Origin of the sequence: Novosphingobium sp. NBM11 (assembly GCF_015390225.1) — a bacterium.
Classification (GTDB): Bacteria; Pseudomonadota; Alphaproteobacteria; order Sphingomonadales; family Sphingomonadaceae; genus Novosphingobium.
Window position 1 is genome coordinate 3,195,997 of the sequence record NZ_VUOG01000001.1, and the last position, 56,446, is coordinate 3,252,442.

A 56,446-nucleotide genomic window follows, 5' to 3' on the forward strand; every position below is an offset into this window, starting at 1 on the left:
GGCCGCCTGCTCGGTCGACCTTTCGGTGCCGGTGCTGATCAACGCTTTCGGTGCCTACCTGCTGGAACAGGTGGCCTCGCCAGAGCTGCGCGCGCGTTATCTGCCGGGGCTGATCGCGGGCGACAGTTTCGTTTCCATGGGCATATCCGAACCCGGTGTCGGCTCCAACGTGATGGAAGTGCGCACGCGGGCACGCCGCGATGGCGATCATTGGATTATCAGCGGCGAAAAGACCTGGATCAGCAACGGAGCCTATTCCGATTTCCTGATCTGCCTGTGCCGGACCAGCGACGATCCGCGCCACGGACTGACCCAGATCCTGATCGACCGCCGGGAGCATGGTTATGAGGTGCGCGGGATCGACAAGATCGCCTTCAACAGCCAGTCGACCGCAAAGATTTTCCTCGACGACGTGCGGGTGTCGGTGGCCAACACCATCGGAGAGGAAGGCGGTGCGCTGAAGCGCACGCTTGCGCATTTCGAAAAGTCCCGCGCTTTCGTCGCCATGCAGGCGGTCGGCCTTGCCCGCCGCGCGCTGGAAGAAGCGGTGGCCTATGCCAAGGGCCGCCGACAGCACGGCAAGGTGATCGCCGGGCATCAGTTGATCGCGGCGATGCTGGCTGAAATGGCAACGCAGGTCGATGCAGCGCGACTGCTGGTCCATCGCGCCGCACAATTGTTCGACGCGGGAGAGCGCGCCGAAATGGAAGCCGCGATGGCGAAATACTTCGCCTGTGAAGCCGCGGTCACCGTCGCTCGGCAGGCCGTGCAGATCCATGGCGGCAACGGGGTGACCAGGGACTTCCTGGTAGAGAAGCTGGCGCGCGAAGCGATCGTCTGCCCGATCCCCGAAGGCACCACCCAGATTCAGCAACTGATTATCGCCCGCGCGCTGACCGGCGTCGCGGCCTTTTGAATCCACAGGGAGTGAACGCATGCAGATTGCCGACAAAGTCGTGGTCATCACCGGCGGCGCATCGGGCCTTGGCCTTGCCACCGCGCGCTATCTGATCGCGGAAAAGGGCGCCAGGGTCGCGCTGTTCGACGTCAACGCCGAAGCCGGCAACGCCGCCGTGACTGAACTGGGCGATAGGGCGATGTTCGTCGCGACAGACGTCACCAGCGACACCTCGGTTCGCGCCTCGGTCGCGGCGGTGGTCGATCGGTTTGGCGCGGTGCACGCCTGCATCAACTGCGCCGCGATCCTTGGCCCCAGCAAAGTGCTCGACAAGGACGGCAAGGCCACCTCGCTTGCCCGCTTTGCCCAGATGGCGATGGTCAACCTTGTCGGCGTATTCAACATGATGAGCCAGTGCGCCGAGGCAATGACGCGCAACGATCCCGAAAATGGGGAAGAGCGCGGCGTGGTCATCAACATCTCGTCCGGCGCGGCGTTCGAGGGGCAGATCGGCCAATGCGCCTATTCGGCGACCAAGGCCGGCGTCATTGGCCTGAATATCCCTGCCGCGCGCGAGCTTGGCGCGCAAGGAATCCGGGTCAACGCGATTGCGCCCGGCCTGTTTCTCACCCCCATGGCGGCACAGGTGGCGCCCGAAGTGCTGGCCTCGCTCAAAGCCATGACCGAGGCGCCCAGACGGCTGGGCGATCCCGCCGAATTCGCGCATTGCTGCGCCTTCATCATCGAGAACGCCTATCTCAATGGCGAGACGATCCGGCTCGACGCCGCCTCGCGTTTGCGGGCGCGCTAGGCGATGAAGCTCAATTTCTGCCGGGTGATGCGCGCGCTTGCCCAACGCCATGGCGATGCCGAGGCGGTGGTCAATCTCGAGCGCGGACGGAGGATCAACTTCCGCGATTTCCACCTGCTGACCAACCGCATCGCCAATACGATCCGTGGACCATTGGGAATCGGCCTTGGCGATCGCTTCCTGTTGATTCTGGAAAATGACAATCTGGCGCTGATGCACATGGCGATGTTCCTCAAGCAGGAAGGCACGGCGGTGCTCACCAACATGCGAGATTCGCTCGAAGAGCATCGCCGCCAGATCGAATGCGTCGCGCCAAAGCTAGTGATCCTGGAAAACCGGCTGCTCGCAACGCATCTGCCGATGCTGCGCGAAGCCGGCTGCGTGGTGGTAGCCATGGATGCGGCGGCCGATCTGCCGGCCGACGTCCAGTCCCTGCCAGACCTGATCGAAACGGCATCGGACGCGGACAACGACGTCGCGCTCGAACAGAACAGCCATATCGCCATGATGCGCTTTACCGGGGGGACCACCGGCAAGGGCAAGTGCGCGATGTACACGCCGGACAATATCATGGCCTGCCGCGACAGCTTTTTCATGCATGGCGAACTGGGCTGGGATGCCGCCACGCGCGTTCTGCATGTGGCCCCCCTCTCGCACGGTTCGGCGATGCTGTACTATCCCACGCTGTTCTCGGGCGGAACCAATATCACCATGAACGCGCTCGATCTCGATGCATGGATCGACGCGGTGGAAAGCGAACGCGTGTCGCATTCCTTCCTCGTGCCTACCGCGCTTTACCGGCTGCTGGAATTGCAGAAAGCCGCTCCGCGCAATCTGGCTTCGCTACGCACCCTGATCTATGGCGCGGCGCCGATGAGCCCGGCGAAGCTTCAGGACCTGCTCGACTGCTTCGGTCCGATTTTCGTTCAGTCCTATGGCGCGACCGAGGCTGCGATGATCATCAGCCTGCTGGGGAAGGCGGACCATCGGACCGACAACGAGGCGGCGATTGCCCGTCTGGCATCGACTGGCCGGATCACGCCGGGGGTTGAGGTGTTCATCGCCGATGAGGTGGGCAACGAACTGGCAACTGGCGAGATCGGCGAAATTTACATCCGCTGTCGCGCCATTGTCCAAGGCTATTACGGCAATCCTGAGCAAACAACTGCCGAGTTCGCGGGCGATTGCTGGCATTCGGGCGATCTTGGCCGCATCGATCAGGAGGGGTATCTCTATCTTGTCGATCGTCTGAAGGATATGATCATCAGCGGCGGCTTCAACGTCTATGCCGTGGAAGTGGAAGCCGCCCTGGCCGAACACCCGGCCGTGCTGATGAGCGCGGTGGTCGGCAGGCCGCATCCTGAATGGGGCGAGGCGGTGCACGCCGAAATAGTCCTGCGCGAAGGGGCAGGTGTCGCCGAACGGGAATTGATCGACCACGTCAAAGACCGCCTTGGCAGCTACAAGGCGCCGAAGTCCCTTGCATTCGTGGATACGCTGCCCCTGTCGCCAGTAGGGAAGGTACTCCGTCGCGAGGTTCGGCAACGTTACTGGGGAAATAATGCCCGATTGATCAACTAGAGGCTGTTTTGGACTTGTGAGGAATGGTCGCTGATCGCGCCATACCTGACGCTTAAGCGAGAGGATGCGGGGCAGCGTGAGCAAAGCCTTCGTGAAGTTTTCAACGACCTGCGCTACATCGTAAAGACGGGTGCGCCATGGCGCTGGATGCCGAATGATCTGCCGCCTTGGGCAGGCCATCACCGGCGACACGGTCGATATCGCCTATGTCGATTAAGGCTATACCGGCGCACGGGCAGCCAATGCCGCAGCCGTCCATGCATCAGGCTGGAAGTCATCAAGCTGCCCGAGGCAAAACGGGGCTTCGTGCTCCTGCCACGTCGCTGGGTCGTCGAGTGTTCCATCGCGGGGGCATCCGAGGGTTGCGCATGGCGGGCACCCGTCGCATGGTCGCGCTTCGCCCTGAAAGTATCTGCGGCGTTCAAGGAGTTGCCATGAAATCTGCGGGGCGTTCCCCATCGTTGCTGTTGCGTTTCCTGCAGAGCGAAGCGGCTGGTGGCGTGGTGCTGATGCTGGCGGCGGCACTGGCCATGGTGATTGCGAACGGGTCGCTGGCCGACGCCTATTTCCACCTGCTGCATGCCGGAACCGGGCCGGTGCTGAGCGACAAGCTGGGGCCGATGACCGTTCACTTGTGGATCAACGACGGGCTGATGGCGATCTTCTTCCTGTTGGTGGGGCTGGAGATCAAGCGCGAGTTCGTCGACGGGCGGCTAGTCACCTGGCAGCAGCGGCGGCTGCCGTTCCTGGCGGCGCTGGGCGGCATGGCGGTGCCGGCTGCGTTCTTCCTGCTGGTATCGGGCGGTCATCCCGATCTGCGTGCCGGCTGGGCGATCCCGGCAGCGACGGACATCGCCTTCGCCATCGGCGTGATGGCGCTGCTGGGCAACCGGGTGCCGACGTCGCTCAAGCTGTTCCTGACCACGGTGGCGATCGTGGACGACATGGGGGCGGTGGTGATCATCGCCGTGGCCTATACCGCCAGCATATCCTGGCTGGCGCTGGCGGCCGCCGGCGGAATCTTTGCTGCGATGATGGTGCTCAACCGCATGGGCGTGCGCCATCTTGGTGTCTATCTGGCCGGCTTTGCGGCGCTGTGGCTGGCGATCCTGATTTCGGGCGTCCACGCGACGATCGCGGGCGTTTTGGCGGCGCTGACCGTGCCGATCGTAGCGACGCCCGGCACGCCCGATGCTGAGGATTCGCCGCTGCACCGGCTGGAACATGCGCTGCATCCGGTTTCGGCCTGGTTCGTGGTGCCGGTGTTCGGGCTGGCCAATGCCGGGATCGCATTGGGCGGAAGCGGCCTGCACGCGCTGGGTGATGCGCTGCCGCTTGGCATCATTGCCGGGCTGTTCCTGGGCAAGCAGGCGGGCATCTTCTCGGCGATCTGGCTCTCGGTGAAGGCGGGCATCGCGCAGCGTCCGCGCGGGGCGACCTGGTTGCAGGTCTATGGCCTTGCCGTGTTGTGCGGCATCGGGTTCACGATGAGCCTGTTCATCGCCATGCTGGCCTTTCCCGGGGCAGCGGCGTTGATCGACGAAGCGAAGCTGGGCGTGCTGGCCGGGTCGGTGTTGTCCGGATTGCTAGGCTTCGCGATCCTGCGCCTGGCACCGCGCGCCGCCGACCAGGCCAGCGTCGAGAACGATCTGGCGCGCGAGATCGACGAAGATGGCGACGTCAGGACGCTGTGACGGTGCAGCTCAGCGGCTGAGGTCTTCGCGCAGCGCATCCTGCGCTGGCGCGCCTTGCCGTTCGAGTTCGTCCAGCGTGGCGAGCGCCATCGCGCGGTAGGCCGGCAGCACAGCGGGACAGGCGCGACGCATCGCATCGATGTGGCCGCGCACCGTATCGGCATCGCCACGCAGAAGCGGGCCTGACAGGGCGGAGAACCCACTGGTAAGGCTGTTTTCGAGTGATGCCTGAACCAGAGGGGCGAGAAGGGCGCCGGGAGTGTCCACGCCGGCCGCGCGCAAGGCAGCGGAGGCGCCCGCAATCAGCGTGACGAGGTGATTGGCCGCGTGCGACAGGGCGGCGTGGTACAGCGTCCGATGTTCCTCGGCGATCGGGGCCGCGACGCCGCCCAGCATAGCGACGACTTCCCGAGCCTTGGCGTCTGCCCGTGAATCGGCCGCCGTGATCGCGAACGGCGCGCCGGCCATGCGCCGCACTTCCTGCGCGGGATCGCCGGTGAAGGTCATGGCGGGATGGATCGCGGCGGTCAGTGCACCTTTCTCTCGCAATGGTGCCAGCAGCGCAGCGCCGCTGCGTCCGCTGACGTGAAACACGAGCGGCGCGTGGGAGCACGCACCGCCAAGCGCGAGTTCTTCGACGAGCGCAGCGATGGCATCGTCCGCCACGCAGATCGCAACCACGTCCGACCGGGCCATCAGCACGGCGCATGTCTCGGCCGTTTCGACACCGGCGATGGCAGCGAGTTTATCGGGCGAGCGGCCCCACATCGTCACCGTGGCGTGGCGGGCAAAGCCCAGTGCCAGCGCGCGCGCCACGCGGCCAGTGCCGATGATGCCGATGCGGCGGATGGAGGGTGCAAATGCCATCCGACCGCCTTAGCGTGTCAGGGCGCGTCGTTCCATCGTCCGCCGATGGCCTGGACAAGCGCGATCGCGGCGGTCTGCTGGTCGACCGTGGCCTGGATCTGCGTCTGCCGGGCGCTGAGCGAGGAGGTTTCCGCGACGATCACCTGGGCATAGTCCACCGTGCCGCTGCGGTACTGGTTGGTGACGATCGCTTCCGCCTTGGTCGCGGATTCGCTCGCTTCGGCGCGGCTGCGCGTGACCTCCGCCAGGAAGCGCGTGGCGGCGAGGTTGTCCTCCACCTGCTGGAACGCGGTCAGTACCGTCTGGCGGTATTGCGCGGCGGTCTGTTCGTATTGCGCGCGCGCTTGCACCACCTGCCCGTGGCGCGCGCCGAAATCGAGCAGCGTCATCGCGCCGCTGAGCCCCAGCGACCACAGGCTTGTCGCCGCGGTGAACAGCTGGCCCAGCGAACTGCCGTTGGTGCCGGCGCTGCCCGAAAGCGAGATTTGCGGGAAATAGGCGGCGCGCTGGATACCCACATTGGCGTTGGCAGCCGCGACACGGCGTTCGGCGGCGGCCACGTCGGGCCGGCGTTGCAGCAGCGCGCCGGGCAGCACACCGGGCACGGCGGGCACCACCGGGCGCCAGTCCGCTTTTGCGATGGCGAACGTCGAGGGATTCTCGCCGACGAGCACGGCCACGGCGTGTTCCAGCACCGCGCGTTGCCGGCCGAGATCCTGCCGCGAGGCAACCGCGTTGCTGAGCGTGGTCTGCGCCTGATAGACGTCCGACCGGGCAACGGTGCCGGCATTGTACTTGTTCGTGGCGATGGACAGCGCGCGCTGGTAATCGCCGATCGTGCGGTCCAGCAGGTCGATCTGCGCATCGATCCCGCGCAACTGGATATAGTTGGTGGCAAGCTCCCCCTGCGCCGAAAGCGTGGCGTTGGCGAGATCGCCCGCGCTGGCCTCGGCATTCGCCCTGGCCTGCGTTACCGCGTTGCCGAGCCGGCCCCAGAGATCGGGTTCCCAGCTTGCCCCGATGCTCAGTGCGTAGCGCGATGTCGTCGTGGTGCTGGAAATGCCATTGGCCGTGGTGGTGGTGCCGCCGTTGGCGCCGGTGATCTTCTGGCCGGCGAAGGTTTCCGAATGGGTGCCGCTGGCCGACGCGGTCAGGCTGGGGAACAGGCCCGATCGCTGGACTTGCACCAGCGCCCGCGCGGCATCATAGGCTGCGCGCGAAGCGGCGACGTTCTGGTTGGTGACGCTGACCTTGCGTTCCAGCCCATCCAGCACCGGATCGGCGAACAAGGCCCACCAGTCGCCGCGCGCAGCCGCGTCGGACGGGGTGGCGGGCGCCCATTGCGGGTCTTCCTTGAACGAGGCGGGGATCGCCACCGTCGTTGGGGGGCGATAGGTCGGGGCCATGTTGCACCCGGCAAGCAGCAGCGCGGGAAAGGTGGCGAGGATGGCGCGGTTCATGCCGGGGCTCCGGTGGAAAGCGAAAGGGCGGGCGCGGGCTTGCGGCGGCGGAAGCGATCGAGCGCGAGATACACGACCGGGGTGGTCAACAGCGTGAGCACCTGGCTGGCGACCAGTCCGCCGAAGATGGCTACGCCCAGCGGCCGGCGCAGTTCCGCGCCATCGCCGAAGCCGATCGCCAGCGGCAGCGCGCCGAGCGCGGCGGCGAGCGTGGTCATCAGGATCGGGCGGAAGCGCAGGATGCACGCCTCGCGCACGGCCTGGGTCGGCGTCAGGCCATGGTTGCGTTCGGCCTCCAGCGCGAAATCGATGATCATGATCGCGTTCTTCTTCACGATGCCGATCAGCAGGATGATGCCGATCAGGGCGATCAGGTCGAATTCGCCGCCCGTGGCGATCAGCGCGATCATCGCGCCGACCCCGGCCGAGGGCAGGGTGGACAGCGCGGTGAGCGGATGGATCGCGCTTTCGTAGAGGATGCCCAGCACGATGTAGATCGCCACCAGCGCGGCCAGGATCAGCAGCGGCATCGATGATGTCGATTGTGCGAAGACCTTGGCGGTGCCGCCGAATTCGCCGTGGACGGTGGCGGGCAGGGCGAGCGAGGCCTGCACTTGCGCGATCATCTGCGCCGTCATGCCCAGCGAGACGCCACGCGGCAGGTTGAACGAGATCGTCGCGGACGGTTCGCCGTCCGAATGGCTGACCTGCGCGTTGGTCGATCCGGTGGACCAGCGCGCGATCGCCGAAAGCGGCGCCATGGTGCGGGCGGATGTGCTGACGGCGGTGCCGGAGGCGGTCGCCGAACCGCCCGATCCGGTGCCGCCGGTTCCGGCGGCGGCCGTAGCGGCTCCGGGCGCGGTGCCGGCGGGTAGGTAGATATTGGCCAGTGCATCGGGCGAACCGTTGAACTGGCGCGCTGCTTCCATCACCACATGGTACTGGTTGAGCCCGGAATAGATATTCGCCACCTGGCGCTGGCCGAACGCGTCATAGAGCGTGGCATCCACGGTCTGCATCAGGATGCCCAGCCGCGCGGCGGCATCGCGGTCCACCTCGACGAAGGCGTTGGCGCCGGCATCCTGCTGGTCGATATCGACATCGGTGATGAGGTCCGGATGGGTCTTGAGCGCATCGACCAGCTTCTGCCCGGCCGCCTTCAGGGTATCGGGGCTGTCCGCCTTCAGCACGTATTGATAGGTGCTGTTGGTCTGCCGGCCGCCCGCCTGGAGATCCTGCACGGGATTGAGGAACAGGCTGACGCCGCGCACGCGGCCGAGCTTGGGGCGCAACCGGGCGATCACCTCCTGCGCCGGCGGGCGCTGGCTGCGCGGTTTGAGCGTGGCGAACAGGAAACCGCCACCCGCGCGCGATCCGCCGGCAAAGGCGACCACCGTGGCTACCGCCGGGTCGCTTTTCACGATCCGGGTGATCCGCGTCATCTTGTCCTGCAGGTCGGTGAACGAAATGCTCTGGTCGGCGCGCACGCCGCCCATCAGACCGCCGGTATCCTGTTGCGGGAAGAAACCCTTGGGCGAAACGCCGATGAGATAAATGTTGAGCACCACCGTGCCGAGCAGGATCAGCAGCACGATCCCGCGATGCGCCAGCGCCCAGTCCAGGTTGCGCGTATAGCGCGCCTGCGCCCAGTCGAACGCGTGGCGGGCGGTGCGCATGACCCGGCTTTCGCGCTCTTCGTTGCGGAGCAGCCGGGCCGCCAGCATCGGCGTGGTGGTCAACGAGACGATCAGACTGATGCCGACAGCGACCGACATCGTCAGTGCAAATTCGCGGAACAGACGGCCGACCAGGCCGCCCATGAAGATCAGCGGCACGAACACCGCGATCAGGCTGACCGAGATCGAGATCACGGTGAAACCCACCTCGCGCGCGCCCTTCAGCGCGGCTTCCATCGGCTTCATGCCTTCCTCGATGTGGCGGCTGACGTTTTCCACCACCACGATCGCGTCATCGACGACGAAGCCCGTCGCCACGGTCAGCGCCATGAGCGAGAGGTTGTCGAGCGAAAAGCCGGCCAGATACATCACGCCCAGCGTGCCCAGCAGCGATGCGATGACCGCGGCCGCAGGGATCAGCGTGGCGCGCCAATTGCGCAGGAACAGGCTCACCACCAGCACCACCAGCAGGATCGAGATCAGCGACGTGATCTCCACCTCGTGCAGCGAGGCGCGGATCGTCAGCGTCCGGTCGGACGCGATCGACAGGTGGATATCCGGCGGCAGCGCGGCTTGCAGGGCCGGCAGTTGCGCCTTGAGTGCGTCCACCGTGGCGACGATGTTGGCGCCGGGCTGGCGGCTGACGAGGATCGGCACCGCGCGTTCGCCGTTGAACAGCCCCATCGTGCGGATGTCTTCGGGACCGTCGGAGACTTCTGCGATGTCGGCAAGGCGCACCGCCGCACCGTTGCGCCAGGCGATGATGGTGTTGCGGTAATCCGCGGCATAGCGGCCCGCTTTGTTGGAATAGACCTGCCAGCTGTAGGTGCCGGTATCCATCACGCCGCGCGGGCGGTTGGCGCTTTCGGACTGGAGCGCGGTGCGCACGTCTTCCAGCGCGATGCCGAAGCGCGATAGCGCCAGCGGGTTGACCTCCACCCGCACCGAAGGCAGCGCCGCGCCGCCCAGCTCCACGTTGCCCACGCCCTGCACCTGGAGCAGCTTCTGCTGCACCACCGTGGAAACCGCGTCGTAGATTTCCGAAGCGCTGCGCGTGGGCGAGGTGAGGGCGAGGATCAGCACCGGCGCTTCGGCGGGGTTCGCCTTGCGGTAGCTGGGATTGGTCTTGAGCGTGGCGGGCAGATCCGCTCGGGAGGCGTTGATCGCCGCCTGCACATCGCGCGCCGCCCCATCGATGTCGCGCGAAAGATCGAACTGGAGCACGATCTGCGACGATCCGACGCCGGAGCGGGATGTCATCTCGCTGACTCCCGCGATCGTGCCGAGGTGGCGTTCCAGCGGCGCGGCGACGCTGCCGGCCATGGTCGAGGGGCTGGCGCCGGGCAGGTTCGCCTGCACCATGATCGTCGGGAAATCGACCGCTGGCAGCGGCGCGACCGGCAGGCTGAAGAACGCGCCGATGCCCGCCAGCATCAGCCCGATCGTCAGCAGGATCGTGCCCACAGGCCGGCGAATGAAAGGCGCGGAAATGTTCATGCGGCCGGAGCCGTTCCTGCCGCCGATGCCGGCGCGGGGGCGCGGCGGGCTTCGCGGCGTTCGCGCCAGTCCTCCAGCGCCAGGAAGATGACCGGTGTGGTGAACAGCGTCAGCACCTGGCTGAAGATCAGTCCGCCGGCGATGGCGATGCCCAGCGGCTGGCGCAGTTCATGGCCCATGCCGCCGCCGAAGATCAGCGGGATCGCGGCGAACAGCGCGGCGAAGGTGGTCATCATGATCGGCCGGAAACGCAGATGCGCCGCCTGACGGATCGCTTCGCGGGCTTTGGCACCTTCGTGGCGCATCGCTTCCAGCGCGAAGTCGATCATCATGATCGCGTTCTTCTTCACGATGCCGATCAGCAGAACGATGCCGATGATGCCGATCACGCCCAGGCCCGAACCGGTCAACCACAGGCCCAGCAGCGCGCCAATGCCGGCGGAGGGCAGGGTGGAGAGAATGGTCACCGGGTGGACGAAGCTTTCGTAGAGCACGCCCAGCACGATATAGACTACCACGATCGCCGCGAGGATCAGCCACAGCTCGTTGCCGAGCGAGGATTTGAACGCGCTGGCCGCGCCGGAGAAGTTGGTCGACAGCGCGGGTGGCATGCCGATGGCCTGTTCGGTCCGTTCGATCGCCTGCACGGCCGAGCCCAGCGACACGCCAGGGGCAAGATCGAACCCGATCGTGGCAGCCGGGAACTGCGCCTCGCGCGCCACCACCAGCGGCGTAGCCTCGGTGCGGATCGTGGCGATGGTGGAGAGCGGAACGCTGGCGCCGCCAGCCAGCGGGATGCGCAGGGCGCCCAGCGCTTGCGGGTCGGCGATCGAGCCGGGCTGCGCTTCCAGAATCACGCGGTTCTGGCTGGACTGGGTGTAGATGGTCGAAACGATGCGCTGCCCGAAGGCGTCGTAAAGCGCGTTGTCGATGGTCAGCGCGCTGAGGCCGAGCCGTCCAGCGGTATCGCGGTTGATGTCCACCACCACGGCGCGCCCGTCCGCCAGCACGTTGGTGGTCACGTTGCGCAGATGGCTATCGGCCTTGAGCGCGGTGGCCAGCTTCGCGCCCCATTGATCGACCAGATCCTGATCGGCGCCCTGAACCGAAAAGCGATAGGCGTTGACGCCGGTCGTGGTGTCGATGGTCAGGTCCTGCACCGGGCGGAAATAGACGCGGACACCGGGAATATCGGCCACCGCTTTCTCCAGTCCGCCCAGCACCGTGTCGAGATCGCCGCGCTGCCCTTCGCCCTTCAGGTTCACCAACATCCGGCCCTGCGAGAGCGTGGCGTTCTGGCCATCGACGCCGATCGCGGAACTGAGGCTGCCCACGGCGGGATTGGCGAGCAGGGCTTGCGCCACTTGCTGCTGAAGCGCCGCCATGCGGGCATAGCTGACATCCTGCCCGGCCGATGTCGTCACCGCGATCTGCCCGGTGTCCTGTTCGGGAAACAGGTTCTTGGGAATGACCGCGAACAGCAGCCCGGTGGCCACCAGCGTTCCGGCGAAGACCACCATGGTCATCCGCCCGCGCGCCATGACCCAGTCGAGCGAGCTGGCATAGCGGTCGGCCAGCCGGTCGAACTGGCCACGCGTCCACGCGGTCACGCGGTATTCGCGTTCCTCGTGCTCCGGCCGCAGCCAGCGGGCCGAGAGCATGGGCACCAGCGTCAGCGCGACGACGGCGGAGATCAGGATGGTGACCGCGAGCGTCACTGCGAATTCTCGGAACAGGCGGCCGACCACGTCGCCCATGAACAGCAGCGGGATCAGCACCGCGATCAGGCTGACGGTGAGCGAGATGATGGTGAAGCCGATCTCGCTCGCGCCTTTCAGCGCGGCGTCGAACGGCTTCATCCCGTCCTCGATATGACGGGCGATGTTTTCCAGCACCACGATCGCATCGTCCACGACGAAGCCCGAGGCGATGGTCAGCGCCATCAGCGTGAGGTTGTTGATCGAGAAATCGAGGAAATACATCGCCGCGAACGCGCCCACGAGGGACAGCGGCACGGCGATGCTGGCGACGACGGTGGCGCGGACCGAACCCAGGAACAGGAAGATCACCAGCGTGACCAGCAGCACCGCCAGCACCAGTTCGAACTGCACGTCCGATACCGAGGCGCGGATGCCGGCGGTGCGATCGGTCAGCAGCGTGACATGGACGTCGGCCGGAAGCTGCGCTTCCAGTTCGGGCAGCGCGGCCTTGATTGCATCCACCGTGCCGATGACGTTGGCGCCGGGCTGGCGCTGCACGTCGATGACCACGGCGGGCGATCCGTTCATCCACGAGCCGAGGCGAACGTTCTCCGTCCCCTGGACCACCGTGGCGACATCGGACAGGCGCACCGGCGCGCCGCCGGCATAGGCGACGACAAGGTTGCGATAGCTGGCGGCATCGGCAAGCTGATCGTTGGCGTCGATCGTCCAGCTCTTGGTCGGGCCATCGAAGCTGCCCTTGGCGGCGTTGGCATTGGCGTTGCCGATCGCGCTGCGGATGGTTTCCAGCGAAAGCCCGCGCGCGGCGAGCGCGGGTACGTTGGCCTGGATGCGCACGGCGGGGCGCTGGCCGGCGGACATCGATACGAGGCCCACGCCCGAAACCTGCGCGATCTTGTTCGAAAATTGCCGCTCGACGATGCCCTGCACTTCGCCCAGGGGGCGCGTTTTCGACGTAATGCCCAGGCTGAGGATCGGCGCGTCGGCGGGATTGACCTTGGCATAGATCGGCGGGGCGGGCAGGTCGCTGGGCAGCAGTGTGTTGGCCGCGTTGATCGCCGCCTGCACTTCCTGTTCCGCCACGTCGAGCGACAGGTCGAGCCGGAACTGCATGGTGATGACCGAGGCGCCCGAGGACGAGGCCGAGGTCATGCGGGTGAGGCCCGGCATCTGCCCGAACTGGCGTTCCAGCGGCGAGGTGACGGTCAGCGCCATCACGTCGGGGCTGGCGCCGGGGTAAAGTGTGGACACCTGGATGGTCGGATAATCGACCTCCGGCAAGGCTGACAGCGGCAGCACGCGATAGGCGACCAAGCCTGCCAGCAGCACGGCGATCATCAGCAGCGTGGTGGCGACCGGGCGCAGGATGAACAGGCGGGAAGGGCCGCCGGGTTCGGCGGGCGCAGGCGCGTCGAGCGCGTCTTCGGACGCCATCAGTTCCCGCCGCTCTTGGCGGAAGCGCCGCGCTTGTTGCTGCCTGTCGCTCCGCCGCCGCCCTTGCCGGCTCCCGGCAGGCTCACGGCGGAGCCATCCTCCAGCCCGTCCGCGCCTTCGGTGACGACGGTGGTGCCGGCCGCAAGCCCCGACAGGATGGCGACGCGGTTGTTGGCGCTCGGGCCGATCTTCACCGGCGTCAGCTTCACTTTGCTGTCATGCTGGAGCGTGAACACGAAATCGCCCTGCGTGCCATGGCGCACGGCGCTTACCGGCACCGTCACGGCATCGTGCAGCGTCTGGACGAGCATCGCGATGTTGACGAAGCCGCCGGGGAACAGCGCGCTGCCGGGATTGTCGAACCGCGCCTTCGCCTTGACGGTGCCGGTGGAGGAATCGACCTGGTTGTCGAAGGTCAGGAACCGGCCGCTCGCGATCTTGCCGTTGCTGTTCTGGTCGCGCGCGTCGACGGGAAGGCCGGCGCCGCTGCCCGATGCCTGCCCGATCTGCGAGAGCTGTACTTGCGGCAGCGCAAAGCTGACGTCGATAGGATCGACCTGTGTCACCACCACGATGCCGTTGGTGTCCGAAGGCGTCAGATAATTGCCGATGTCCACCTGGCGGATGCCGGCGCGCCCCGTAATGGGGGACTTGATCGCGGTATAATCGAGGTTTAGCACCGCCGAACCGATCGCCGCGCGATCGGCTGCAACCGTGCCGGTCAACTGCCCCACCGTGGCGCGCTGGGTATCGACCTGCTGTCGTGCGATCGAATCCTGCTTGAGCAACGTTTCGTAGCGCGTCAGGTCCAGCCGGGCCGAGCGCAGTTGCGCCTCGTCCCGCGCCAGGTTGGCGCGCGCCTGGGCCAGTGCCAGCTGGTAGGGGCGCGGATCGATCTGGGCGAGCACCTGCCCCTGCCGCACGATCTGCCCTTCCTGGAAGAACAGCTTGAACAGCACGCCCGAAAGCTGCGGGCGCACCGTGGCGGTCACGATCGGCTGAACCGTGCCCAGCGCGGTGACGCTGACGGGCATGTCCTGCCGGGTCGCCTTTTCGACATTGACCGCCGCGGCGGGCCGTCCGCGCGATTCTCCGCCGCCGCGTTGGGAAAGCCAGCGTGCGCCCAAGCCGATCAGAACCAGACCTAGGATGACGGCACCGGCCATGAGCCATGTTTTCGTCCGGCTCGATCCGGCCGGGTGGGGCGACGGCGCGGACGCCGTTGCCTGATCGTCACGCGCAGATTTTTCTTCGACTGAAGTCATTCCAAACCGGTCCTGCCTCAATCTGCGCAAGACGGGTGTCCACGCCAGATTATCGACTCGATGGCCCCAACCGAGTTGCCGGTATGTCGGGGATCATCGGGCCGGCTGCAAGTCACAGAACGTCGCGAACCGGGTGCAAATGATTACAAGTCGTGACAGACATGGAGCATGGAACGGCCGTGCGCGCTTTTGATCGGGCGCACGGCTCTTGCAGGCTTCAGGCGCTTTCGGCAGCCGCTGCCTTGCGGGGTTTCCGGGCGCTTGCCGCCTTCTTCGCGGGCGCCGCCGGTTTGGTGGCGACGGGGTCCGCAGCCAGCTTGGCCGCCTTGGGCTTGCGACCCAGACCCAGCCGTTGCGCGACCGCGCGCCGCTGTTCCGAATAGCTCGGCGCCACCATCGGATAGTCCTTCGGCAGCTTGTAACGCTCACGGTATTCGTCTGGAGTAAGGCCGTGGCTGGTCAAGTGCCGCTTCAGGCTGCGATAAGGTTTCCCGTCGATCAGGCTGATCAGATGATCGCGCGACGCCGTGCTTTTGCGGACCGAGACGGCGGGCACGAATTCAGGTACTTCGGGAGCCGGCGCCTCGACCTTTCCGGCAAGTGCATTGCGCGTCGTTTCGATAAGCGATGCCAGCTCATTACTGGGGAGGCTGTTGTTGGCGACATAGGCACTTAACAGTTGCACCGTTAAAGCCGTCAGATCAGATTTATCCATTTCCTGCACCGCTTACCCCCTTTTTTGATCGGGCAATCTTCTCATTTGTGCTGAAATTGCCAGTCACGAAGACTTCATGCCCGGATTTTTCTATATCTGCGGGTTTACAGGCATACAATCAAAATGGTGATAATTCCCGGCCTGGGAATTGTGCCAGCTTGACACCATGTCTTCGTGCGCGGGGCGGGCGAATTCTGTGTGACACGTCCACTGTCACGGGATGGCCGGCAGCGCGGAAACGTTCAGAACTGAAGTTCCACGGTTACCGCGTCGCCTTCGGTCAGGCCTTCCGCGCGGCGGACTGCGGCCTTCACCGGCACGATCCAGCCTTGTTCCTTGCTGGGGAAGGCCGAGGTCTGCCATGCGCTGGCGCCAATCCGGATGCGAAGGCGGACGGACCCCCAGCCACGCCCCTTGCCCTGTTCGAGCCGGTCCATCAGCGCCGTGGCGGATAGCGCTTCGCCGACGCCGCCATCGATTGTCAGGAAATACCAGTTCGCGGCACTGGGGCCGGACCAGCGCCATAGCGGGGTTGTCAGGCGATATGTTTCGCCCTTCACTTCGCGCGCCGGACCGGGACGGGCAGGTTGCAGATGTCGATGCCGCCGGCCGGCCGGATATAAAACGGATCGCGCCGATTGGCGCGCGCGTCGGCATAGCGCCGGAAACTGTCGCTGATCGTGGCAAGATACTGGTAGGCGGGCAGGCCGGGCACGTCGGAGCCCTGGCGGATGGACAGGATCGGCGTACGCTCTGGGGCGGTCTTGTAAAAGCCGATCTCGCCGGTTCCCCTCGGCAGCGAAGACAGGTGCTCCATGCCATCGATGACGCGGCCGACCAGCGCGATGTTGCGATCAAGCTGGCGCGGGGCATGGCCGATCACGGCATAGAGTTCCGCGCCCGAACCGGTATCCGGCGGCATGTCGCGGCCTACGCCCACCATGCCATAGCAGTGGAGCGGCCACATGCGATCCTTGCCAAACCCAACCGGCCAGCCGGCGTCGATGCCCGTTCCCGGGGCGTAGGCATCCGGTTTCCGGCTGATCATTTCCGGGGCGGCGAACACTTTCGACGTGTAGTCTTCCTGCGGCACGCGGGCGAGGCCGGCGGGAAGCGGTTTCGCCCGTGTCTTGTCCTCCCCGTCGGGATCACCCCACTGGACCACATAGTTGTCCTGCACGCGGTTGATGCTGGTGCCATCCCACCAGTGCGCGGTGGCGAGCGTGCGGATATTGCCTATCCACCCTTGCGAGAACGGGGCGGGCAGCAACTGGATAACCACGCGGCGCGGGCTTCCCTGGATGTCCGGGGCAAGATCCATCACGATCAGGTCTGCGGGATCGATTCGTGTCCAGTCCGCATCCGGCGCCGCCGCGACGATTTCGGCGGGCGCCATGGCAGGCGGCCGGGCAGGAGCGGGGGTGGCGCCTCGCGCGGGCATACCAGCGAGCGAGACCAGCGAGATGATGGCGAGAAGGGCGCGGGCGGGCGAGTGCAACATTTGTCTCTTGTGGCAGGCATCCGCGCCTTGCGAAAGCCGCTTCATCCCGCTAGGGCGCGTGGCTCCAAGGCATGCGGAGCGGTGGCCGAGTGGTCGAAGGCGCTCGCCTGGAAAGTGAGTATACGTCAAAAGCGTATCGAGGGTTCGAATCCCTCCCGCTCCGCCACACTATATTTATTTTCTTTGATTGATTTCGGATTGGGCCGCCGGTTCCCATAACCGCTCCCCGATGGGCGCTGCGCTCGAGGCGAACGCCAGCGGCTGGATTCGCTCCATCGGCGCACACCTCAACATTTCTCAACGTGAGCGGGGCAGGCGTCCAGTATGCTAATCGGGCAGCCATGCCGCTGCCAGCCGTGGAAGCTGGAAACCCGCACACCGAACGCTGAGCGATCATGTCGCCGCGGCGCAGGGCGCCGGCGAGACGCCGGAAGATACCGCCTTGCTGGCCGAGCTGACGGCCGCGCAGGCCGCCAACGCCGGCGGCACGGCCGCTCCGGCTCCCGAACCGAAGGCCAAACCGGCCAAGGCCGCCAAGGACAAGCCCGCCCCGAACCCGTTGCGGAAGGGCAGGACGCGCCCAACGCGGAGCTCGACATCGATCTCGACGCTATGCTCGAAGAACTCGCCGGGGCAATGGGCGGATCGTCGCCCGAGGCTGAGAGCGAGGACGATGATGCCGAGGGGCGCTGGGAAATGCGCGTCCGGCCTCACGCCGGCGCGATGCGCAACGGCAGCGAACCGGTGCTGATGCTGCGCGAAGCCATCGAACTGGGTGGCCGCTGCGAGCTGTGCGATATCTCGGAAGTCCCGCCGCTCGACAAGATCGATCCGGAAACCGGCTATCTCGGCTGGCATTTCAGCTTTCCTACCGACGTTATCGAAACCGCCGTTCGCGACATCTTCGATTTCATCGGTGACGAATGCGATCTCGTGATCGGGCGGGGCCTTGCCATGCCGTCGGTGCAGTTGCCCGAGCCGAAGCCCGGCAACGGCGCGCCCGCTGCCCCTGCCCCGGCTTCGGCGGCGGTACGGGAACCACCGCGCCAGGCGCCTTCCGCCGCGCCGCCGGCAGCGCCGGCTGCTGCTGCGGCGGCGAACCAGACGATCCGCATCGAACTGGGCAAGCTGGATCGCCTGATCGACGCGGTCGGGGAACTGGTGATCGCGCAGGCGATGATGGCGCAACGCCTGGTCAGCGAAGGCGTGGCCGCGACCGAGGAGCTGACCATCCTCGAAAGCCTGACGCGCGACATCCAGGAAAGCGCGATGTCCATCCGCGCCCAGCCGATCGGTTCGGTGTTCAGCCGTGTCCCGCGCATCCTGCGCGAACTCACCCAGTCCACCGGCAAGCATGTGCGGCTGGACATGTCGGGCGAAAGCACGGAACTGGACAAGACCGTGATCGAGCGGCTGGGCGAACCGCTCACGCACCTGATCCGCAACGCGGTGGACCATGGCATCGAGGAAGCGGATCAGCGCGTCGCCGCCGGGAAATCCCCGGAAGGCACGCTGACGCTTTCGGCCGAACACCGTTCCAGCCGCATCGTGATCCGCATTTCGGACGACGGGCGCGGCATCGATCGGGAACGCGTGCTGGCCAAGGCGATCGAGAAGGGCCTCGTGCCCGCCGATGTCCAGCTGTCGAAGGAAGAAATCGACCAGTTGATCTTCGCACCCGGCTTTTCCACCGCGCAGACCATATCCAACATCTCCGGCCGTGGCGTGGGCATGGACGTGGTGCGCCAGAACGTGAAGGATCTGGGCGGCCGCATCACCATCGAATCCGAACCCGGCAAGGGCACGGCGTTCATCCTGACGATGCCGCTGACGCTGGCCATTTCCGATGGCATGGTCGTCAACGTGGGCGACCAGACGCTGGTCATTCCGCTGGCCAGCGTGGTCGAAAGCCTGCGTCCCGACATCGAGCAGGTGAAGGGCCTGGGCACGCAGCGCGCGATGATCAACGTGCGCGGACGGTTCATTCCGATCATTCCGCTGCACGCGTCCGTGGGCGCGGTGGGCGCCACCGAAGCGCCCGACCACGGCGTGCTGATCGTGGTGGAAACCGAAGGCGCCGGCCGCGCGGCGCTGCTGGTCGATGCTATCCGCGATCAGCGGCAGGTCGTGATCAAGAGCCTCGACACGCATTACCGGTCCGTCGAAGGCGTGGCCGGGGCAACGATCCTGGGCGACGGACGCGTGGCGCTGATCATCGACGTGGACGGCCTTGTCGCGCGCAGCCTGTCCGCCTGCGCCGCGCAGGCGCCGACGCAGGCGCAGGAGGCCGCATGAACATCGCCGCCGCGTTCGAGCCATCGATGCCCGGGATCAGCCCGGGCATCTACGACAACGACGATTTCACCGCCATCAGCGAGATCGCACACCGCGAGGCCGGGCTCGTCCTGCCGCCGGGCAAGGCCATGCTCGTCTATTCGCGCCTGGCCCCCTGGTGCGGGATTCCGGCTGCGCCACGTTCGGCTCCTATGTCATGCGCATCCGCGAGGACAACGAGGAACGGTCGCGCGCGATCTGCGCCCTCACCACGAACCACACGTTCTTCTACCGCGAAGCGCATCATTTCGAGCATTTTGCGCAGGAATTGCGGCCGGACTTCGTGAAGCGGCTGGAACGCGGCGGCAAGCTGCGCATCTGGTCCGCCGGCTGCTCCAGCGGCGAGGAAACGTGGTCGCTGCTGATGACCCTGCTCGGCCCCGAACGGAACGCCGGGCTGGCAATCGCCCAGCGCGACGTGCGGATGCTGTCCAGCGACATCGCGGTCCACGCGCTGCACAAGGCCAGTGCCGCCCGCTACCGCGCGGAGGATCTGAAGCCGGTGCCCGAACGCCTGCGCGAAGCCTGGTGCCGGATCGACGGCACAGATGCCACGATCGCGCCGGAAATGCAGGCCCTCGTCCGTTTCCGCTCGCTCAACCTGCAAGGCCCCTGGCCCATGCGCGGGGAGTTTGACGTCATCTTCTGCCGGAACGTCATGATCTATTTCGACACGCCCACCAAGGAACGGCTGGTGGCCCGCTTCGCACAGCAGCTGGCGCCGGGCGGGCATCTCTACATCGGCCACAGCGAGCGCGTGACCGGGCCGGCGCTGGAACACCTTACCAGCGTTGGGCCCACGATCTATCGCAAGGGAGACAGGCGATGAGCCAACGCCCGATCCGCGTGGTCGTCGTCGAGGATTCTCCGACCATGCGCGCTATCCTCCACACCCGCCTGTCCAGGGAGGGCGACATCGAGGTGGTCGCGTCTGCCGCGAACGCCGCCGAAGGCCGCCAGATGATCCGCGAGCTGGACCCCGACGTGGTCACGCTCGACGTGGAAATGCCCGGCATGAACGGCCTGGATTTCCTCGAGAAGATCATGAAGCTGCGCCCCACGCCCGTCATCATCGTCTCGGGCGCGACCCAGCAGGGCAACGAAACCACCGCCCGCGCGCTCACGCTGGGTGCGGTGGAGTGTTACGCCAAGAGCCAGATTTCGGGCACGCTGCCGCTCGACGATGGCGGAAAGCTGGCGCGCCTGGTCCGCGATGCCGCGAAAGTGCGCTTCGCGAACGACGCCGCGCCGGCCGCGCCGATCACCGCCGCGCCCCCTCCCCCGCCTCCGGCGGACAGAAAGGGGTCGCCCAAGGTCATCGTCATCGGCTCGTCCACCGGGGGCGTGGAAGCCCTGCACACGTTGCTTTCGGAGTTTCCGGCCGATTGCCCGCCCACGCTGGTGGTCCAGCACATCAACGAGCGGTTCACCGCCGCGGTGGCGCGCACGCTGGACGAAACCTGCGCCGCGAACGTGGTGCTGGCGCAACCCGATCTGCCGCTCCGACCAGGCCACATCTATTTCCCGCCGGACAACGATCGCCACCTTCTGGTCGGCGGCCCGCAAATTCTGCGCACCAAACTGCGCGGGGGCGATCGCATCTCCGGCCACCGGCCCAGCGTGGACGCCCTGTTTCAGTCGGCGGCGGACGTGGTGGGCAAGGACGCGACCGGCATCCTGCTGACCGGCATGGGGGCCGACGGCGCCAAGGGCCTGCTCTCCATGGCCCGCGCCGGCGCGCTGACGATCGCGCAGGATGAAGCAACCTGCGCGGTCTTCGGGATGCCCCGGGCCGCCATCGCGCTGGGCGCCGCCAGCATCGTCGCGCCGATCGACCAGATCGCCCGGCATACTTTCAGCAAGGTTGCCTGACATGTACCATCGACCTCTTGTTGTTTCCCATCCGCAGCGGCGAACGGTCATGCAGGGTCAGGCCTTCGCCAGCCACAGCGTGGACGAGGAATTCACCACCGTCCTTGGCAGTTGCGTGTCAACCTGCCTCTATGATCCGGAGGTGCGCGTGGGCGGCATGAACCACTTCCTGCTGGCCGAGCCGCCCAGTGCTAACCCGTCCGCGGCGATCGACGTTCACTACGGCGTCTATCTGATGGAAGTGCTGGTCAACGAGATGCTCGCCCGGGGCGCGCGGAAGCACCGGCTGAAGGCGCATCTTTACGGCGGCGCGAACGTGAACCGGACGATGATGAAGATCGGTTCGATCAATGCGGAGTTCGCCCGTGGTTTCCTGACCCGCGAAGGCATCGTGCTGATGCGCGAGGACCTGGGCGGCACGCAGGCGCGCCGCGTCGATTTCCGGCCGGCATCGGGGCAGGTCCGCTGCCGCTTGGTGGAGGAACGCCTTGCCCCGCCCGTTCAACCCACCACCCGCCCGCAAAAGGCGTCGGGCGACGTCGAACTGTTCTGACAGGAAACCCTTCTTACTCGAAAGCGAACCACGACATGACCAAATCCACCCGAATCCTGACCGTCGACGACAGCCCGAGCATGCGTGCCCTGCTCAACCACGCCCTTGCCTCGAACGGCTTCGACGTGGCGCAGGCCGAAGACGGCATGGCCGCGCTCGATTGGCTGGAAAGCAACGAAGTCGATGTCGTCATCACCGACATCAACATGCCCCGTCTGGACGGCTTTGGCCTGATCGAGCGCCTGCGCGAAGGCGAACGGCACCGCGATCGCCCGATCCTGGTGCTCACCACTGAAAGTTCGGACGAAAAGAAGGCGCGCGCCCGCGCCGCCGGCGCGACCGGGTGGATCGTGAAACCGTTCGATCCCGCCAAGCTCGTCGCGGCGGTCCGCCGTGTCACCCACTGATGGCTGGACGGGAGACAAGCCGATGATCCGCGAACTGATCACTTTCGAAGTCGAAGGCCAGGTCTTCGGGCTGGACATCATGTCCATCCGCGAGATCCGCGCCTGGTCACCCACCACGCGCCTGCCCCGCGTGCCTTCCTATGTCGCGGGCGTGGTCAACCTGCGTGGCACCGTGCTGCCCGTGGTCGATCTTGCCGCCCGCCTCGGCTGGAACCCGACCGAACCCACCCCCCGCCACGCGATCATCGTCACCCAGATGGATGCCCAGATCGGCGGATGGATCGTGGATGCCGTCAGCGACATCGTCACCGTGCCGGAAGAGGCGTTGCAGCCGCCCCCGCCCAGCACCGGCCACGACACGGTCATTCCGTTCCTCGAAGGGCTTGCCGCCATCGACGAACGCATGGTCATGGTTCTCAACCTCGCCGCGCTGAGCAACGAAGCCCAGCTCGCCGAAGCCGCCTGACGCATGGAGGATATCGATGAACCAGGAGGCAACCCACCGGCAGATCGCCATCGTCCTTGAGGAACTGTCGCAGGAAGTCGAAGCGCTCGGCGCGTCGCTCTGCCTCGATCCCGATATCGTCGTCCGCCACATGACCACCCTGCAGGCGATCGACATGATCGGCCAGAAACAGCGTTCGCTCGCCTCGCTGCTGACGGCCGATTGCCCGGCCGCCAGTATCGAGAAGATCGCCATCGACGCGCTGCGGGAAAGATTGCGCCTGTTCGGATAGCATCTCGACCTGCCCGGAGCGGGCAGCGCGCGCCGACGCGTCCGCCCGCTCCGACCGTCTGCCGCCCGTCTGCCTTCCCCCAGGCGGATGCGAAATTGTGGGGAACCCCGCCGATGGCGGCTGGACTTCGCCCGTGGCCCTGCGCCATGGAATGTCCCCATGTGGCAACTCTATCAGTTTCCCCTTTGCCCGTTCAGCCGCAAGGTTCGCCTGCTGCTTAGCGAAAAGGGTGTCGGCTATGAACTGTGGCGCGAAAATCCGTGGGAACAGCGCGACGAATTCACGCGCATGAACCCCGCCGGCCGCACGCCGGTGCTGCACAATCCGGAGCGCGAGATCACGCTGGTCGACAGCCGGGCGATCTGCGAATACTTCGAGGAAACGGTCGACAAGACGCCGATGATCAACGGCACCGCCGCCAACCGCGCCGAAATACGCCGGCTGGTGGCGCTATTCGACGAAAATTTCTTCGCCGACGTAACGCACCCGCTGATGGAAGAACGGATGCGCAAGCGGCTGATCTACCGCCAGCCGCCGGACAGCCGCCTGCTGCGTGAAGCGATGCGGCTGGCCAACGCCCATCTCGACTATATCGACTACCTGATCGACAACCGTCCCTGGCTGGCCGGCGCGACGATGAGCCTCGCCGACCTTGCCGCCGCCGCGCAGATTTCGGTGGCGGACTACCTCGGCGGCATCGACTGGTCACAGCACGAACAGGCGCGCGGCTGGTATTCGGTGTTCAAGAGCCGGCCCAGCTTCCGCCCGCTCCTGTCCGAACGCATGGACGTGATCCAGCCGCCCTCGCACTATGGCGACGTGAACGCCTGACCCCGGCGTTCACGCGCTGCCTTGGCAGGAATCAGGCCGCGCGGGGCTTTGAACCGAAACGGCCCTGCTTGCGGAAGCGAACCATCCACCGCTCCAGGAACAGCGCCAGCGGTCGCGGATGCACGCCCAAGTCGCGGATGCCCGGCACCGTTCCCGTCGCGGCACTACCCGCCTTGAGCAGCAACCACTGGTCCCGCGTCAGCGGTGCGCCGGGCAGCCAGCCGAAAGCCGCGATCAGGCCGGACACGCCATCGGGCAGATCGATGAACGTGCGCTCGCGCGCTTCCGCCCGGGCGATCCGGCGGTTGAGATCGCCCATCGTGATCACTTCGGGACCCGCCAGCTCATAGACCTTGCCCGCATGGGCTTCAGGATGCGCCAACGCGTTGCCGACCGCTTCGGCCGCGTCGTCCACGCTCAGCGGCTGCAACCGCGCATCCGGACCGAATACCGGCACCACCGGGAACGCCGCGATGATCCGCCCGAACATGGTGACGAACTGGTCATCGTCGCCAAACAGCACCGACGGGCGCAGGATCGTTGCGCCGGGGAACGCGGCGCGCACCGCCGCCTCGCCTTCGGCCTTGGTCCGCGCGTAGGCCACGGGCGACCCGGCGTCGGCGCCCAGCGCCGAGATATGCACGAACGCGCCCGCCCCGGCCTGCGCCGCCGCGGCGGCGATGCGCCCGGCGCCCTCGCCTTGAATCGCGTCGAGATCGCCCTTGAAGGCCCCGACCAGGTTCACGACCGCGTCCGCACCAAAGACGGCGGCGGCGACCGCATCAGGCTTGTTCACATCCACGCGCAGGAACTGCACCTGGCCAAGATTGCCCAGCGGCTTGAGATGAAACGCCTTTTCCGGATGCCGGCTGCAGATCCGCAGGCGCGCGCCGCGTGCCAGCAGTTCCTGCGCCAGATGCGTGCCGAAAAAGCCGCTGCCGCCGATCAACGTGACCAGCCTGCCTTCAAGATCGCGCGTCCTGCCCTTGCCCATATCCGTCAACCCGCCAGAAAATAGCCGTGCGCGGACCGGATTGCCCGCCGCGCGTGCGAAAGCCTTTGCACGCTGCAATGGCCAAATTCAATGGCCTAGAAAAAGAGTCGGCACCATTCGACACGTCGCGGTTGACACCCGCGAATCCATCCCGTATCGGCGCGCTCCTACCCGGCGATGAGCGTTCTGGCCCATCGCCTCCGTGCCCAGATGGCGGAATTGGTAGACGCACCGTCTTCAGGTGGCGGCGCTCGAAAGGGCGTGGAGGTTCGAGTCCTCTTCTGGGCACCATTTGTTCTTCTCGGAACATCCCAAAAAGTGTATTAAACCCGCAGAAATCCAAGGGAATTGGCCCTTGGATCGTGCCGGATCGTCCCGCCTTTTCTCGGGGGTTCCGCACATTTTTGCGGGCCTTTTGCGGGCCTTTGCGAAAACCACATTGGGAAAAGGCCCGCACATGCCTCTGACCGAAACTCGGCTTCGCGCACTCAAGCCAAAGGACAAACCGTACAAGGTCGCCGATGACCGCGGCTTGTATATCGAGGTCTCCCCATCGGGCGGCAAACTCTGGCGATTTCGCTATCGAATCGGCACCGTTGAGAAGAAGCTCTCAATCGGCTCCTATCCCGAAATCAATCTCAAAGACGCGCGCCAAGCGGCCTACGAGGCTCGCGTCAAAGTCGCGTCGGGCGGTGACCCGGCGATGGAGAAGCGCAAGCAGAAGATCCGTTCGGACTTCCTTTCCGCCCAGACATTCGAGGCTGTGGCACGCGAGTACATTGATGAGATGATGGTGCAGAACGGTCGGGCGGATGCGACCATCATCAAGGCCAACTTCTTCCTCGACCAGCTGACGGATGCCATCGGCAGCCGCCCGATCGACGAAATTGAGCCGTTCGAGGTGCTGGCTCCCCTCAAACGCCTCGAAGCGAAGGGCAAGCACGAGACCGCCAAAAAGACCCGGTCCTTTGCGAGCCGTGTATTTCGCTATGGGGTTGCCACGACGCGCTGCAAAGGCGACCCTACGACCATGCTCCGCGGGGCGCTGATCACGCCCAAGGCAAAACACTATGCAGCGATCCTTGAGCCAAAGGATCTTGGCGGGCTGCTGCGCGCAATCCAGGACTACACCGGCAACTTCATCACCCGGTACGCCCTGCTCATCGCACCCCATGTCTTTGTGCGCCCTGGCGAGCTACGGCATGCCGATTGGAAGGAGATCGATCTGGAAGAAGGCGTCTGGCGCATCCCAGAGGGCAAGATGAAGGCGCGCCGTCCTCATGCCGTGCCGTTGTCCACGCAGGTGGTCGGGTATCTCAAGGAACTTGCCGAGATGGTCGGTACCGAGGGCTATGTATTCCCCTCCGCCCGTGCTTCTGTTCGCCCGATGAGTGAGAACACCTTGAATGCCGCCTTCCGCCGGATGGGCTTCACAAAGGACGAGGTCACCGCTCATGGTCTACGGGCAACCGCTTCAACCATGCTGAACGAGAGCGGCCTCTGGAATCCGGACGCGATCGAACGAGGATTGGCCCATGGTGATAGCAACGCCGTTCGCGGCGTCTACCACCGTGGCAAGCACTGGGATGAACGTGTTCGCATGGCGCAGTGGTGGAGCGACTACCTCGATACGATCCGGGAGGGCGGTAAGGTCATAAATGTGGCGTTCGCCAAGGGATAAGCTCAGTTTGACGGAGCTCGGTTCCAAACAGGCAAGCGATATTGTGGTGGGTTTCGAATTCCTCACGCTGGCGAACAAAACAAAAACACGATAATCTTCCCCTGCATTCCGCGGAGGGCCGCATGTTCGATGAGCTATCCCGTATCATTCGTCAGTTGGACGGGCAGAAGTGTTGATTTCTGCTGAGAGTTGACCCGGGATTTTCATCGAGAAGTGACCCTGGTGGGTGTTATGTCCCGCGCTGCGGGGTTTGGGTCAAGCGGGTGATTTTTCCTTTCTGGATTTTGGGGCAGCGGTGCTGGCCTTGAAGCGGAAGCTATCGTTTCCGGTCTCGATGATGTGGCAGTGATGCGTGAGACGGTCGAGCAGAGCGGTGGTCATCTTGGCATCGCCGAACACGCCGGCCCACTCGGAGAAGGAGAGGTTTGTGGTGATGACCACGCTGGTGCGCTCGTAGAGTTTGCTGAGCAGGTGGAACAGCAGGGCGCCGCCTGATGGGCTGAACGGCAGATAGCCGAGCTCATCGAGGATGACGAGGTCGAGGCGGAGCAGGCGCTCGGCGAGTTGCCCGGCCTTGTTCATGGCCTTTTCCTGCTCGAGGGCGTTGACCAGATCGACCGTGGCGAAGAACCGGACCTTCTTGCGATGATGCTCAACGGCATGAACGCCGAGGGCGGTGGCGAGATGGCTTTTGCCGGTGCCAGGCCCGCCGATCAGCACGACGTTGTCGGCATTGTCCGTGAAGTCGCCGCGGTGGAGTTGGCGCACGAGCGCCTCGTTCACCTCGCTGGCGGCAAAGTCGAAGCCGGCCAGATCCTTGTAGGCCGGGAACCGGGCCGCCTTGATCTGGTAGGCGATCGACCTGACCTCGCGCTCGGCCACTTCGGCCTTGAGCAGCTGGGAGAGGATGGGCACGGCAGCATCGAAGGCCGGGGCCCCTTGCTCGGCGAGGTCGCCGGCAGCCTGGGCCATGCCGTACATCTTGAGGCCGCGCAGCATGACGACGACGGCGGCGCTGGCGGGATCATGACGCATGGCGCCACCTCCTGCCACGCAGGGCATCATAGCGGGCCACATTGGCCTTGGGCTCGCGGTGCAAGCTCAGGGCCTGTGGCGCGTCAATGGCGACCGGGTTGACCGGCTTGCCGTCGATCAGGCGATGCAACAGGTTCAGCACATGGGTCTTGGTCGGCAGCCCGGCTTCCAGCGCCAACTCGACCGCGTACAGCACGGCCTGTTCGTCATGATGCAGGACCAGGGAGAGGATATCCACCATCTCCCGGTCGCCGCCGGGCCGCTTGAGCAGGCCGGCCTGGAGACGCCGGAAGGGCCCGGGCATCTCGAGGAAGGGAGCGCCATTGCGCAAGGCACCGGGCTTGCGCTGGATGACTGCCAGGTAATGCCGCCAGTCGTAGATCGTCCGCCCCGGGTGATCATGGGAGCGCTCGATGATCCGGGCGTGCTCGCACAGGATCTGCCCTTCGGCGACGATGACGATCCGCTCCGGGTAGGCCCGCAAGCTCACCCGCTGGTTGGCGAACGATGCCGGCACGCTGTAGCGGATGCGTTCGAACGTCACCAGGCAGGTCGGCGATACCCGCTTGGCATGCTCGACGAAGCCGTCGAAGGGCCGGCCCAGCGGCATCAGGCAGCCCACTTCGGCGGCATGCACGTCGGCAATGGTGCCGGGCAGCACACCATGCTGGATCTGCGGCCATTGCGCGATGCACTGAACCTCGAGCCAGGCATTGAGCGCCGCCAGATCGGGGAAGCTGGGCATCGGCTGCCACAGCCGGTGCCGGGCATCCTGGACGTTCTTCTCGACCTGCCCTTTCTCCCAACCCGAGGCCGGATTACAGAACTCCGCCTCGAACAGATAGTGGCTGACCATCGCCGCGAACCGGGCGTTGACCTGCCGGGCCTTGCCCGAACCGATCCGGTCGACCGCAGTCTTCATGTTGTCGAAAATCCCGCGCTGGGGAATGCCACCCAGAACCCTGAAGGCCTGCGTCAACGCATCGAACAACATCTCGTGGGTCTGGAGCAGGTAGGCCCTGACGACGAATGCCCGGCTGTGCGACAGCTTGGTGTGGGCCACCTGCAGCTTGACCACCTTGCCGCCAAGCAGTGCGTAATCCTCGCTCCAGTCGAACTGGAACGCCTCGCCGGGCTGGAACGCCAGCGGCACGAACGTTCCCCGCCCACTGGTCTGCTGATCGCGTTGCCGCTCGAGCTTCCACTCCCGGACAAAGGCCGCGACACGGCCATAGGAACCGGTGAAGCCAAGCACCGTCAGGTCCGCATAAAGCTGCTTCGCCGTCCGCTTCTGCTTGCGCGACTTGCCCGCCTCAACCCGCAGCCACGCCGTCAACTTCTCGGCAAACGGGTCCAGCTTGCTCGGCCGCTCCGGAACCCTGAACTGCGGCACCAAAGTCTCGGCGCGCAGGTACTTGCGGATCGTGTTGCGCGACAATCCCGTCCGCCGCTCAATCTCCCGGATCGGCAGCTCTTCGCGAAAATGCCAACGGCGGATCACACTCAAAAGGTCCATGTCGATCACTCCTCGTTCCCCCGACCTGTCAGCCAGGGGGAAGGTCAAAACATGGGTCACTTCTCAGTGGAAATTTACGCCCCTCCCGGGTCAACTCTCAGCAGAAATCAACAGCCAGTGGGTCAAATTGCGACTTGTCCTACCATGGGCAAATCGGTAGGGAAACCACGGCAAATCGACCTGACAGGCCCAAATGGGCCTGTCAGGTCGATCGGCGCGGAACGCGCCGAAATGCTACCAGGAGGATTCAACGGGATCGGTAACGCGAGTTCTCAGGCGACTGCGTCGAGACCCTTACGTTGGATGATCGAAAGTAGTCGCAGCGCGGGACCCCCCGGCCTCTTTTTCCCTCGCTCCCAATCGGAAACAAGGTTCTTGGATACATTGAGATAGCGCGCAAAGACTGGCTGCGAGACGTGCTGCGCTTCACGGATCGCTTTGATTTCTTCGGCTGCGAGCGGCACCGCAGGAGCAAGGCAAGCCTCGTCGAATTCCCGCAAAGTCTGCTTGTCGATGGCGCCAGCCTCATGGAGCCCTTCCATCATCTCATGGACGGCTGCTAGCGCCTCGCTCTTATAGGTCTTGGGCATCGTCATTCACCTCGAACAATCTTCCTTCACGCACTTCGGTATCGATCTGCGCCTGCGTCAGGCCGAGCATAATTCCGGCGGCCCGCTTGTAGGTCCGTAATTCAATCGCGTTGAGGTTGGCTTTGCCGCTTTTGGCGAAGCCAAATGCGAACACCGCCCTATCCTCGTGACGAAAGAAGACCAGCGTGCGGTAACCGCCCGATTTTCCTTCTCCTTGGCGCGCGACACGCTGCTTGATGAGGCCGCCGCCAAGATCGGCGTCGATAAGGCCTTGTTCTGCCTGAACGATGGCCGCAACAAGTGTCGCGTCGCTGATGCCAGCCCGGATCGCGAATTTGGCGAACCAGCGGCTTTTGTAGATGCGGGTTCGTTGCTTACCGGGCATGAATGAGGCTCTCACTATCACACCTTGTGTGACTATTCAATGTGCTGTCATTGCACATAGCTTCGGCGATGAGATTGCCGATCCGCTCGGCGGCATCGAGCAATGGAGTATCGTCCAGATGCGCGTACCGCGATGTCGATTGCAGTCGGGCATGGCCGAGCAACTTGCTGATCATCGGCAGGGTTTCCGACCGAGCGGCGGCATGGCTGGCAAAGCTGTGGCGCAGATCGTGCAACCGGACGCCAAGCAACCCGGCCTCGGCCTTTACTTCAGCCCAGAAGCCTTCGATGTCGCGCACAGGCCGCTTGGTGCATTTGTTCCAGAAAACGGGGTCAGCTGGCCCTCGCCTTTCAAGTGTCGAGAGCAGCATACGGGCTTCCTCGCCCAGCCAGACTGTCCGAGGTCCGGTTTTGCTGTCGTGAAGCAGGAGCCGGTTCCCTTTGACTTCTCCCCACGTCAACTCTGTAATCTCGGATCGGCGGCAACCGGTCAGAAGCAACATGTAGATGATGATCGCCCGTAATGGGTCGGTTTTCCGTCTGGCGTCGAGCACTTTGCCGAGACGGGCAACCTCTTGATCAGACAGGAAACGCTCACACTTTCTGCGCTTGTTTGCCCGAATGAAGGTGCACGGGTTGCTGCCTTCCGGTCGATAGCCCCAGCGTTCTGCATGGTTGAGCATAGATCGCAAGATTTCGAAGCAGCGATTGCCCGCGCCTGGTCCGCCGATGTCCGTCACTCGGTTGAACCACGCCAGCACATCGGCCTGATCGATCTCGTCGACGAATTTGCCGACAAAGGCGTTATCGAGGTAGCGGCGGCGATAGTGGGTCTGAGTGTCGAGGGTCCGTGCCTTCCACTTCGGTGAGGCCCGCTGCCAGTAGAGATCCAGAAAGTCGGCGTAGCTGGGCGTCTTGCGCGTGCGGATACGCTCGCTCGCCGGGTTTTCGCCAACCTGTGCACGCAGCAACACGCGCCGCGCGACCTTGAGCGCCTCATGCTTGGACAGTACTTTTGTGCTCCCCAGCGTTACAGTTCGTGTGACGCCGTTCATTAGGGCCTGCACAATGTAAACGCTGCGCCCGGTGCTGTAAAAGCGGATGCCAAAACCCGGGAGGCGCTTGGACCATTCGGTTCGACGAGGACGTCCCCTGACGGCGGAGCCCTTCGCGAACTCGCGGACGGTTGCAAGCTCTTCCGCGACAATCTTCGCCAGTGTAAGCCGGGTCATGCCGCGAGCCCCAGGCAACGCGCCAATGAGCCGGATACTCGACGCGCAGCATCGGATATCGCTTCGTCGGCAAGATGAGCATAGCGCTCGGTAGTCTCGGCAAGCGCGTGACCGAGTAGCTTGCCAATTACGACTAACGAAATGCCATCCGCGATGGCAATGGAAGCAAAGCTATGGCGCAGATCATGCAGGCGAACGTCCGGCAATGCCGCATGACTTCTGATCGCGGCCCAGGCAGCGTTGAGATTGATCCCGGCACCAGATCTTTGCGCCGGGAAAACCAGCCCGGCTTCACAGCGGTCGGGAATCGCGTCGATCACGGCCAGCGCTTGCGTGTTGAGATAGATGATCTTCGGCCCCGTCTTGCTGTCGGGGAGCATGAGACGAGGCGGCTGAATCCATTCCCATCGCAAAGTCTCAATCTCACCTCGTCTCGCGCCGGTATAGATGATGAGCCGAATCGCCTGCACGGCAATCGGGAAAATCTCCTCATGCGCCCTCAGGCTGCCGGCAAGCCGCACGAATTCTCGGGCACTGAGGAAGCGCTCCACCGCCTTGCGCTTGTATCGAGGTGTCCCCTTACAAGGATTCGAACCGCGCGGTCGCAGCCCAAGCTGTTCAGCGTAGCCCATCATCACCGACATGATTGGAATGGTTCTGTTAAATGCACCTCCCCTCTCCACGCAGCTATCCCGCCACCGGAGAATATCGGCGCGCCGGATGGCATCTACTCGCTGGCTCCCGAACTCGGAAACGAGCTCCCTGAAGATTGCGCGATAGTTGCCCCTCCTGGTCGAAGGCTTCCAGTGGCGCGAATAATCATTCCAAAACAACGGCGCATAGTCTTTGAAGCGAATGGCGCCCGGAGACTTTTGAGCCGACTTTGGTGCCGCAGGCAGCCCATCAAGCGCAGCTTTTGCAAGTTCCGCCCGTGCGGCGGCACGAGCCTGATCGGCGGTCATGTCGCCGGGGTGCCCCAGTGTGATCCGCTTTTGCTTGCCCCGCTGGCGCAACTGCACAAACCAGCACTTGTCAACGGCGGAGCAAAAACCGGCCACTGTGGCGGAGTAAAAGTAGGCCACTGATGTTGCGGCAGGTGCAAAGCAAAGGGCCCCGATCGGGGCCCTTTGCTTTTGGCCGTTTTGATGGGTCAGTTTTCGTCGACGGTGGCCTGGTTTTGCTCCGCCCCGCTGGCAGTGGCGCGACGGCGACTGGCTGACTGCTTTAGGCGGTAACTGTCACCATTCATGGTCAGGATGCTGACGTGGTGGGTCAAACGATCCAGCAATGCGCCGGTCAGGCGCTCGGACCCAAGCACCTGCGTCCAGTCCTCAAACGGCAGGTTGGAGGTAACGATGGTGGAGCCGCGTTCGTAGCGCTGGGAGAAGGTCTCGAACAACAGCTCCGCGCCGGTGGGCGAGAGCGGGACGTAACCCAGTTCGTCGATGATCAGCAGCTTCACTGCAGCCAACTCGCGCTGCATCTTGAGCAGCCGCTTCTCGTCGCGGGCTTCCAGTAACTGGTTCACCAGCGCCGCGGCGGTGGTGAAGGTCACGGTGAAGCCCTTCTGGCAGGCGGCCAGCCCCAGGGCGAGCGCCACATGGGTTTTGCCCGTCCCGCTATTGCCCAGCGCAATGATATTCTCGCGCCGCAGGATATATTCGCAGCGCGCCAGATCCAGCGTCAGCATCTTGTTGAGGCTGGGGATGGCGGTGAAGTCGAAGGTATCGAAGCTTTTGACGGCCGGGAACCGGGCAGCACGGATCCGGCGTTCGACAGTGCGCCGCTCACGGTCGATCAGTTCCAGTTCGATCAGGCGCAGTAGATAGCGGGGATGATCGACACCATCACGCGCGCACTCCCGGGCTACTTTCTCATATTCGCGCAAAACGGTCGGCAGTTTGAGTTGCTTGAGGTGGTGGGCCAGCAGCACCTGTGGCGCACCAGCGGTGGTGCCGGTGGGCAGGTTGTCATCGGGCGCCCGGCTCATGCTGCCATCTCCTTCGAGACCTGGGGCATCAGAGCCGCATAATCAGCCGCCTGCGTGACCTTCACATCCAGCCTTGGCAGGTGGGGATAGGTCGTCAGGTCAAGCCTGGCGGGCCGCCGTTCCATCCTGGCCAGTGCGATCTGCTTCACCGCATCAAAGCTGATCGCGCCCATGTGGATCGCCTGAGTGACAGCATGGGTCACCACGGCCATGGGCATCGCTTCCAGCAAGCGCAAGACCTGGATATACTCGCGCTTGCCCTTGCGGCCCATGCGTCCCTCCAGCAATTGCCGCAGGTGGGCAAAGACATCGGGCAAGGCCCAATTCTGCAGTGCAGCCGCCTGATCGAGAGCATTCGGCTTTGTCTCGATCAGCGCCAGATAATGCAGCGGATCGGCCACAAAATCGCCGCTGCCATAACTGCGCACATGGCGGGCGATCTCCTCGGCGCCGGACAGGATCACCACCTCGTCCACGAAGCCCTTCACCACCACATCCTGGAACCCAAACCTTGTGGGCACCGAGTAATCATTGCCGCGATACCGCACCAGCGCCGTCGATGACACACGGGCGCTGCGCCTCTCGCATGGCTCCAATGGCACCGGCGGTAGTGGGCGTAGCGCCGCAACGTCAGCAACCATGCGCTCACCGATGGTCTGGGCATGGCGGCCAGCACGTTCGCCTTGCCGCGCATGACAGCGCTCCAAAAGAGCCGCGTTCAGTGCGTCATAGCTCGCCGCCTGCGGCTTGGGCGTCATGAAGTTGCGGCGCGCGTATTTGACCAGCCCTTCGACCTTGCCCTTGTCATTCCCCTTGCCGGGTCGGCCGAAGCGGTCAGAAAACAGGTAGTGGCTGACCAGCTCGCTGAAGGCACGTGTGCGCTCACGCTTGCCGTCCCCCAGAATCTTGGCCACCGCAATCGTCGTGTTGTCGTAGAGGATCGACTGGGGAATGCCGCCAAAGAAGTCGAAGGCCGATACATGCCCATCCAGAAATGCCTCGGTCGTCTCGCGCGGGAAAGCCTTCACGAAACAGGCATCGGACTGCGGCAAATCCATGCACAGGAAGTGGATCTTCTGCTCCACACCGCCAATCACGCCCACCGCTTCGCCAAAATCCACCTGCGCATGCCCCGGTGGGTGCGCCAGCGGCACAAATGTCTCGCGGCCACGCACCCGGCTCAGCCGGACATAGTCCTTCACCACCGTGTAGCCGCCGCCATAGCCATATTCATCGCGCAGCCGCTCGAAGATCCGCTTCGCCGTGTGTCGCTGCTTGACCGGCGCCGTCCGGTCACCTTCCAAAATCGCGTCAACCACCGGCAGCAAAGGCCCCAGCTTCGGCTTCTCCACCGGCTTCGTGCGCGTATAGCCAGGTGGCAGTGAAAATCGGCAGATCTTGCCAATCGTCTCCCGGCTTAATCCAAATACCCGCGCGGCCTCTCGCTGGCTGCGCCCCTGCACAAACACAAACTGCCGAACACTCGCGTAAACTTCCACGGCATACATCCCGGCCGCCCTCAAAAGGGCAGCCTTACCACTGGCCGGTTTTTACTCCGCCACGCTCAGCACTTCGCTGGCGTTCCAGTGGCTGGTTTTGTCACCGCCCTGCACAGTCTTGGTCGAACAGGATTGCCGCCTTGTTTGCGTCATCCTGAATCCAGGCGAACAGCAGATCACGTTCGGCGTCATTGCTACCATCCTTAACCTCTTCGAGCGTCTCGATCGGCATCTTGATGTTGCCCTCGTTGCCCATATGGACCAGCCATTCCCAGAACTCGGGCACAGCATCGACAGGATAGTATAGATTTTGCGCCGTGATGAGCACGTTCGCATCAAGCAGGTACACCATCCGTCAGGCGCCCTGCTCGATGGCAAGCGCGGCACCGCTCAGCAGCGTATGAACGCTGCGGGGTTTGACCCCCAGCAGCTTGCTTGCGCGGGTGGGTGTGAGCACTCCTTCGCTCATGTTTCGGGCTACGAAATTGAGCAATGCTGCGCCGAGGCGGTGGCGCCGGACAATGTAGTAGTTGGGGCCGCCGTCCATGCCCCGCGCACGTTCTCGCTGGGCCGCGCGGCTTTGCAGCCATTGGGTCCTGAATGTATCAGTGAGCGCGCGCCAGGTGCGCTCGGTGATCTTGTCAGCGCGGAACAAGCGGTAGGCTACCAAGGAACGGCTCACCAACCGCTCTTCGGCAAACTCCGTCACCAATCGTGCGGCTTCCCCCAGGTCAGTCGCGCGGGTGATGAGAAGCTGGTCGAGCTCACGCTGCGGCAGCAGGAATGAGCTCGCGACATCGTTGCAGAACTGCTCGACCGCGCCTTCGAAATGCCCTCCGCTCACGCCGGTCGCCCCTATCCAGAGGTGAGCGACCTCATGCAGAAGGGTGAACGACCAAGCGGTCTTGGCGTCCTGGTCGTTGATCACGACAAACGGAGCAATCGGATCGGCGAGAGCGAAGCCCCTGAAAGCATCGACATCGATCGCAGAGTGGTGACTTCCGAGATTGCCGATCAGCAGCACGTAGATTCCGGCGGCTTCGACACGGCTTCGAAGCAAGGCAAAACCAGCATCCGCCGATCCCTGGGCACGGAAGGCAGCAAGATCGAGGCCAAGCACCTGGCGGATTGACGCAAGCACCGGGCCAACGCCATCGTTGCGCGACATTGAACCTATGAACGGGAGAGGCTCGGCCTCTTCCTCTTCCATCTGCACGGCGCGCACTACGGCTTGCCGGGAACGTATATCGCGAACCAGTGCATCCACTAGCGGCTCGCCGCCGGTGTGTCGGTCAGGCAGGGTGCGGAAGTCCTCGCCCCGGTCCCCGCGAGCCGGAGGCTCATCTAGGTAGAACGAGACAAGCGGTCGACGATAGATCTTTGCCATCTTCAGCAGGACCGGCCGCGAAACCTCGCCTTCCTCGGTTTCCAGAGCGAGCAGTCGGTCAGCTCCTGAAACCCCACGGGCGGCATTTATCCCCACCTTGGCTGCCGCATCCTCAAGCGAAAGCCCCGCACTTTCGCGCGCCCATTTCAAGATGGAAGGCTTCACCGTTGGCATCCGCCATCATTCGCACAAAGGAATCGCCCAACGCGAGCAAAAAGTGGTTTCGACGGTTCAATGGAGTGGCTGCAATGAATCTCCCGGGGCTTGCTGTGGGCCATCTGTGTAATCAAGCAGCCATCGGGCTAGCGACGTTCAGCGGAACGGTGCGAGAGCAGCCGCTCCGCCTTAGATTCTTGCGTGCATCACACTCGCACCAAAAGATCAGTGCAGTGCATTTGCCGCTTCGGCGCGGCGCTTGATGATTGCCAGAATGTTGCCTTCGATATCGCCCAGCAGGATCTCGCCCCACATTTGCGCGTAGAGATTGACATGCGTCTTGGCGATGTAATTGGTCCGCAGGGTGAGCTTGGTTGTGCCGTCTCTCAACGGTGTCAGCGTGTAGTCGCCAGTGTCAATTTTGAGGAACTGCCCGTCGGGCGAGATATGTCTGTCGGTGTAATCCTGAAGTGAGCTATTGCTAAAGGCAAAGGTCCAGCCAAGCCGCTGGCCCGGTTGCCATTGGGTGATCCTTTCCTCGAAATTGATGTGATCGCCCCAGTAGGCTTTGCGCACAACGCCGACGCCTTGCCCGCTGATAGTGGTGGCGCGTGGGCGAGGTATGCCAACAATACTCTGCGCGAAATTCCATTGGCCTTCATCCGGGCTGATATGCGCATTGGCCACCGCGTAGGGCCAGATTTGAGCCGGGGTGGCGTGGATCACGATGGAGCGCGTTAGGGTCACCTGCTTTTCTGATATCGGGATCTGACTTTCCAAACTGCCGCACAGCAGCGGGAGGAAAAGCAACGACGCGTGAAACTTTGCTGGATCGGACCGCCCCCTTCGCACGCGCCGCAAGATGAAGGCGCCGGCATAGCCAGAGCACAGCCAGATCGGGGCGAGCATGATTATGCAAATGACCCCTTCGTGCAGAAACACTACCGATCCCACAATCACGAGCCCACCGAAAATCGGCGGCACAGACCAGTAGAAAGACGACAGCTTGTCGCCCGCCGGATCCCCCACATAGCAAATAAGCGCGCATAGATAGGCGGGTAGAACCGCAAGAAACCAGAGGCTGGCAAAGGCCACGTTGTTGGCCTTGCTTGCGCTGATCAGGATGTAGGCACTGAGCGCGATGACCAGGGCAAGGGTCATGCCACCGATCACACGTCCGCGCAGCAGATTGGGCCCGTTCATAACAAGACCCTTTCCGCGTATTCGGCAGCAGGCACCCAGCAGGTCTCGCGCTTGCCAAACAGCCGGTAGCGATTGCGAGCGATCCAGTGGTAGACAGGATCGCGCAGCGCTCTGGGCGCGAGCAGTCCGATGCCCGCAATGCGCCAAGGCCAGCCAAGCCCCGTGTAGATTGCGATCACGGCCTCGCTGTCACGTAGTACCCGGTCTCCTTCGATCAACAGGATCGTATCCGGATTTGCTGGATCTATCCCGTGCTGCCGAAAAAGCGCTGCGCCGACCTCCCCTTGCATCGAAGCCAAGCGATAGCGGCCTAGCCGATCATGCTTCAGGATAAACTGTGCATTGGCAGAGCACAGTACGCATTGCGCGTCGAACAGAATGATGGGGCCTTGGTCAATCATGAAGCTCCTCCATCAAGCCGGTGTAACGGATTGCAAAACCCAGGAAGGGCAGGAGAATAGGCACGTCAAAACGATAGCGCCCATCCACTTCGCTTTCAGTAGCGGGACACCGCGGACTGAGCCATGTTGGAAACGGCAGCCCAAAAAACCGGAAGGCCACGAGATCGAGGTGCAGCCTTCCGTCTTCCACGCGCACCCGGAACCGGTTGGTGGCAGGCCCCATCTTCTCCACAATCAGGCCGTCGCGCGCAATAAACCGGCTATGGTAGGTTCGGCCCGCAAAGTCGCGGCGCCAAACTTCGGCCTCCCCATGTCGCTCGAACACCACGGTCACAGGAATGTCGTTTCCGGCCTTCGGCAAGCCCATCATCCAGCACAAGGCGCGGGCGATCGGATTGCGGCTAGCCACAACTTGCGCCTTTCCAACCCACGTCTGGCAGTCATTGGAATCGTGGGCACGGCGCAGCACTGACGGCGAGCCATCGATGGCGTCTCCCAGCAGACGGCGGAAAAGCGGTTCGGTCACAATGCAAGCTCCGGCTTGGCCACCATCAGCCAGAAAATGATGATGACTCCGATAAAGGCCGGCCATCCAAGTGCGAACCACCAGCGCGCGAGACGGTGATAGTGTCTGGGCAGTGCTTCGCCGTCAGGGGTAGCCTCGGCGATGCGGCGCATCTGGATCTGGATCGCCACCACCGGGAGCCAGCAGGCTCCCACAAGGACGTAGAGCACAATTGCAGCCATCAGCCACGGCGTTGTCAGGGGGTACCCAGCCAGTTGCGCCAACCAAACCCCGGTCACCGGCTGCACGATGACTGCGGGTGTAGTGAACAGCCAATCCGCCAGTTCCACATTGCGATTGACCACCCGACGAGCCGCCAGCACGCCCGAGCGATTGGCCATCCAGCCATGGAAGGCGGTGCCAAGCCCTGTGCCGAACAACAGGGTGGAGCTAAGGATATGGACTGTCTTGAGGAGCAGATAATCATGCATGGGGATTCTCCATCGCATGGACGGCCAAAGACAGGCCGAGAACCGCGAGATTTTTAACCAAGGCGCCAAAGGGATCGGCCAAGAGTTCTGGCGCAATGGCGCACAGGATCAGGCTGTAAACGCTCATCAGCACCACACCTGCCAGAGCGGCCCCGCGCCAGTGCAGGATTAACGCCAAGCCTATGGCGATATCAGCCAACGATCCGGCCCAGACGGTGCCCACTGCCCCAGTACCCGCCAGCCCAAGGCGAGCGAGCAAATGGGTGTTCTGGCTCATGGGAGTGAGCAACAGTGGCACCAGGCCTCCAGCCAGCCACACTGCGGCGAGCAAGCCACGCAACGCGGGCGCGAGCGGCAACATGCGTGCCGCCAGCGTATCGCTCGGCGTTGCTGGATGACGGGCCAAAGCTTGTGCGACGGGCTGCGGAGTAAAACCGAGTGTGGCTACGAAAGGCTCGACCGGCGCTGAATTGCCCGCATCCAACATGGTCAAGCTCTCGAGGGTCATCGGCCCAATGCCGAGACTTGCGACCGCACGAAGGATCCAACGCGGCATCTGCAGGCTGCGCGCCGCGCCAAGGCCCTGCCAGCGTCGCAAGATGCTGATCAGGTCCACTATCCGCATCTTTTCGGGCCCGACTGCATCCACCACCACAGCCATGGGCAAGGGGCGCTGGAGCAAGCGCCAAACCGCCTCCACAAGATCGTCGATAGCGATGGGAGCGACCAGCCCGCCGCCGATATCCGGCAACATCGGCAAGACTGCCAAAGCGCTGAACAGCCTCGTGCTACCCCGCCGCGCCCTACCACCAGCGAGGGGCGCACAATCGCCCAGCCCAATCCCAATGTAGTCAGATGTTCGTCTGCAGCGCGCTTGCTGGAATGGTAAGCGGTAGTGCCATCCTCAGCGCCCAATGCGGACATCTGAATTACGCGATCCACTCCGGCCTGGGCAGCGCCATCGAACAAGGCGATCGCGCCGCGCGTGTGCAAACCGTCGTAATCGGCTCCTGTAGCCAGTGCGCCCGCGCAGTTTACAAGAGCGTCATAGCCCTGCAGGCGCTGGGCCCAGATGGCGGCGTCGTCACGTGTCAGATCGGAGGCGATATCATGCCCGTGCCTCCCGGCGATCATTACCGTGCAGCCCTCAGCGCGCAGTCGCCCAGCCAGATGTCCGCCGATAAAGCCGCCGCCCACGATCATCACACGCATAGCGGCCTCCTCATTTAATATTGGGCTGCGGCACGCGGCGCCAAACGGCCAGTCCCATGCCCGCCATCGCCATTAGAATGCCCGCCAGGGTAGCCGCCACTGTGCCCTGGATTAGTTCGGTGGGGTCCGTGGCAATCCGCGCCATCGAGACGAACAGCAGCGGCAGCGCGATCATCATCACCATCGACCAGACCGTCCAGAACGAGGACCGCTCTTCAGTTCCGCAAAGTTCAGACAACAGGATTGAAAGCGGGCTGCGCAACACAAAGGCGGCCAACCCCGCCAGCCCCAGTGTCACAGCATAGGTGAGCAACAGGGCGGCAATCGGAATCAACATGGCGTGGCTCCTTTTAAGTAGGCGGCCGGGTTGACCGCGTCGTGCCCCGTGCTTCGCAATTGGCATGCCAATTGCGGAAATTGGCCGATACTCAAAGTTCCGGGCTGCGAACGGGCCATCTGAATGTTAACGACGTGAACGGAAACGCATGATATGCTGTCAACGATGGATACAGCTCTTGGCATCATGGCCTATATCGGCGCGCTGGGCCTGACTGCGCTGGCCAGCTCTTTGCTGGCAGGCTTTGTCGCGGCCAAGGCGCGCGGCCTGCCGGGTGCGTGGACACTGGTGGTGTTCTTGTGCGGGGTTGCACTGTGGAGTTTGGCCATGGCCGCGCCCGCAATGCTGGGCGTAAAAGCCGCCTCCTTCACGCTGACGGTGATCGCGCTGTCACCATTACCTTCAGCGGCCTTCGTGCATCTGGTCTTTGCATTTGCGCTGTGCGGTGCGCTTCGTCCGGTAGCTTGGGCAAGCTATTGCGTGGCTGTTGTGGCCTCGCTTGCGGGCATCTTGCTCGGCGTGGGGCGGATCATGCCTTGGCATGGCTTTGCCGGAGCCTTTGTGCCCTCGTTGGTGGGCTGGGGCGTATTGGCTGTTGCGGCGGCACTGTCGGTGGCCGGCCATCTGCGCTTGTTCCAAACGTGGCGCCAGCAGAGTGGATTACATCGCGATCAGGCAGGCGCAGTATTCGTTTCCAGCGGGATTGGGCTACTCGCGCTCACTGGGTTTGCCTTCCCCGCGCTGGGGATCGAGGCCTATCCTTGGCCGGTGCTCGCGCTGCCGCTCTATTCGGTTGCGCTGGTTTATGCGGTGCTGCGGCATCGCTTCATGGCGGCGGACATCTGGGCGCGACGGGGCTTGGTGTGGATACTGCTGCTGGCGGGTGCGGGTGGCGCATCCGCGCTGATCGCCACTTTGCCACTTGCACTGGCCGGACGGCCAGAGGGCTTTGTGGCAACATGGGCGGCCTTGGCGGGCACAATGGCGCTTGGACTCTTGGTAATGGCGCCGCTCAAACGTCTCGCCGACAGGCTGGTGTTCCCTGGCGCCAAACTGGATGTGGAGCCTTGGCGTGATGCCCTGGCGCAAGCCGCAGACGAGCGGGAGCTGGGCGAACTGGCCAACGCACTGCTGCGTCAGCACCTAGGCCTTGGTGCTGATGGGCCGGGATTGGCGGTTGTGGACGAGGCCGTCACGCTGATTGGATGGGAGGATGCCCCTACAGCTCTGCATCATACCGCCGCCCGCATCGCCGCGCTGGTCGAGGAGGCCGCCCGCCGCCTCGTTAGCGCTCGCCGCATTGTGGAGGCCGAACGCGAAGCGAGGTTGGCGGAACTGGGTGCGCTGGCCGCGACAATTGCCCATGATCTGCGTAACCCGCTGGGCATTGTGCAAATGGCAGCCACCGGCGCCCCGCCCGAGGTGCGCGCCGAGATTGGGGAGCAGGTGGGGCGCATGAACGCGCTGGTCACCGACATTCTGGACTATGCGCGGGCTTGGACGATAGCGCCGCGCCCCATCGAGCTGGCGTCTTATCTGGCCGGATTCGGCGTACCTTTGGACGTGCCCGAGGGCTTGATGCTGAATGCCGACCCCGCAGCCATGCGCCGCGCCTTGGCCAATCTGGTAGACAACGCCAAGGCGATGGGCGGCGATTGTAAGATCATTGCCCATGGCCGCTGCGTCGACATTTGCGACAATGGCCCCGGCATTGCGCCCGAAATCGCAGATAGCCTGTTCAAACCCTTCGTCTCGCGCCGCCCAGGCGGCACCGGCCTTGGCCTTGCAATCGTCCGTCGCATTATGGAGGCGCATGGTGGTACGGCCACCCTTACCCGGCGCGAGGGGTGGACAACCTGCTTCCGCCTGACTTTTGGGGAAAACCCATGATTCTTCTGGCCGATGATGAGCCCGCTTTTCAGCGCCTGACTGCCGACTGGCTGCGGGCGCAAGGCCATAAGGTGGTCGCAGTAGGCGATGGTGATTCCGCCTATGCCGCCTTTTTGAAGCACAAGCCGAGTGTCGTGCTACTCGACCTTGCCATGCCGCCGCATCATGATCCGCAAGGAGGGATCGCTCTGATCTCCACCTTCGCGCCCGCCCCTGTGGTGGTGATGACTGGCCACGCCGATCAGGCGTTGGCGATGCAGGCGATTGAGGCGGGGGCGTGGGATTTCCTCGCCAAGCCGGTCGATCCCGAGTTGCTGAAGATTGTCGTCGCCCGTGCGGTGGAACGCGCAAAGCTTGCGCAAGAACTGGTCGCGCTGCGCGCCCGCGATGAGGCCAGCGAGAACATGGGTCTGATTGGGCAGTCCCCGCCGATGGTGGCATTGCGCGCGTTGATACGCCGGGTGGCTCCCACCGGTCTGCCAGTTATGGTCCTGGGGCCCAGTGGGTCGGGCAAGGAACTTGTCGCACGTGCTGTCCACGCCGTGTCGCCACGGGCCAAGGGGCCCTTGGTGCCAGTGCACTGCGGAGCAGTTCCGGCAGACCTTTTGGAAAGCGAACTGTTTGGACATCTCAAGGGGAGCTTCACGGGTGCCCATGCAGACCGTGCAGGGCTCGTCGAGACCGCGCATGGCGGAACGCTGTTCCTCGACGAGATCGGCGAAATGCCGCCTGTCATGCAGGTCAAACTGCTACGTTTCCTCGCCGATGGCACCTATCAGCCAGTAGGGGCTAGGGAGATGCGCCATGCTGATGTGCGCATAGTTGCCGCCACCCACCGCGACTTGAGTGCCGCCGTGGCGGAAGGCTCGTTCCGTGAGGACCTCTACTACCGGCTTAAAGGTGTGGTGCTTGCCACGCCAAAGTTGGACGAGAGGGGACAAGATAAGGCTCTATTAGCGCAAATATTTCTGCGCCGTGTGTCCTCGCTTGCCCAATTTTCTCCTGAAGCTCTGGCGTGGATCAAGCAGCGAGATTGGCCCGGCAATGTGCGCGAACTGCAAGCAGCTGTCGAATGCGCCGCAGCTCTGGCCGAGGGGGCAGCCATTGACGTGCGGGATATGGCATTCGCTACGGGAGCAAGGGAGGAGATCGATGCCCTGCCTCACCCTCAGACGCTGGAAGAAGAAGTTGCAGCTCTGGAGCGCCGACGCATTTTGGAGGCGCTGGAGCGAACGGGTCACAATCACACTCACAGCGCGCGCGAACTTGGCTTGTCGCGTGTTGGGCTGCTGAAGAAGATGGACCGGATGGGATTGCGATAATTGCCGCAGCCCTTCTACCTTTTCGTCTCGCAGGTTAGCGAAGGATACACCGTTAGCCCGGCCTATTCATGAGACTGAGGTTCCGGGCTTGTTGGGTGGCGATGCGTTTTCGGTGATGTGATCCGGACGAGCGCCTCTGGCGGTGTTTTTCACCGCGGTGGGATCGATGGGCTTTTCGGGGTTAATGGAGGGGGGCTTGCGGTTCGGCGGCACGGCCGCGCGGGCTATGTAGGAGCAGGCCGAAGGTTGGTGGCGACGGCCTTGAACGTGGCGGCATCGGGGCATGCTGACGCGAAGGCGATGCGGATGCGCGTTGCGGATTCAATGACGCGGGCGGCGACCTTGAGCAACCGGAGGCGGATCGTTGCGAACTCGGCGACGGCAAGCGCGGCAGATTTTGGGATTTCTTGCTGGATCCGCCACAGGAGCCAGTAGGCGGCGGTGTGCAGAATGAGGCGCATCTGGTTGGCATTGGCCGAGCGGCACGAGGTGCGATCGCTGGCGAGCTGGGTCTTGTGCCGCTTGATCAGGTTTTCGGCCTGGCCGCGGGCACAGTAGAGCGTGTCGTAGATGTGCTCGGCCGAGCCTTGGGTCAGCGAAGTGACGACATAGCGGATGTCCATGCCCAGCGTGCTGGCCTCGATCCGGGCGACGACGCGGCGCTGGCCCTTCCAGCTTTTGGCGCCGTAGCGGGTCTCGGCATAGTTTCGCAGGATCACACGCTGCTCCTCGGCCCGCTTGACCGCGCAGGTATCGGCGACGGCGACGATGGCGGGATCGGCCCGCAGCGCAGCGTTGGTTGGCAGGCCGAACACGTAATCGATGCCGTACGCCTCGCAGAACGCCATGACCTCGGGGCGGCCATAGTGCCCGTCACCGCGGATGGTGAGGTGGGTATCGGGCCAGTGCCGGCGGATGTGACGCACCAGACGCCGGATGTGGCCAGCAGCTTCGGCGCCAGATGGCGTCTTGCCGGTGCGAAGCAGCATCGCCACCGGCCGGCCACTGGCGGTGTCGTAGACGTGGATCGGCAGGAAGCAGCGCTCGCCATGGTGCCCGTTCCAGAACGAGAGCTGCTGATAGCCGTGGACGACATCGCAGGTGTCATCGATATCCAACGTCACCGCCGCCGGCGAAGTGGGATAGCTGGCGCAGTAGATATCGATCATGGCGGCCATCAACTTCGCCAGTTCGCGCGTGGTCGGCGCGTTCTCCCAGCGGCTCATCGTGGGTTGGCTCGCAAGCCCGGCACCGGAGCCCGGCAGCTTGCCCAGCGCCAGGCGGAAGCCGGGATCGTCGCGAAGGGCGTCGAGATCGTCGGCATCCTCGTATCCGCAAGCGATCGCGAACACCCGGGCGCGCAGGATGTCGGGCAGCGCATGGATCACCCGGCCAGGGTCACGCGGGTCGGCTATGCAAGCGGCAAGCCGACGGCAGATGCCCATCGCGCGCTCAGCCTGTGCCAGTAGCAGGACGCCGCCGTCCGAGGTCAGCCGACCACCATCAAAGGCGGCTGTGACTTTCCGGCTGCGCACTGCTGGGAATCGGAATGGGTTTGCAGTATCGTCGGTCATGGCGGGGTGGCCTGTGGCATCTTCTGCCCTGCGGCAGGTTCGGCTTAGACACCCAGTTCCTAATTCAGATCAGAGGCTTATGCCACTCCCGCCAACCCTCTCGGCCCAACGCGGTGAATAAGCCGGGTTAGCCATCACGCAACGAATACAGTCATTTGATCAGGTTATAGACCGCATCCCCGATCTGTTGCGCTGCATCGAGTAAATGCTCATCATCGAGATGGGCATAGCGCGCAGTCGACTGGTGGTTGGCGTGCCCTAGAAGCCGCCCGATCATGGGCAAGGTTTCCTTGCTCATCGCGGCATGGCTGGCGAATGTATGGCGGAGGTCGTGGATGCGCAGTTTGCCAAGATTGGCCCGTTCAAGGATCGTCCTCCAGAGATGTTGGATGCAGCCGATCGGCCTGCGGTACTGGTAATTCCAGAACAGCCAAGGGATCTTCGGATGGCGCGGCAGACTGTCGATGACCTCGCGCGCCGCCGAACCGAGCCAGACCGTGCGAGGGCCAGTCTTGCTGTCGCGCAGCAGAAGGCGATTGCCCTTCACGTCCTGCCACTGGAGGGTCAGAATCTCGCGGTAACGGCAGCCGGTCAGCAACAGCAGGGTGATGACCGCGCAGCCTGAACGGATCGTGAGATTGTCGCCGGCGCGCAGTTCGGTGAGCACTTCCCCTAACCGGGCCAATTCCTCGGCAGACAGGAAGCGCTCGCACTGGCGGCGCTTGTTCGGCCTGACCGACCGGCAGGGATTGGTGTTTTCGAGCCGGTATCCCCAAACCTCGGCCTTGTTGAGCATGTTCTTTAGGATCTCGAGCGTCCGGTTCGCTGCCCCCGGACCGGTTCGATTGTTCAGGTCCGCGAACCACTTTGTGACATGCTCTTCGTTCAGTTCGTCGATGAAGACGCCCTTGAAGGCGCCGTCGAGATACTGGCGGCGATAGCCGTCATGTGTCGCAAGCGTCGATGCCTTCCATTGAGGCGACCAGCGGGACCAATACTCCTCCAGAAAATCGTCGAACCGGGGCGCGGAGCGGATGCGTTTACGGTCGGTCGCCGGATCGCGACCGACCTGCGCGTAGGCGATGACGCGCCGCGCGACCATCTGTGCCTGATGCCGGGTAAGGACCGAGGCCGGGCCGATGGTGACCGTCCGCAGCCTCCCCGCCATGCGCGTCTGCACGATGTAGACATTGCGGCCACTTGGGTAATGGCGGATGCCGAAGCCATGCTCGATCCCAAGCCAGGTGGTGGACCGTGCCTTGCCTTTGGGCACGAGCAGGAAATTGACGTTTGCGCCGACCTCGGCGAGCGCCTCCTCAACGATCCGCTTGAGACTGGCGGCGGTCATTGACGCAGCCCGATGGCCTGCGCCAGCGATCCCGCGATGCGGTCGGCGGCATCGCCGATCACGTCATCCGACAAGTGGGCGTATTTGGCGGTCGTCTCGGGAAGGACATGCCCGAGAAGTCTGCCGATGGTGGCAAGCGGCACGTTGTCCATAATCGCGGTCGAGGCAAAGCTATGCCGCAGGTCGTGGACGCGGACATCGGGCAAGGCACAGCGCGCACGGAAGGGGAGCCACCAGTTCTCGAAATTAAGCGGCTTTGTCCTGGCGCTGTTTGGGAACACAAGAGTGGTGACCCCGTGCCGCTCGATCCCTTCCAGCACTTCAAGCGCCTGACTGTTGAGCCAGATCGTTTTTGCTCCGGTCTTGCTGTCTGGCAGTAGCAAACGCGGCGGCTGCACCCACTCCCAACGAAGGTTTAGGATCTCGCCGACGCGCGCGCCGGTGAACAGCAGCAGCCGCACGATTGCGACCTGTGCGGGATAGGCCGCTTCCTGCTCACGCAGGGCCGCACCGATCCGGCGATACTCGGCTGGCGTCAGGTATCGCTCCTTCGGCTCACGTTTGTAGCGCGGCATTCCGCGACAGGGGTTGGAACCCTTGCGCCGAAGACACAGCGCCTCGGCATATTTGAGCAGCGCCGCCAAGACGGGCAGAGCGCGATTGAACAGCGCTTCCCGCGGACCTGAACAGTCGTCGCGCCAGCGGTGAATGTCGGCGGGGAGGAGATCTGCCACGCGCACCGCACCGAACGTGGGTGCAATGACAGTTTTCCATGCGTTCCAGTTTCGCTTGGTCGTCGACGTTTTCCAGACCCGTGAAAGATCGTCCCAGTAGGTATAGACAAAATCCGACAGGATCGGCGTCGCCTTGACCACGGCGCGTTTAGGCAGACCATCGAGCGCCACTTCGGCAAGCAAGCGCCGGGCCTGTGCCCGGGCAAGCTCTGCCGCGAGTTCATCAGACCGGCCCAATGTGATCCGGCGATGCTTGCCGCGATGGCGCAGACGAACGAACCAGTAGGTGTTGCCCGTGGGCCTGACGCGCAGGCCAAAGCCCGCAAGTTCGGTATCCCAGATGCAGTATTCCGTCTCGCGCAGCGGCAGCTTGCGCCGCGCAAAGTTGCCATCGAGCAGTGCCCGGCGCCCGGGCTTTCGCCGCTTGGGGACCATATGGCCATCGGCAATATCAAAACTGGGGTCGAAAGTCGCGGAATTCCGGTCATTTGCGGGGACCAGATGGCCTTCAACGGCATACCCGCTGCCAAGCAAGCCCAGCATCTCGCGCACTGATTTTACGGCATTTTTCCCCATAAACACAGCAGTACACCGCGTGTCGAGTGCGCGCAGCAGCAGCTCGATCAGCGGTTCGGTCAGCGGCACGGTGCCATCGCGCACATCCGAAAGCAGCGTCTCGAACGTGTGCGTGAACGCCTGGAGTGCGATGAAGCCGAACGCGCCCGCGCCACCCTTGATCGAATGGACGCCACGGAACACCGCGTTGACCGTATCCTCGTCCTGCGTGCCCTGCTGGCAGGCGGCCAGCCCGGTTTCGGCGGCGGCCAGCGATTCCTCGCATTCCGCGAAGAAGATCGCCTGGATTTCCTCGCTGGTCATGCCGCGCCTCCATCGAACAGGTCGGCTTCCAGGCCCGCCAGCCGGGCAATGTCCTGCAGGACGGGCGAGGGGAGAATGGTTGCTCCGCCTTGCGAACGGCGCGCGCTGACCAGCAATTGCAACATGGCCTGCCCGATCTGCGTGCATTCGCGCGCGTCGATCTGCAGCGGGCCTGAACCAAGCGATGCGATCATCGAGGGCAGCACCGCTTCGGCGGCGGCCCGATCGCAGCGCGATGGCAGGGTTATGGTCGGCATCGTGACGGTTCCTTCGCGTGGCGTGCATCCGATCCCGGCGGGCTGGCGGCCCGGCCGTTTTCGCTGGAATGCTTCTTAACCATCGAGGCGCAAAGGCTGCCTTGAGGGGAACCTAGGTTGAGATACCTATCCCTGCGGATGCAATTTGCTGGGTGATAAAGCCTTAAGCCTGTTTGCCGTGAAGGGGTGCCGCCTGGGCACGCCTGCAGGCGAAGGTTTGCAAGCAAATGCACGAAGCAAGAGTTCTTGTCGTTGACGATTCAGCCGCGATGCGCGCGCTGTTTTCGGATATTCTGGACCAGGCGAAGAACGTCCGGGTCGTGGGCGCGGCGGCCAATGCCGCAGAAGCGCGCGATCAGATCGACGCGCTGCGCCCGAACGTGATCACGCTCGACGTCGAAATGCCGGGCATGAGCGGAATCGAGTTCCTTGAAGAAATCATGGAGCACAATCCGCTGCCGGTGGTCATGCTGTCGAGCCTGACGCAGGCGGGCACCGAAACCTCGCTCAAGGCGTTCGAGCTGGGCGCGGTGGAGTGCTTTCCCAAGCCGCTGCGCGCCACGCCGGAACAGTTCAACAAGTCGGTCGGCAAGCTGGGCAAGATCGTGCTGGCGGCCGCCAACAGCAACGTGCGCGATCGCAAGACCGTGCGGGACCAGAAGCAGGTCGATGCCCAGTTCGAATGGAACGGCCGCATCGTGGCGTGCAGCGCCTCGATGGGCGGGATCGACGCGCTGACGACGCTCCTTTCCGATTTCCCGTCCAATTGCCCGCCGACCATCGTCGCCCTCCAGGCGGAGCCGGCCCTCGTCGAAACGTTCATCAAACGGCTGAACGGCGACCTGAAGTGCGCGGTGAAGGCGGCGAAGGACGGCGCGGCGCTCAGCCAGGGCACGATCCACATCGCCGCCGATCCCGAATGCCATGTCGTGGTGGAACCGGGTACGCCGCCGCGCATCCGCCTGATCGCGCGCGAACCGATCGAGGGCGCGCGACCTTCCGCCAATCTGCTCTACGGCTCGATCGCGCGTGGCGCGGTTCCCGCAGTGGGCGCGGTGCTGACCGGCATGGGCAGCGATGGCGCGAAGGGACTTAAGCTGTTGCGCGAAGCCGGCTGCGATACCTTCGCGCAGGACCGCAAGACCGCGCTGGTCGCCGAAGCGCCGACGGCCGCCATCGAACTCGATGCCGCGTCGCGCGAGGTGGCGCTGGATGAACTCGCGGCCGCCATGATCGGCTGTTGCAATATTGGTTGAGGCCGGCATCGGGCGGTGTTGACCCGATGCCGGCACGGCGATCGATCCGGACCGTGCGTCCCATAGCCTTCGGGGACAAGGGGCGGGGCCGGTGCGGGGGATCGTGACCGGCGGACAGACGTGTCCGCGACCGGTCCGGATCGATCAATCCGTCCGCAATCCATGTTAAGAGCCTGATCGCAAGCGCGACGAACGGCGGCGGCGTTCAGCCGCGCGCCGCTTGCAGCATGGCCTGACGGATCTCGAGGAAGTCCGCGCGGATTGTGGTCAGCCGTTCCGCGTCGAAGTTCACGGCGGAATCAAGCACCGAGCGGCGCGCGGCCTGGTAGAGCTGGATGAGCGCGGGGCCGGTAGGGTTGGCGGTATCCACCCCCATTTCCAGCGCCAGCAGCGAGGAAACGGCGCGCGTGAGCGCCGCGCTCTTCGCGGCATTGTCGCCGCGCCCCGCCGCATAGATCGCGCGCGATAGCGAGCCGGTGAACTGTTCCAGGCACAGGTCCACCAGTTGTCGCGGATCGGCGCCGAACACGCGGGCGTCGAAATCGACCCGGCGATAGGCTTCGCTGGGATCCCGGAGATACCGCATCAGCCACTGGAGCTCTTGGAGTTCCAGGCCGAGATCTGCGCCTGCAGGAAGGACAGCGTCGATTTCGACGCGCTAAGCCGCGTGTCGAGCGAGGCGAAGCGGCTGACCATCTGCTGGCGCAGCGTTTCCTGTTGGGCGGCAAGATCGCTCTTGTCGCTCGCGGCCTTGGTCTGCGCCGCCGTCAGGCGGTTGACGGTCCCGGTCAGCGAACTGGGGTCCACTGCCGAGGTGAGGTTGCGCGAGATCTTGTCGAACGAGGCGTAGACGCCATACAGGCCGTTGGTGAACATGGCCGCGGATTCGGAAGGGTAGTTCGCCAGCGTGGCGGACAGGCGGTTCGAATCCAGCGTGAACGTGCCGTCGCGCTGGATCACCAGCCCGAGATCGGACAGCGTCTTCGGCGCGCCGGCGGCGGCGTTGGGCATGATCACCGTGCTGCCAAGCGTCGTCAGCGTGTTCTGCAGCGATCGCGCGCCGGGATCGTTGTTCAACGCACCCGAGTTGGGATCCGTGTCGTTCTTCAGTTCGCCCGCGACCGAGTTCAGCGCGTCGACGAGATCGGACATGGCCGTCGAAATGGCGCTGGTGGGGTCGGAAAAGCCGATGGTCGTGGGCGAGCCGGCATTGGTGCCGGTCAGCTTGAGCGTCAGGCCCGGCGCGGCGTCGGTGATCGTGTTGGACGTGCTCGTGCGCTGCACGCCGTCCAGCTTGAACACCGCGTCGGTCGCCGTCGTGGTCAGGCGCGAAAGATCGCCGGAAGGGGACCAGGCGAGATTCGACAGGCCTGGATCGGAGGCGTTTTCAGATGCTTCGAGGACGAAGCCGTTGGCCGCGCCATCCTTGCCCTTGAGCACGAGTTGCGCGCCGTTGGAGCCGTTCGCGACATAGGCGGTGACGCCCGCGCCCGAAGCGTTGATCGCCGTTGCCACATCCGACAGCGTGGCGCCGGTCGGCACGGTGATGTTTACGGCGCTGTGGCTCGTATCCTCGGTGAAGGAGGAGCCGGACACGGTGCCGAACTTCAGCGTCAGCGTGCCCGAACCGACGGTCGAGGTCGACGCGGCATAGACCGGCGAGCTGAGCGTCTGGCTCTTGGCGACCGAAGTCACTTCCAGCGAGTAGGTGCCGCTGCCCGAAAGGGTTCCCTTGGTGACGGAGGCCACGCTCGCATTGGTGATGGTCGGCGTCACGGCAAGGTCGCCCGTGCGCACGCGCGTGCCGAGCGAGGTGGCCAGCGAGGAGATCATGCTTTTCAGCGTGGACGCGGCCGAGATCTGCGTCGTCAGCTTGTCGTACTTGGTGCTGAGCTGGTCGATCCGGCTCGCGTACTGGGCCGACGAAAGCTGCTCCGCCAGCGACGCCATGTTGATGCCGCTGCCACCGCCGAGGGCCGACAGCAATGTCGACGTGACCGACGAGGATGATGTCGACGAGGTCGTGCTCGAAGTGGATGAGGTCGTAGCCATGACGAAAAGAACGGTCCCTGGGCCGGTGAGTTAAGGGGTGGCGGATCAATGCATTGTCTGGCGTTCCGGGCGGCCGTCCGCATCGAAGCGCACCTCGATCGGCACCTCCACTTGCGGGGTGGGCGGGGTTTCGCCACGCTTCAGCGAGAGGACGAACGCCAGAACCGAAGCGACCGCGACGTACAGCTCTTCGCGGATCACCTGGTTTTCGCGCGTGGTGAAGTACACGGCACGGGCGAGCGCGGGGTATTCCAGCGTCGGCACGTTCAGTTCCGCGGCCAGTTCGCGCATCGCCAGCGCCTTTTCGCCACGGCCCTTGGCCAGCACGATCGGCGCGGAGGCCTTGTCCGGATCGTAGGCCAGCGCGACCGAGAAGTGGGTCGGGTTGGTGATCACGAACTGAGCCTCGCGCATCGCCTTCTGCACGCCGCCCATGGCAAGCTGGCGCTGCTTGTTGCGGATCGCGCCCTTCTTTTCGGGCGAACCTTCGGCTTCCTTGCTTTCGTCACGCATGTCCTGGTGGCTCATGCGCAGCCGCATGAAGCGGCGTGCCCACTGGACCGGGAAGTCGATCATCGCGATCACGACCAGCCCGCCGGCGAGCATGAACAGCAGCGAGAGCAGCGAATCCCAGGCATAGGCAAGCTGCATCCGCACTTCGCCTCCGCCCAGGCCAACCAGCCCGGAAATCCGCCCGCGCATCCACAAGTAGGCGATGCTGCCGAGCAGAACGATCTTGGCCAGGCCCTTGCCCAGTTCGATCCAGCCCTGCAGGCCGAGCATCCGCTTCAGGCCCGAAAGCGGGTTGATCCGCGATGCCTTGGGGGCAAGGTTGCTGCCCACCCAGCGCCCGTCGCTGAGGCCGATCTGCGATCCGAGCGATGCGGCCATGATCAGGCCGCCCAGGACCAGCACCGGCGGCAGCAGCGCGACGATGGCCGGCACGATCATCTGATCGGGCGAGAAATCTTCCAGCGTGCCGCGATCCCAGCTGAAGCCGGCGCGGGCGGTGGCGCCCAGTTCGGTCAGCACCCAGGGGCCGGCGAACTTCAGCCAGGCGGCGCCCACGAGCACGGCGATCGCCGTAGTGACTTCGCGGGAGCGCAATACGTCGCCGCGTTTGGCGGCGTCCCGTTTGCGCTTCTCACTTGGGGCGAATGTCTTTTCGCCATTTTCCTCGGCCACCGCGGCGCTCCTACTTGGCGATCATGGCGCCGGCCTGCGTGACGGCGGCGGCGGAAAGGTCTTCCAGCCGGTCGGTCAGCAGCGGCATCGCGGCGATCAGGGCGACCAGCCCGGCCAGGATGCCGGCCGGCAAGCCCAGCGAGAACAGGTTGAGGCTGGGGGCAGAGCGGCTGATCACGCCGGTCATCACCTGCACCAGCAGCAGCAGCAGCGTGACCGGCAGGGCGATCGAAAGCGCGGTGGCGAACATCACCGAACCGAAGCCCATGATGATTTCGAACCGGCCGGGCGCGAACCAGGCGCTGCCGGGCGGGAATGCGCGGTAGCTTTCCACGATCAGCGCGATCCAGTTGAGATGCGCGCCAAGGCCCAGGAACAGCACGGTCAGCACCACAGCGAAATACTGGCCGAGCGCGGGCGAATGCGCGCCGCTGGAAGGGTCGGCGGCGGTGGCGATGCTCATGCCCATGCTGGCGCCGATCACTTCGGCGGCGATCGTGGGCGCGGCGAAGGAAAGCTGGAGCACGAAGCCGAGCGACAGGCCGATCATGATCTCGTTGAGCGTGGCCATCAGCCCGGCCAGCGACAGCAGGGCGGGGGGCGGGGCGACGGGCGACCAGGCGCAGATCATGATGGCCAGCGACGCCGAAAGCACGACGCGCAGCTGATAGGGGACGGCCATCGCGCCGAACAGCGGAGCGGCGAGCATGGCTGCGCCGATCCGTGTCATCACGAACAGCATCCGCCAGAACTCGTGTTCCAGTCCGCCGAAGCCGAAGTTGAGCTGGATCATCGGGTGGCGCTCAGTTCCCGGTGGCCGCGATCTGGGCGAAGATGTCCTTCATGAAATCGCCGATCAGGCCCATCATCGCGCCGCCCAGCAGCACGAGAACCAGGGCGATGATCGCCAGCTTGGGCACGAAGGTCAGCGTCTGTTCGTTCACCGAGGTCGCCGCCTGGATGACGCCGACGACAAGACCGACGGCCAGCGAGGCGAGCAGGACCGGGGCGGCGACCAGCGCGGTCACCCACAGCATCCGGTCGGCAAGGGCAAGGAGGGCGGAAGTATCGTCCATGGCGCGTCTTCTCCTAGCCGAAGCTTGCCGCAAGGCTGCCCATCAACAGTGCCCACCCGTCCACAAGAACGAACAGCAACAGCTTGAATGGCAAGGATATCACCGTGGGCGACATCATCATCATACCCAGGCTCATCAGCACCGACGAAACCACCAGGTCGATCACCAGGAAGGGCAGGAACAGCATGAAGCCGATCTGGAAGGCGGTCTTCAACTCGCTGGTCACGAAGGCCGGCAGCAGGATCGAGAAGGGCACGTCGGCGGCGTTGGTGAACTTGGGCGCGTGGGCCATGTCGGCGAACATCGACAGATCGTGCTCACGCGTCTGCCGGATCATGAAGGCGTGGAATTCCTTGCCGCTCGCGCTGATCGCCTGCTCGGCGTTGATCGTGCCGGCGGCATAGGGCTGGATCGCGTTGGCGTTCACTTTGTCCAGCGTCGGCGCCATGACGAACAGCGACAGGAACAGCGAAAGGCCGATCAGCACCTGGTTCGGCGGCGACTGCTGAAGCCCCAGCGCCTGCCGCAGGATCGCCAGCACCACGAGAATGCGGGTGAAGCTGGTCATCATCAGAACCAGCGAAGGCAGGATCGTGAGCAGCCCCATGATGAGCAGGAGCTGCAGCGACAGCGAAAGGCTGCCACCCTGCTGGTTGCCGGCCATCTGACCGAAGGCGCGGTCGAGCGCGCCCGAAACGGCCGAAGGCGACGGGGTCGCGGCGGCCGGAGCCGAAGCGGGCGCGGCCTGCGCGGCGATGGTGGAAGCAGGGGCGGCGGAAGCGGGCGCCACGGCTTGCGCATGGGCGGCCGGCACGCTGCCGAAAATCAGGGAAATGGCCAGGAACGCGCTGAACAGGGCGGATGCCATGGGGCCTAAGATACGCATGCGAAGAAGATCCTGCGGGTAGGCGGCGTCAGGCCGTGGTGTCGATCAGCGGCTCGTGCGAGGCGCTGCGCGCCGGCGCTTCCGCCAGGGCAACAAGCCCGTTCTTCGAGGCCGAGACGAGGATTTCGCGACCGTGGAATTCCAGCACGGCAAGCCGCAGGGTGGGCGAGAGCATCTGCGTTTCGATGATCTTCACCGAACGCGTGCCCTGTCCCTGCCCGAACTTGCCTTCCATCCGCTTGGCGAACTTCAGGCTGGCCCAGGCCAGGCCGCCGATCAGCGGCAGCAGGATCAGCAGCTTGAGAATATACCAGAACATCAGGCGGCCTCGCCCTTTCCGGTGAAGGCGACAGGCGTTGCGTCGCCTGCCAGCTCGACGATGCGAAGGCCGAAGCGATCGCCCTGCGCCACGACTTCGCCGCGCGCGATGAGCTTGCCGTTGACCATGACGTCGAGCAGTTCGTCGGTCTGGCGGTCAAGCATGATGACGCTTTCCTCGCTCAGGCCGAGAACGTCCTTCAACTTCATTTCGGTGCGACCGAGTTCCACGGTCAGGCGGACGTCCACGTCCTTCAGAAGATCAAAGCTGCGGGGAATAAAGCTCATGGGGTGCCTCGTTCGAATGCGTGTGGTCTGGCAAAATCAGGAAGGATTGGTGATCTGGATGGCGACCCGGTCATCGACCGAGCCAAGCGTTCCGTGCGCGATCGTTCGTTTGCCGACACGGACCGGAATGTTGCGGGCGATCGGCAAGGACAGGATTTGTCCCACTTCCAGCGATGATATCGTGGAAAGCGGCAGTGCCACATCGACCAGCAGCGCGCTGACCGGCAGCGGCATGTCCGCGAACGGTTGCGACAACGGATCGGCCGGGCCAACGCGGGTGCGCGCGATCGGCGGCTTCTCGCCATGCCCGAACAGGTGCGCCAGCGTGGTCAGCGGGAAAGCGATCCGCATGGTCCACGGTGCAAGGCCTTCCTCCGTCACGGACACGGTCAGCACGGCCAGTTGCGTCGCCGCCGGGAAGGGGTGGAGCTGACGCAGGCTGCTGTCGCGGCGGATCGGCTGGACGGCGTCCGCCGAATTCGATCCCAGCGCGGCGGCCAGCCCGATGCCGATCTGGCGTTCCAGCCGGTCGATCATCAGTTCCGCCGACAGGGGGAATTCGCGGGGAAGCACCTCCGGCACCTGGCCGCGGCCGCCAAACGCGCGGTCCACCAGGCTGAGCACCGCTTCCGCCTCGATCGTGCAGAGCAGCGGAGCAGCCTGGGAACCGGCTGCCATCAGGCTGTTCGCCGCCAGCGATTCAACCGTGGTGACGAATTCCTTGAAGTTGCAGCTCGTCGGTTCGGCAACCGCCACCTGCGGTCCCTCGTTGCTCAGCAGCGGTGCAAGCGCGACGCGGAGCGAGCGGGCGAACCGTTCCGTGGCGCGGGAAAGCGCCGGGATCAGTTCCGCCGGTCCGGGACCGGGGCGCAGCAACGCTTCGCTGTGCTGGGCCAGCGGGCGTTCGGCAATAA

54 protein-coding genes, 2 tRNA genes and 2 pseudogenes (2 of these 58 running past the window's edge) are annotated in these 56,446 nt (G+C 64.4%); 19 read left to right on the top strand and 39 right to left on the bottom strand.

The genetic code is table 11. From position 1 onward, the window contains the following. From F1640_RS15650 to nhaA, 5 genes and pseudogenes are all read left to right on the top strand, one after another. Window positions 1-916: the 3' portion of an acyl-CoA dehydrogenase family protein gene (locus F1640_RS15650; RefSeq protein ID WP_255530382.1), read on the top strand. Its footprint begins 248 nt before the window's first position; the window shows 916 of its 1,164 coding nt (coding positions 249-1,164); its start codon lies off the left edge, out of view; the stop codon is at window positions 914-916. Window positions 917-935: 19 nt separating this feature from the next. Further along, the gene (locus tag F1640_RS15655; RefSeq protein ID WP_194920001.1) at window positions 936-1,709 is read left to right on the top strand and encodes an SDR family NAD(P)-dependent oxidoreductase; all 774 of its coding nucleotides are present in this window, start codon (window positions 936-938) and stop codon (window positions 1,707-1,709) included. Window positions 1,710-1,712: 3 nt separating this feature from the next. Further along, window positions 1,713-3,290 carry a class I adenylate-forming enzyme family protein gene (locus F1640_RS15660; RefSeq protein ID WP_194920004.1) on the top strand — a complete coding sequence of 526 codons (1,578 nt, stop codon included), beginning with the start codon at window positions 1,713-1,715 and terminating at the stop codon, window positions 3,288-3,290. Between the two features lie 3 nt (window positions 3,291-3,293). Beyond that, window positions 3,294-3,644, top strand: a pseudogene (locus tag F1640_RS15665) (transposase); the annotation flags it as partial. Window positions 3,645-3,724: 80 nt separating this feature from the next. Beyond that, window positions 3,725-4,984, top strand: a complete 1,260-nt coding sequence (gene nhaA / locus F1640_RS15670) for a Na+/H+ antiporter NhaA (protein WP_194920006.1) — start codon at window positions 3,725-3,727, stop codon at window positions 4,982-4,984. 9 nt (window positions 4,985-4,993) lie between these two features. Here nhaA and F1640_RS15675 read toward each other — a convergent pair whose 3' ends face one another. From F1640_RS15675 to F1640_RS15710, 8 genes are all read right to left on the bottom strand, one after another. Further along, a complete protein-coding gene (locus F1640_RS15675; RefSeq protein WP_194920008.1) occupies window positions 4,994-5,851 on the bottom strand; it encodes a Rossmann-like and DUF2520 domain-containing protein in 858 nt (285 codons plus the stop codon). A 17-nt stretch (window positions 5,852-5,868) separates the two neighbouring features. Beyond that, the gene (locus tag F1640_RS15680; protein ID WP_194920009.1) at window positions 5,869-7,311 is read right to left on the bottom strand and encodes an efflux transporter outer membrane subunit; all 1,443 of its coding nucleotides are present in this window, start codon (window positions 7,309-7,311) and stop codon (window positions 5,869-5,871) included. Then, window positions 7,308-10,484 carry an efflux RND transporter permease subunit gene (locus F1640_RS15685; protein ID WP_194920011.1) on the bottom strand — a complete coding sequence of 1,059 codons (3,177 nt, stop codon included), beginning with the start codon at window positions 10,482-10,484 and terminating at the stop codon, window positions 7,308-7,310. The genes F1640_RS15680 and F1640_RS15685 overlap by 4 nt, the downstream gene beginning before the upstream one ends. Beyond that, window positions 10,481-13,639: an efflux RND transporter permease subunit gene (locus F1640_RS15690; RefSeq protein WP_194920012.1), complete on the bottom strand. Its 3,159-nt coding sequence runs from the start codon at window positions 13,637-13,639 to the stop codon at window positions 10,481-10,483. Before F1640_RS15690 ends, F1640_RS15685 begins: the two co-directional genes overlap by 4 nt. Then, the gene (locus F1640_RS15695; protein ID WP_194920013.1) at window positions 13,639-14,904 is read right to left on the bottom strand and encodes an efflux RND transporter periplasmic adaptor subunit; all 1,266 of its coding nucleotides are present in this window, start codon (window positions 14,902-14,904) and stop codon (window positions 13,639-13,641) included. The genes F1640_RS15690 and F1640_RS15695 overlap by 1 nt, the downstream gene beginning before the upstream one ends. A 217-nt stretch (window positions 14,905-15,121) precedes the next feature. After that, window positions 15,122-15,619 carry a MucR family transcriptional regulator gene (locus tag F1640_RS15700; protein ID WP_206694696.1) on the bottom strand — a complete coding sequence of 166 codons (498 nt, stop codon included), beginning with the start codon at window positions 15,617-15,619 and terminating at the stop codon, window positions 15,122-15,124. A 242-nt stretch (window positions 15,620-15,861) separates the two neighbouring features. After that, entirely contained in the window at window positions 15,862-16,179 is a 318-nt protein-coding gene (locus F1640_RS15705; protein ID WP_125954894.1) for a DUF1905 domain-containing protein, read from the bottom strand. After that, the gene (locus F1640_RS15710; RefSeq protein ID WP_194920014.1) at window positions 16,176-17,120 is read right to left on the bottom strand and encodes a peptidylprolyl isomerase; all 945 of its coding nucleotides are present in this window, start codon (window positions 17,118-17,120) and stop codon (window positions 16,176-16,178) included. The genes F1640_RS15705 and F1640_RS15710 overlap by 4 nt, the downstream gene beginning before the upstream one ends. A gap of 75 nt (window positions 17,121-17,195) precedes the next feature. Between F1640_RS15710 and F1640_RS15715 the strand changes: the two genes are divergently transcribed. From F1640_RS15715 to F1640_RS15755, 9 genes are all read left to right on the top strand, one after another. Beyond that, window positions 17,196-17,286: transfer RNA gene (locus F1640_RS15715), tRNA-Ser, on the top strand. 446 nt (window positions 17,287-17,732) lie between these two features. Beyond that, complete coding sequence (locus tag F1640_RS15720; RefSeq protein ID WP_255530383.1) at window positions 17,733-19,415, top strand: chemotaxis protein CheA; 1,683 nt, start codon at window positions 17,733-17,735, stop codon at window positions 19,413-19,415. A gap of 157 nt (window positions 19,416-19,572) precedes the next feature. Then, complete coding sequence (locus F1640_RS15725; RefSeq protein WP_309229278.1) at window positions 19,573-20,283, top strand: protein-glutamate O-methyltransferase CheR; 711 nt, start codon at window positions 19,573-19,575, stop codon at window positions 20,281-20,283. Continuing rightward, on the top strand, window positions 20,280-21,326 hold the full coding sequence (gene cheB, locus F1640_RS15730; protein ID WP_194920015.1) for a chemotaxis-specific protein-glutamate methyltransferase CheB: 1,047 nt from the start codon (window positions 20,280-20,282) through the stop codon (window positions 21,324-21,326). Before F1640_RS15725 ends, cheB begins: the two co-directional genes overlap by 4 nt. 1 nt (window position 21,327) lies before the next feature. After that, entirely contained in the window at window positions 21,328-21,879 is a 552-nt protein-coding gene (locus F1640_RS15735; RefSeq protein ID WP_194920016.1) for a chemotaxis protein CheD, read from the top strand. A 35-nt stretch (window positions 21,880-21,914) separates the two neighbouring features. Continuing rightward, window positions 21,915-22,286 (top strand): response regulator, encoded by a 372-nt coding sequence (locus F1640_RS15740; protein WP_125954917.1) that lies wholly within the window; start codon window positions 21,915-21,917, stop codon window positions 22,284-22,286. 22 nt (window positions 22,287-22,308) lie between these two features. Next, complete coding sequence (locus F1640_RS15745; RefSeq protein WP_124809310.1) at window positions 22,309-22,752, top strand: chemotaxis protein CheW; 444 nt, start codon at window positions 22,309-22,311, stop codon at window positions 22,750-22,752. A 16-nt stretch (window positions 22,753-22,768) separates the two neighbouring features. Next, entirely contained in the window at window positions 22,769-23,023 is a 255-nt protein-coding gene (locus F1640_RS15750; RefSeq protein WP_124809279.1) for a hypothetical protein, read from the top strand. A gap of 159 nt (window positions 23,024-23,182) precedes the next feature. Beyond that, window positions 23,183-23,854, top strand: a complete 672-nt coding sequence (locus F1640_RS15755; RefSeq protein ID WP_124809280.1) for a glutathione S-transferase family protein — start codon at window positions 23,183-23,185, stop codon at window positions 23,852-23,854. Between the two features lie 31 nt (window positions 23,855-23,885). On the opposite strand, the gene F1640_RS15760 is transcribed toward F1640_RS15755, so the two are convergent. Further along, the gene (locus F1640_RS15760) at window positions 23,886-24,848 is read right to left on the bottom strand and encodes a complex I NDUFA9 subunit family protein (protein ID WP_194920017.1); all 963 of its coding nucleotides are present in this window, start codon (window positions 24,846-24,848) and stop codon (window positions 23,886-23,888) included. A gap of 204 nt (window positions 24,849-25,052) precedes the next feature. Here F1640_RS15760 and F1640_RS15765 point away from each other — a divergent pair. Both F1640_RS15765 and F1640_RS15770 read left to right on the top strand, forming a co-directional pair. Next, window positions 25,053-25,139, top strand: a tRNA-Leu gene (locus F1640_RS15765). 166 nt (window positions 25,140-25,305) lie between these two features. Then, the gene (locus F1640_RS15770) at window positions 25,306-26,529 is read left to right on the top strand and encodes an integrase arm-type DNA-binding domain-containing protein (RefSeq protein WP_194920018.1); all 1,224 of its coding nucleotides are present in this window, start codon (window positions 25,306-25,308) and stop codon (window positions 26,527-26,529) included. 255 nt (window positions 26,530-26,784) lie between these two features. On the opposite strand, the gene istB (F1640_RS15775) is transcribed toward F1640_RS15770, so the two are convergent. From istB (F1640_RS15775) to F1640_RS15850, 17 genes and pseudogenes are all read right to left on the bottom strand, one after another. Further along, the gene (istB, locus tag F1640_RS15775) at window positions 26,785-27,564 is read right to left on the bottom strand and encodes an IS21-like element helper ATPase IstB (protein ID WP_194918758.1); all 780 of its coding nucleotides are present in this window, start codon (window positions 27,562-27,564) and stop codon (window positions 26,785-26,787) included. Further along, a complete protein-coding gene (istA, locus tag F1640_RS15780; RefSeq protein WP_194918756.1) occupies window positions 27,554-29,080 on the bottom strand; it encodes an IS21 family transposase in 1,527 nt (508 codons plus the stop codon). Before istA (F1640_RS15780) ends, istB (F1640_RS15775) begins: the two co-directional genes overlap by 11 nt. A gap of 272 nt (window positions 29,081-29,352) precedes the next feature. Then, window positions 29,353-29,670, bottom strand: a complete 318-nt coding sequence (locus F1640_RS15785; protein WP_194920019.1) for a DNA-binding transcriptional regulator — start codon at window positions 29,668-29,670, stop codon at window positions 29,353-29,355. Further along, complete coding sequence (locus tag F1640_RS15790; RefSeq protein WP_194920021.1) at window positions 29,654-30,055, bottom strand: type II toxin-antitoxin system RelE/ParE family toxin; 402 nt, start codon at window positions 30,053-30,055, stop codon at window positions 29,654-29,656. Before F1640_RS15790 ends, F1640_RS15785 begins: the two co-directional genes overlap by 17 nt. After that, window positions 30,045-31,286, bottom strand: coding sequence for a site-specific integrase (locus tag F1640_RS15795; RefSeq protein ID WP_194920022.1), 1,242 nt, complete (start codon window positions 31,284-31,286; stop codon window positions 30,045-30,047). The genes F1640_RS15790 and F1640_RS15795 overlap by 11 nt, the downstream gene beginning before the upstream one ends. Then, window positions 31,283-32,248: a site-specific integrase gene (locus F1640_RS15800; protein WP_194920024.1), complete on the bottom strand. Its 966-nt coding sequence runs from the start codon at window positions 32,246-32,248 to the stop codon at window positions 31,283-31,285. Before F1640_RS15800 ends, F1640_RS15795 begins: the two co-directional genes overlap by 4 nt. Before the next feature lie 188 nt (window positions 32,249-32,436). Next, on the bottom strand, window positions 32,437-33,276 hold the full coding sequence (istB, locus tag F1640_RS15805; RefSeq protein ID WP_066770779.1) for an IS21-like element helper ATPase IstB: 840 nt from the start codon (window positions 33,274-33,276) through the stop codon (window positions 32,437-32,439). Next, window positions 33,273-34,784, bottom strand: coding sequence for an IS21 family transposase (gene istA / locus F1640_RS15810; protein WP_066770782.1), 1,512 nt, complete (start codon window positions 34,782-34,784; stop codon window positions 33,273-33,275). Before istA (F1640_RS15810) ends, istB (F1640_RS15805) begins: the two co-directional genes overlap by 4 nt. Window positions 34,785-34,875: 91 nt before the next feature. After that, the gene (locus F1640_RS15815) at window positions 34,876-35,127 is read right to left on the bottom strand and encodes a DUF4411 family protein (protein WP_206694697.1); all 252 of its coding nucleotides are present in this window, start codon (window positions 35,125-35,127) and stop codon (window positions 34,876-34,878) included. Window positions 35,128-35,130: 3 nt separating this feature from the next. Continuing rightward, window positions 35,131-36,327, bottom strand: coding sequence for an ImmA/IrrE family metallo-endopeptidase (locus F1640_RS15820; protein WP_206694698.1), 1,197 nt, complete (start codon window positions 36,325-36,327; stop codon window positions 35,131-35,133). Window positions 36,328-36,543: 216 nt separating this feature from the next. Further along, a complete protein-coding gene (locus tag F1640_RS15825; RefSeq protein WP_194920034.1) occupies window positions 36,544-37,521 on the bottom strand; it encodes a hypothetical protein in 978 nt (325 codons plus the stop codon). Beyond that, window positions 37,518-37,922 (bottom strand): thiol-disulfide oxidoreductase DCC family protein, encoded by a 405-nt coding sequence (locus F1640_RS15830; RefSeq protein ID WP_194920036.1) that lies wholly within the window; start codon window positions 37,920-37,922, stop codon window positions 37,518-37,520. The genes F1640_RS15825 and F1640_RS15830 overlap by 4 nt, the downstream gene beginning before the upstream one ends. Then, window positions 37,915-38,448: a DUF4166 domain-containing protein gene (locus F1640_RS15835; protein WP_309229279.1), complete on the bottom strand. Its 534-nt coding sequence runs from the start codon at window positions 38,446-38,448 to the stop codon at window positions 37,915-37,917. The genes F1640_RS15830 and F1640_RS15835 overlap by 8 nt, the downstream gene beginning before the upstream one ends. Beyond that, complete coding sequence (locus F1640_RS15840; protein WP_194920037.1) at window positions 38,445-38,918, bottom strand: DUF2269 domain-containing protein; 474 nt, start codon at window positions 38,916-38,918, stop codon at window positions 38,445-38,447. Before F1640_RS15840 ends, F1640_RS15835 begins: the two co-directional genes overlap by 4 nt. Next, on the bottom strand, window positions 38,911-39,672 hold the full coding sequence (locus tag F1640_RS25370; RefSeq protein ID WP_255530385.1) for an SDR family oxidoreductase: 762 nt from the start codon (window positions 39,670-39,672) through the stop codon (window positions 38,911-38,913). The genes F1640_RS15840 and F1640_RS25370 overlap by 8 nt, the downstream gene beginning before the upstream one ends. Window positions 39,673-39,773: 101 nt before the next feature. Then, a pseudogene (locus tag F1640_RS25375) lies at window positions 39,774-40,130 on the bottom strand (NAD(P)H-binding protein); the annotation flags it as partial. Between the two features lie 10 nt (window positions 40,131-40,140). Beyond that, complete coding sequence (locus F1640_RS15850) at window positions 40,141-40,467, bottom strand: hypothetical protein (protein ID WP_194920038.1); 327 nt, start codon at window positions 40,465-40,467, stop codon at window positions 40,141-40,143. Between the two features lie 186 nt (window positions 40,468-40,653). Between F1640_RS15850 and F1640_RS15855 the strand changes: the two genes are divergently transcribed. Next, window positions 40,654-42,357 (top strand): sensor histidine kinase, encoded by a 1,704-nt coding sequence (locus F1640_RS15855; protein ID WP_194920039.1) that lies wholly within the window; start codon window positions 40,654-40,656, stop codon window positions 42,355-42,357. Continuing rightward, on the top strand, window positions 42,354-43,679 hold the full coding sequence (locus F1640_RS15860) for a sigma-54 dependent transcriptional regulator (protein ID WP_194920040.1): 1,326 nt from the start codon (window positions 42,354-42,356) through the stop codon (window positions 43,677-43,679). The genes F1640_RS15855 and F1640_RS15860 overlap by 4 nt, the downstream gene beginning before the upstream one ends. A 224-nt stretch (window positions 43,680-43,903) precedes the next feature. Here the strand turns inward: F1640_RS15860 and F1640_RS15865 are convergent, their stop codons facing one another. The 4 genes from F1640_RS15865 to F1640_RS15885 all read right to left on the bottom strand — a co-directional run bounded on the left by F1640_RS15865 (window position 43,904) and on the right by F1640_RS15885 (window position 48,471). Further along, window positions 43,904-45,253 (bottom strand): IS1380 family transposase, encoded by a 1,350-nt coding sequence (locus F1640_RS15865; RefSeq protein WP_194917264.1) that lies wholly within the window; start codon window positions 45,251-45,253, stop codon window positions 43,904-43,906. Between the two features lie 151 nt (window positions 45,254-45,404). Beyond that, window positions 45,405-46,601 (bottom strand): tyrosine-type recombinase/integrase, encoded by a 1,197-nt coding sequence (locus F1640_RS15870; RefSeq protein WP_194920041.1) that lies wholly within the window; start codon window positions 46,599-46,601, stop codon window positions 45,405-45,407. Continuing rightward, window positions 46,598-48,214, bottom strand: a complete 1,617-nt coding sequence (locus tag F1640_RS15875; protein WP_255530387.1) for a tyrosine-type recombinase/integrase — start codon at window positions 48,212-48,214, stop codon at window positions 46,598-46,600. Before F1640_RS15875 ends, F1640_RS15870 begins: the two co-directional genes overlap by 4 nt. Then, complete coding sequence (locus F1640_RS15885; protein ID WP_194920042.1) at window positions 48,211-48,471, bottom strand: STAS domain-containing protein; 261 nt, start codon at window positions 48,469-48,471, stop codon at window positions 48,211-48,213. The genes F1640_RS15875 and F1640_RS15885 overlap by 4 nt, the downstream gene beginning before the upstream one ends. A 227-nt stretch (window positions 48,472-48,698) precedes the next feature. On the opposite strand from F1640_RS15885, the gene F1640_RS15890 reads away from it, so the two are divergent. Next, the gene (locus tag F1640_RS15890) at window positions 48,699-49,727 is read left to right on the top strand and encodes a chemotaxis protein CheB (RefSeq protein ID WP_194920043.1); all 1,029 of its coding nucleotides are present in this window, start codon (window positions 48,699-48,701) and stop codon (window positions 49,725-49,727) included. Window positions 49,728-49,932: 205 nt separating this feature from the next. Here the strand turns inward: F1640_RS15890 and fliS are convergent, their stop codons facing one another. The 9 genes in view from fliS to F1640_RS15935 are tightly spaced (at most 45 nt apart) and all read right to left on the bottom strand, a layout consistent with a single transcriptional unit that may run on beyond the window. Continuing rightward, a complete protein-coding gene (fliS, locus tag F1640_RS15895) occupies window positions 49,933-50,313 on the bottom strand; it encodes a flagellar export chaperone FliS (RefSeq protein WP_124809271.1) in 381 nt (126 codons plus the stop codon). Beyond that, window positions 50,313-51,779 (bottom strand): flagellar filament capping protein FliD, encoded by a 1,467-nt coding sequence (gene fliD / locus F1640_RS15900; protein WP_194920044.1) that lies wholly within the window; start codon window positions 51,777-51,779, stop codon window positions 50,313-50,315. The genes fliS and fliD overlap by 1 nt, the downstream gene beginning before the upstream one ends. A gap of 45 nt (window positions 51,780-51,824) precedes the next feature. Then, window positions 51,825-52,964 carry a flagellar biosynthesis protein FlhB gene (locus F1640_RS15905; protein ID WP_194920046.1) on the bottom strand — a complete coding sequence of 380 codons (1,140 nt, stop codon included), beginning with the start codon at window positions 52,962-52,964 and terminating at the stop codon, window positions 51,825-51,827. Between the two features lie 10 nt (window positions 52,965-52,974). After that, a complete protein-coding gene (gene fliR / locus F1640_RS15910) occupies window positions 52,975-53,757 on the bottom strand; it encodes a flagellar biosynthetic protein FliR (protein ID WP_124809268.1) in 783 nt (260 codons plus the stop codon). Between the two features lie 10 nt (window positions 53,758-53,767). Further along, window positions 53,768-54,040: a flagellar biosynthetic protein FliQ gene (locus F1640_RS15915; protein ID WP_124809267.1), complete on the bottom strand. Its 273-nt coding sequence runs from the start codon at window positions 54,038-54,040 to the stop codon at window positions 53,768-53,770. A 13-nt stretch (window positions 54,041-54,053) separates the two neighbouring features. Continuing rightward, window positions 54,054-54,926 carry a flagellar type III secretion system pore protein FliP gene (fliP, locus tag F1640_RS15920; RefSeq protein WP_125954926.1) on the bottom strand — a complete coding sequence of 291 codons (873 nt, stop codon included), beginning with the start codon at window positions 54,924-54,926 and terminating at the stop codon, window positions 54,054-54,056. A gap of 28 nt (window positions 54,927-54,954) precedes the next feature. Further along, window positions 54,955-55,245, bottom strand: a complete 291-nt coding sequence (locus tag F1640_RS15925; protein WP_124809265.1) for a flagellar biosynthetic protein FliO — start codon at window positions 55,243-55,245, stop codon at window positions 54,955-54,957. Beyond that, window positions 55,245-55,532: a flagellar motor switch protein FliN gene (fliN, locus tag F1640_RS15930; protein ID WP_124809264.1), complete on the bottom strand. Its 288-nt coding sequence runs from the start codon at window positions 55,530-55,532 to the stop codon at window positions 55,245-55,247. The genes F1640_RS15925 and fliN overlap by 1 nt, the downstream gene beginning before the upstream one ends. A 36-nt stretch (window positions 55,533-55,568) precedes the next feature. Then, window positions 55,569-56,446 carry the 3' portion of a FliM/FliN family flagellar motor switch protein gene (locus F1640_RS15935; protein ID WP_194920049.1) on the bottom strand. The gene runs 19 nt beyond the window's last position, so the window shows 878 of its 897 coding nt (coding positions 20-897); the start codon falls outside the window, past its right edge — the gene reads right to left on this strand; its stop codon occupies window positions 55,569-55,571.

Coding starts and splice junctions, on each gene's coding strand:
- F1640_RS15830 (WP_194920036.1), bottom strand. CDS start 37,922: ATGATTGACCAAGGCCCCATCATTCTGTTCGACGCGCAATGCGTACTG.
- istA (WP_066770782.1), bottom strand. CDS start 34,784: ATGTATGCCGTGGAAGTTTACGCGAGTGTTCGGCAGTTTGTGTTTGTG.
- fliN (WP_124809264.1), bottom strand. CDS start 55,532: ATGAGCTTTATTCCCCGCAGCTTTGATCTTCTGAAGGACGTGGACGTC.
- F1640_RS15700 (WP_206694696.1), bottom strand. CDS start 15,619: ATGGATAAATCTGATCTGACGGCTTTAACGGTGCAACTGTTAAGTGCC.
- F1640_RS15680 (WP_194920009.1), bottom strand. CDS start 7,311: ATGAACCGCGCCATCCTCGCCACCTTTCCCGCGCTGCTGCTTGCCGGG.
- F1640_RS15795 (WP_194920022.1), bottom strand. CDS start 31,286: ATGACCCGGCTTACACTGGCGAAGATTGTCGCGGAAGAGCTTGCAACC.
- F1640_RS15660 (WP_194920004.1), top strand. CDS start 1,713: ATGAAGCTCAATTTCTGCCGGGTGATGCGCGCGCTTGCCCAACGCCAT.
- nhaA (WP_194920006.1), top strand. CDS start 3,725: ATGAAATCTGCGGGGCGTTCCCCATCGTTGCTGTTGCGTTTCCTGCAG.
- F1640_RS15875 (WP_255530387.1), bottom strand. CDS start 48,214: ATGACCAGCGAGGAAATCCAGGCGATCTTCTTCGCGGAATGCGAGGAA.
- F1640_RS15870 (WP_194920041.1), bottom strand. CDS start 46,601: ATGACCGCCGCCAGTCTCAAGCGGATCGTTGAGGAGGCGCTCGCCGAG.
- fliP (WP_125954926.1), bottom strand. CDS start 54,926: ATGCGTATCTTAGGCCCCATGGCATCCGCCCTGTTCAGCGCGTTCCTG.
- F1640_RS15825 (WP_194920034.1), bottom strand. CDS start 37,521: ATGAACGGGCCCAATCTGCTGCGCGGACGTGTGATCGGTGGCATGACC.
- F1640_RS15655 (WP_194920001.1), top strand. CDS start 936: ATGCAGATTGCCGACAAAGTCGTGGTCATCACCGGCGGCGCATCGGGC.
- istB (WP_194918758.1), bottom strand. CDS start 27,564: ATGCGTCATGATCCCGCCAGCGCCGCCGTCGTCGTCATGCTGCGCGGC.
- F1640_RS15755 (WP_124809280.1), top strand. CDS start 23,183: ATGTGGCAACTCTATCAGTTTCCCCTTTGCCCGTTCAGCCGCAAGGTT.
- F1640_RS15800 (WP_194920024.1), bottom strand. CDS start 32,248: ATGACCGCCGATCAGGCTCGTGCCGCCGCACGGGCGGAACTTGCAAAA.
- F1640_RS15740 (WP_125954917.1), top strand. CDS start 21,915: ATGACCAAATCCACCCGAATCCTGACCGTCGACGACAGCCCGAGCATG.
- F1640_RS15885 (WP_194920042.1), bottom strand. CDS start 48,471: ATGCCGACCATAACCCTGCCATCGCGCTGCGATCGGGCCGCCGCCGAA.
- F1640_RS15735 (WP_194920016.1), top strand. CDS start 21,328: ATGTACCATCGACCTCTTGTTGTTTCCCATCCGCAGCGGCGAACGGTC.
- istA (WP_194918756.1), bottom strand. CDS start 29,080: ATGGACCTTTTGAGTGTGATCCGCCGTTGGCATTTTCGCGAAGAGCTG.
- F1640_RS15785 (WP_194920019.1), bottom strand. CDS start 29,670: ATGCCCAAGACCTATAAGAGCGAGGCGCTAGCAGCCGTCCATGAGATG.
- istB (WP_066770779.1), bottom strand. CDS start 33,276: ATGAGCCGGGCGCCCGATGACAACCTGCCCACCGGCACCACCGCTGGT.
- fliR (WP_124809268.1), bottom strand. CDS start 53,757: ATGATCCAGCTCAACTTCGGCTTCGGCGGACTGGAACACGAGTTCTGG.
- cheB (WP_194920015.1), top strand. CDS start 20,280: ATGAGCCAACGCCCGATCCGCGTGGTCGTCGTCGAGGATTCTCCGACC.
- fliS (WP_124809271.1), bottom strand. CDS start 50,313: ATGCGGTATCTCCGGGATCCCAGCGAAGCCTATCGCCGGGTCGATTTC.
- F1640_RS15790 (WP_194920021.1), bottom strand. CDS start 30,055: ATGCCCGGTAAGCAACGAACCCGCATCTACAAAAGCCGCTGGTTCGCC.
- F1640_RS15750 (WP_124809279.1), top strand. CDS start 22,769: ATGAACCAGGAGGCAACCCACCGGCAGATCGCCATCGTCCTTGAGGAA.
- F1640_RS15745 (WP_124809310.1), top strand. CDS start 22,309: ATGATCCGCGAACTGATCACTTTCGAAGTCGAAGGCCAGGTCTTCGGG.
- F1640_RS15915 (WP_124809267.1), bottom strand. CDS start 54,040: ATGGACGATACTTCCGCCCTCCTTGCCCTTGCCGACCGGATGCTGTGG.
- F1640_RS15925 (WP_124809265.1), bottom strand. CDS start 55,245: ATGTTCTGGTATATTCTCAAGCTGCTGATCCTGCTGCCGCTGATCGGC.
- F1640_RS15695 (WP_194920013.1), bottom strand. CDS start 14,904: ATGACTTCAGTCGAAGAAAAATCTGCGCGTGACGATCAGGCAACGGCG.
- F1640_RS15890 (WP_194920043.1), top strand. CDS start 48,699: ATGCACGAAGCAAGAGTTCTTGTCGTTGACGATTCAGCCGCGATGCGC.
- F1640_RS15760 (WP_194920017.1), bottom strand. CDS start 24,848: ATGGGCAAGGGCAGGACGCGCGATCTTGAAGGCAGGCTGGTCACGTTG.
- F1640_RS15850 (WP_194920038.1), bottom strand. CDS start 40,467: ATGTTGATTCCGATTGCCGCCCTGTTGCTCACCTATGCTGTGACACTG.
- F1640_RS15770 (WP_194920018.1), top strand. CDS start 25,306: ATGCCTCTGACCGAAACTCGGCTTCGCGCACTCAAGCCAAAGGACAAA.
- F1640_RS15865 (WP_194917264.1), bottom strand. CDS start 45,253: ATGACCGACGATACTGCAAACCCATTCCGATTCCCAGCAGTGCGCAGC.
- F1640_RS15685 (WP_194920011.1), bottom strand. CDS start 10,484: ATGAACATTTCCGCGCCTTTCATTCGCCGGCCTGTGGGCACGATCCTG.
- F1640_RS15860 (WP_194920040.1), top strand. CDS start 42,354: ATGATTCTTCTGGCCGATGATGAGCCCGCTTTTCAGCGCCTGACTGCC.
- F1640_RS15710 (WP_194920014.1), bottom strand. CDS start 17,120: ATGTTGCACTCGCCCGCCCGCGCCCTTCTCGCCATCATCTCGCTGGTC.
- fliD (WP_194920044.1), bottom strand. CDS start 51,779: ATGGCTACGACCTCATCCACTTCGAGCACGACCTCGTCGACATCATCC.
- F1640_RS15815 (WP_206694697.1), bottom strand. CDS start 35,127: ATGGTGTACCTGCTTGATGCGAACGTGCTCATCACGGCGCAAAATCTA.
- F1640_RS15720 (WP_255530383.1), top strand. CDS start 17,733: ATGCTCGAAGAACTCGCCGGGGCAATGGGCGGATCGTCGCCCGAGGCT.
- F1640_RS15675 (WP_194920008.1), bottom strand. CDS start 5,851: ATGGCATTTGCACCCTCCATCCGCCGCATCGGCATCATCGGCACTGGC.
- F1640_RS15855 (WP_194920039.1), top strand. CDS start 40,654: ATGGCCTATATCGGCGCGCTGGGCCTGACTGCGCTGGCCAGCTCTTTG.
- F1640_RS15690 (WP_194920012.1), bottom strand. CDS start 13,639: ATGGCGTCCGAAGACGCGCTCGACGCGCCTGCGCCCGCCGAACCCGGC.
- F1640_RS25370 (WP_255530385.1), bottom strand. CDS start 39,672: ATGTTGCCGGATATCGGCGGCGGGCTGGTCGCTCCCATCGCTATCGAC.
- F1640_RS15840 (WP_194920037.1), bottom strand. CDS start 38,918: ATGCATGATTATCTGCTCCTCAAGACAGTCCATATCCTTAGCTCCACC.